This window comes from Catenulispora rubra, assembly GCF_015356825.1.
Lineage (GTDB): Bacteria > Actinomycetota > Actinomycetes > Streptomycetales > Catenulisporaceae > Catenulispora > Catenulispora rubra.
On the sequence record NZ_JAACYW010000010.1, the window covers coordinates 1 to 57671 of the forward strand.

The following is a 57671-nucleotide window of genomic DNA, read 5'->3' on the forward strand; positions in this document are numbered from 1 at the left end:
CCCCGCCGGCCATCGACGCGGCCCCGACCCCGCCACCCGTTCAGCCCACCCGAACACAACGAGCCCTGACACCCATCAGCACCCCCTGACCAGGAGCTCAACCCCTCCGGACAACAGGGGGAAACTCGGGATGCGGGCCGGCATCGGTCAACCGGTAGCCGTATGGCACCCATCCGCCCTCGTAGCGGCCCTGCTCCAGGACCTGGACGGTCATTGCGTTCGTTGCGCGTTTGCCTGGCCCGGATCACCTCCCGGCGGGCCAGGATGCCCAGCAGGTCCATCACCTCCTCGACGGTGTCGACCGCGGGGTCCACTGCCCCGCCGAGTTCCGGCATCCACAGCGGCACCCCGTGCAGCGCTAGCAGGGGAGCGACCAGCGAGTACTGGTTGCCGGAGAACGCCCGCTCGTGCGAGCCGATCACCACCTGGTGATCCTCGGTCGACACTCGCCATTAGAACGCGAATCGCAGACCACCGGCCACCAACCGGGAAGAACGGCGGACACGGCCTGCGGCCCAGGCGGCAAGACTGTCAGCACTATTCGGGCGAACCATCTTGCCAGCGTCCGGACCCGGACAGACTGGCGATGCCGGAACCGACGGCAGTGGGAACAACGCGGGTATCACGATCTGCTGTCGTCTCGCCATGGGACACCGCCTGTTGTTGCTGATCGGAGCCTTCGACGCGGCCCTACTTTCGGTGTCTCAGCACGTCAGGAAGGTGACAAGCGTGGCGCGAGGTGGCAGCCACCGGCGACAACCCGGCGTTTCGCCGTCGGCCTCGGAGTCCCCGGTCTCGGCGCTGGTCGGCTGTGGTGGGCAGGCCTGACGTAATTCTCGCCGGCGACAAAGTCCCGCCCGACGACTATGAGCGCACCGCCAGGGACTTGAACCCCGAACCCGCGGATTAAGCGGAGATTCTCCGAAGTCCGCTGGTAGGGGCATCGGTAGTCTGTTGGTGGGCGGGTCGGGGTGGTCCAGGTGGATGGAACCCTTGGGCAGCAGATTGTGAGCTGCAGTCCATGAGGCGGCGTTCGGACTGCGCGATTTGTGCCCGCTGTCTGGGGTTCGTTGTTGGCGTTCGTTAGTTTTCGAGGAGCGCCATCAGCGCGTCGGCTCGTGAGGCTTCCAGTCCCGTCGCCGAGTCCGAACCACAGCTGGCGGCCCGTGTGCAGTTCCCTGATGTACCAGCATGTCGGCGCAGGTCGGGTGACTAGCGCGATGATGAGCGGCCGGACGGGTCACGACCTGCCAGATTGGATCGAAGCAGTCCAGGGGCGACGACCGGATCTCACACCTCGGCGGCTTCGCCACCGGCCTGCTGGCCGACATCGACGCGGTCACCGCTGGATTGACCCCTGCCCCACAGCTCCGGCGTCACCGAAGGGGCAGTCGACAGCAAGGCGCTGAAACGTACGACATTCGGACGCGACAGCTTCCCGTTTCTCCGTAAACGGATACTGCTGGCGTGATCCACCCCGCCACTCCCGGAAAGCGCGCCAGACCCCACTTCAAACCGCTGCAAACAGTGATCCATTACCTGCGCGAACGAGCGCTCTTCCTCTGCTGCGTCTCCGGAACGGGTACGCTCGGGCTCAATGGCAGCCATGATGTGCGCGTGACCATCTTGTGTGCCGGATTTGCCCGTCAAGGTGGAATCGTCACGGAAAGCTGCCGCCCATCGCCGCGGTCAACTCACCGGTCCGTGCCGGCCGCAGTGAGGCTGCGGCATGGTTCAGGGTGTCGAGATCGATGCCCTGATATACCCCGCTCAGAGTGATCACGGTGGTGCCGCGCCGGATGTACAGCATGAAGGCCGACGGCGAATCGGCGCGATGGCCGAGCCAGCGATCCGGTCCGTCGGTGGTACAGATGCCTTCGGCGCATGCGGCTGGCTTGCCCTGCTGGTTCGCGTCCGTTCCGATGTGCTCGGAGATCCACTGCGCGCCTGCGGTAGCGGGCGTCTGGCCGGCAGAAGGGGTCGGGTCGGCGATGGCAGAGGTCGGGCTCGCGGTCGCAGGTGAAGCGGAGGCCGAGGGCGGTGAAGGCTGCGGTGTTGGTTGGTCTGGAGCCAGGATGAGATCGAGACTGCTGCGGTTGTCCCGGTGGGAGTTGGAAACGGTGTCGAAGCCGATGGCCGTGTGCACGAGATGCCAGCCGGACAGATCAGGGATCAAGACAGGCTGCGGCAGGTTGGCCACCTCAGCGCGCAGTTCGCCGTCGCGCCACACCGTGTGCAGCCAGGGAACGCCGGCGGCCGTCACGGCTGCCACCACGGCCAGCGACCCGGCCGCCCACCGCCGGGCCGGTCCTCGCCCGAGGAGAGCGATCGTGGGGAGGGCGACCAGGAGGATGACCGGCGCGGGCCACAACGGCGGCCCGTCGGGGATCCGGTCGTAGCGCAGTGGCACGGCCAGCAGCAGGCTCAGATGCACCAGCCCGGCAGCGGCGGTCGCGCCCGCCACGCTGAGCAGGACGACGGAGCCCCGCCTCCCCGGCTTCGCCGTCCGCGTCCGCCACAGCTCGGCCGACCAGAACGCCGCGCCCGCGATCAAAGCCGCGGCGATCACCGCGATCACCGCATCGGTGGTTGGTTGTGGAGAACCCGCATTCGGACAGCCGTCATCGGATGCGTAGCAGCTGTATCCCTTTGGCGGCTCTCGATGGACGAGCAAGGCGCCCAGCAGCCCGGCGATCGCACCCGCGGCGGCGAAGCGCGCCACGAGGCCTTGGATCTCCTTCTGCATGGTTCCCCCATGGGTTAGGGCTGGGAACTCGAATTCCCCGTTGACGAACTCGAAGTGGGCCAGGGGCCCCCTCCGCCCTTCTCGGAAGCCCCGGTGATGAAGGCCGCCCCGGCCACGAACACCAGCGCGAGCACGCCGACCACGGCTCCGATGACGCCCGCCGGGGCGGCACCTGAAAAGCGCCCGTGCTGTGCCGAAGTTGTCTGCCGCGCCCGACATACCAGGTGGAAGGCGGTGACGAAGGGTAGCGCGGTGGCTACCACGAGCGCCGTCGTGATGTACCACGGCGAACCGCCTGGCAGGTGATCGCAGGTTGACGCGACGCCCACCGGACCTGCGCATGAAGCCGAGTGTGTGGTGTTCACGCCGACACCGGCCGCGACGACCACGGCCATCAGGCCGCCCGGCGGCGCGAACGTCCCGATCACCTTCTCGCGAAGCCGCCACCGTGGGGAGTCCCACAGCAGGAGGAGCCCGACGAACCAGCCGGCCAGGAACAGGAAGCCACCGAACAACAGCAGGAGTACGGCGGCGATCTCCTGCCGGCCCAACGGGAACGGCGGGATATCCGCCTCCTGCGATGCCACGCCCCCCTTCTGCGGCCTGCCGGGATCCGTCAGCACGGTGCCCGACAGCGCCCCCGCCCCGGGCACCCCGGGCCGCGCCGCCGGGCCCGTCACCGTCGGCAGGTCGGCCAGCGCGGCGGCCACGATCTCGGCCGGCTCGCCCAGGGTCTGCAGGATCCGCCGGACGGCCGCCGGTCCCGGCCCGTCCGCCTCGGCCAGCGCCACTTCGATGTGCGACCGGACGTCGTCCAGCAGCTCCCCGCCGGCTGCGGCCGGCAGCCACGCCGCCTGGCTTTCCAGCTCCCGCAGGTAGTCGGCGATCAGTTCCGTACCGGAGTCGTCCGATCCTTGGTTGCCGGTGCCCGTCATCACACCTGTCCACCTCCGCTCAGGAACACAAAGCGCCTGACCTCCTTGGCGGAACGGCGTTCATCGGCCAGGTGAATTCGTCCAATGTCCGCCGGCCGACCGGGGTGGGCCGGTATTAGCGGCCGTGGCGGCCCGGTCGGGGACTCCCGCCACTGGGCACCCGCCATCAGCCCTCTGTGAAGGCGGGGCAGTAGGGGGTAGATCCTGCCCTCGCTGGTGGCCATGGCGTCAACGGTGTCGAGCTCGTGGAGGAGCCCGACCCCGTACCTGCTGCCGTCGTGCGACAGGACCATGGCACAGAACTCGAGCACACCTCGCCGCATCTGGCTCACCGTCTTCCCTGCGCCGCCAGGTTCCATGCAATACAAAGTACCCGGCATCGCCAGCGGCGACACATGACAGAAGACTGAGATCCTCACCTCAGCCGTCCGTCGGCGCGAGCCAGCGGGCCGAGGCGGCCAGCGCGCCGGCCTGGAATCGGCTGCGGGCGCCGAGCCGTTCCATGAGGCCGCTGGTCAGGCGTCTGACTTGGCGGCTGGAGAGTCCGAGCTTGCGGGCCAGGACCTCGTCGGTGTCGCCGGCGGCGAGCAGCCGCAGCACGGCGTGCTCGCGTGCGGACAGGCCGTCGACGTCCCGCGGCGGGGCATCGTCGAGCGGGACCGCGGTCTCCCAGAATTTGTCGAACAGCGCGGACACCGGCTCGACCGCGGCCCCGCGCAGCATGAGAGCGCCGTTCCCGGCCATGCGATCCAGCGGAACGACGGCAGTCGTGCGATCGACGACGAGCATCCAGATGGGCAGCGTCGGTGTGGTCCTGATCTGGCCGCCGCGCTCGGACAGCTGCCGGGCGTAGGCGGTCGCGGTCGGGTCGTTCCGGAAGGATTCCATGAAGATGGAGCGCGAGCGCACGTCGCGCTCGAGGAGGTGGGCCACGGCGGCCCGGCCGGCCCAGCGCTCCTGTCCGGACTCCGGTCCGCCGGGCACGAAAGCGACCACTTCGGCGCGGGACCCGATCGTGAGTTGTCCCAGCCGTTCCCTGATGGCGCCCACTCCGATGAGTTCCTCGCCGTAAGGCCCGTCGGGTCCCGGCAGGTGGCTTGCGAGGTCCGCGGTCAGGACTGCGAGGGCGGCCCGTCTGTCTGCGAGCACTCGCCGCTTGGAGTCCAGTTCCGCCTCCTGGCGGGCCAGGAACGCTTCGAGGCCCACTTCCGGACTGACCGGCCACATTGCCGGCGGGCGCTCCCAGGACGGGAGCACCAGGCAGACTTGCTCGAGATCGTCGAGGGCTGCGCGCACCAGAGTCTCGTCGACCGCCATCCGGCGCGCGAGATCAGCGGGCGTCGATTCGGGACCCTCTATCAGGGCGAGATAGACCGATTCCGCGACTTGGTCGATGCCGAAGGTCTCCAACAACGGCCCCATCCCCCGTCCGTCGGGTCCCCGTGGCAGTCCGGCGTGGTCGGACTTCCGGCCCGAGTAAATGAGACCTCTGTTATATCGCACCCGCAATGGCAGGGCCCTGCCGAAAGCGCCTGTGGAAGTGTTTTGAAGTGTCCGGATGCGGACGCCGACACAAGCGGACATGCCCTATGCCTGTCGCCGCCATGCCCGCGGATGCGACGATCCGATCAGACGCCGGGCCGGGCCACAGGGCAAACGGGGCCTTTATTCTCCGGGCGGCGTGTAGGGGATACGGGGCACCGTGCTGTCATCACCACCGCGGTCACACGCGGCGTCGGTGTCTCCTGTCCGACCGGTAACGACGGTCTCGTCCAAGGAGAAACCAGTGACGAAGAAACACAGATTCCTGCCACGCTTGGCGGCGGCGCTCCTGGCGTTCGCCGCCTGTCTGAGCCTGAGCCAGCCGGCGCATGCCGCGGGCGGCCCGCAGCCCGTCGACCAGGCGAAGGGCGCCCGAGGCATGGCCATCGTCCACCAACTGCAGGCGGCCGGGGATCCGGCGGCCCTGATCGCGAAGCTCAGCGCGGCGGACAAGGACGCCCTGGGCTATGTCACAGCACCGGCATCGGTGACCGTCACGAACACGTCGGCACGTCCGGCCGGCGTGACGCCGGCGGACTACACCGGCTGCTGGTGGGACTACCAGAACCAGATCGCCTCCAACGTCTACGGCAACGCGCTGTATTCCTGGTGGCTCCGGACTCAGATCTGTGCCGACTCGGGCCACACGACGTCGCTCCAGATCCTGTCCGCCAACGGAAACATCTACCCGGGGTGGTCGTGGGCCTGGTCGGTCAGCGCCGGACCGGACACGCAGCAGAAGGACATGGGCTGGGAAGGCCGGTTCGAGATGCACATCCAGTTCGAGGGCCCGTTCTTCGACGACCACGACTACTGCCTTCAGAACCGGCAGAACGCCATCTACTACGAGGTGTACGCGAACTCCCAGAGCTGCGATATCAACTCCTGAGCGGCCACGGGACACACACCTCGACATCCGATTTCGTCGCATCAGGGAGGTACCATGCACATTCCCATCCGCAAGGCGACCGGGGCGCTGCTGATGATCGCCGGGGGAACCGTCCTCGTCGGCACCACCGCGTTCGCCTCGGCCCAAAGCGCCTTGCCCGCACCGCCGCCGGTACCGTCGGTCAAAGCTGTGGCCGGGCACGCGCCGCCCGCCAAGCCGTACGCGCCGACGCAGCAGCAACTGGCGGACATCAGCACCGCCGTCAGGGACCAGGGCATCGCGACCCTGCTCGCCGGCCAGAAGGCCCACATCACCGGGTCGAAGGCCGTGTCCACCTGGACACACGGAAACGGCAGCACCATCGGAACGGTCGTGGAGCTCACGCTGAGCTCCCCGATCACCATCCCGGTCGGCCATCCGGCGGTGGCCTACGGCTCTGCCGACACCGCTTCGGCCAAGGGGTACCGCACCATCGACTCACCGCTGCGGATGGAGCAGGTCGAAGGGCTGCGGGTCTACATCGACGGCCGCACCGGCGCTGTCGCCGGCTACCTGCCGATGGCGCTGCCCGGTGTCAAAACCGTCGTCATCGCGCCGCAGGGTTACACAGGCCCGTGACGGCCCCGTCCGACACCCGAATCGTTTCGAGGAAGGCTGGTACGTCAATGACCAGGAAACTGGCCGCCCACGTCGTCCGCATCGCGTCGGCGGGCGGGCTGATCGCCGGCCTCGCCGTCGTCGGCGCGCCGTCGGCCTCAGCGGCCGACACCAACCCGCCCGTGGTGAACATCTATTGGGGCGGCGGCGGCGACACGTTCTACAACTACGACTTCCACAACACGTCGGGTAGTTCGTCGAATATCGACTGGGGCATCGACATCATCTTCTCCGGCGGCTCCGGCGCCAACATCCCCGCCATCCGCAGTGTCGTCAACAGGGCCGGCTTCAACGGCCCTGGCGGCACCGAGTACGGATACATCGCGAACCGGAACTACTGGGACGGGTCCACGGGGGAGAAGAAGCCCAGTGGCTGCACATACCCGGACTCCTACCACATGCGGCAGTACGCGATGAACATCTACTCCAGCTACGACCCGAACATCGGCTACTACGTCTTCGCCAGCACCCACAACGACCACTGGGAGAACTGCGGGGGCTGGACGGAGGAGACCGAGGCCTCGAAGCAGACCTTCTCCGGGGTATTCGCCAACGCGGGCTACTCGGTCCAGGACGACTACTGGGGCCTGAGCAATACCGAGGAGGGCACCGACAGCAACGGGAAGGTCTGGGACAACAACGGATGGGCCAGCTGGGTCCACATGTAAAGCGCGCAACAGGGGCGGCTCGTCGAGGGCCGCCCCTGTTCCATCTCGGGAAAAGGGGTCAAGCCGCCGTGCAGATTCGCGCGTCGATCCTTGCAAGCCTGTTGACCGTCTCGTCCGTTCTCTCCGGTACCGGTTCGCCCACCCCGGTGCCGGCCGCTGCCGCCGTCACAACCTGTACCAGCCTGCACGATCTCGGCGCGTCGGACATCGACACGACGCGAGAGATCACCACACCGGTCACCATTCCGGGGCCGCAGATCACGTTCCCGGATGGAGCGACGCAGGGTCCTTCCACGTGGTATGTCATCCACCTCCATGTCGCGGTGACCGTCCAGATGGCAGGAACCGACAGCGGGGCGGACATCGGCGCGGCCACTGACGCCCAGGACTCGGCCCAAGTGGTGTTCACCCCGGGGGCGTCAGGAGGCATCGACTGGGGCGCGACCTCCATCGCGGAGGCGAGCCAGACCGGCCACGTCGGCTCCGGTCCTGTCGAGGTGCGCGTGGCGAACTATTTGCGCACCGCAGGCGTCAAGGTCGGCTCGAACCCCATCTCTTTCAAGGGCGAAGCCTTCGGTGGAGCGAAAATCGAGCGGATCCACATCTACGACGACACCTGCATCGAACGCATCGGTAAGTCCCCCGATCAGGTTCACCTCACCGTACCTGCTGCCATCAGTGGTCATACCGGCTCCTCCTTGAGTATTCCGGTAATCCTGCACAACGACGGAACAGGCGCCGTGAAGGGTGTGACGCTCTCCGTCACGTCCGTCGACCCCGGCCTCACGCTGGCAGTAGGCAACACGCTGACTGTGGCCCAGCTCGACAAGGACTGGCCCACGAAGATCCAGCTCGTCGCCCACACGGCGGGGACCCACACAGTGCACATCGCGGTGAGCACCGCCACGCGGCCTGGTTTGGGGGCCACCGACCTCGTCGTCACGGTGACGAAGAAGCCGTCGTACGCGCTGGCTTACGGGGCGGCCGGCGTCGCGCTGGTGCTCTTCGTGCTCGGGTTCATGATTTACCGAGTGCCCGCTGTTCGGCGGCGGAGGTGAGGGCCGCGCTGTGGTCGAACAGCCATCCGCTCAGGCTGGTGCGAGTCGGGATTGAATCGCCTCCGGGTCACACCACATTCTTCCGTTTGCAGCCAGGTCAGGTGCAGAGTTCTAGCCAGGCGCCAAAGCGTGACCGCGGCGCGGACCATGAGTGGTTCACACGCCCGGTCGCGGTGGCCTGGCAGTGCCAGCAGGACCGCGCTGCGTGTCCGGAGATCGTTGCCCGGCCCGGGGCCGATGTCCTGGTCTGATGTTGATACGCGGGCGGTGGGCAGGTCTTGGCCGCTTCCTTTGTCAGGTGAGGAGCTGGTAGCCCGCCTCGTCGACGGCGGCCTTCACGTCCGCTTCGTCCAGCGGCGCGGCGCTGGTGACGGTGACCTTGCCGGAGGTCAGCTCCACCTCGACCGCGCTGACGCCGGCTATGGCGCTGACCTCCTCGGTCACGGACTTCACGCAGTGTTCGCAGGTCATGCCGGTCACGGTGTAGACGGCGACGGTGTTGTCGGTGGTCGAGTCGGTCACTGGGGTCTCCTTTGAGGCGGTGGTGTCGTTGGTCGGCGTGGCGATGGTGACGGTGTAGCCGTCGACCGTGGTGGTGGACGTGGCTGCCGGGAGTGGCGTCGAGGTCGCGGTGCCCGGTGTGGTCACCGGAGTGGACAGCACCAGTGCGGTCGGCTTGCCGTCAGTGCCGGTGGTGATGAACGAGGCGTAGACCCGGTAGTCGCCGGGCCCTGGGGCGGTCAGCGGCGCGGTCCAAACCAGCCGACACGCCGTGTCGCGCGCGGCCACCCCGCGGGCGCCGGGATATCTGGTTCCGAAGGTCCCGGCAGACAGTGAGCCAGAGGCGGTGCGCGGTGCGGTCCGGGAGAGCTTGTCGCCGGGGTTGAGCGCGGTGTGCCCGGCGTCCTTAAAGCCGGAGAAGGCGCCGTTCATCGCGCCGGCGGTGGTATCGCCGGAGCCGCCGAGGGCCGCGTCCTGTGCGGAGGCTTCGGCCGCGCCGGAGGCCGCGCCCCAGTCGCCGTCGAACAGCACTCCAGCGCCGAAGTTGATCGCCGCCGTCTTGAGCTCGTTGGTGTCGAAGCCGGAGCGGCGGTACTGGCAGATCTCGATGAACTGCGCGAAGAAGTCCAGGCCGACCTGGTTGAAATCGGACTCGGCCAGGTGCGCGATCAGCTTGATGATGGTCTTGCGGATCAGGACGTTGACCGCCACCCGGGTGGCCGCGGTCTCGGCGACCGCCGCGCCCTCGCTGGCCCCGAACGTGAACGGGGCCAGCGCCAGGTCGATCGCGATCTCGGCGGCCAGGATCACCAGGTGGGTGATGATCTCGATCCGCAGGGTCTCGATCTCCAGCGCCATGTTCTCCAGCGCGTCGCCGAGCGAGGTGCAGACTGTCGCCAGTTTCGGCAGGTACGCCTGGTCGCCTTCGGTCAGACCGTGCAGGACGGCGTCGATCGCGCCGCGCGCCGTGCCGGCCTGGATGGCCGCGTCGACCTGCGCGGTGCCCGCGCGGGTGCCGTCGACGAGGCCGTTGACCAGGGTCCCGGCGTTCCGCCAGTTCGCCGCCAGGGCGCGCAGGTCGCCTTCGTTGCCCTCCGGCCACTGGTTGCCGACGACGATCTCCAGCAGGACCTGGACGCCGGGCGGGACTACATGTTCGGCCACCGCCTCACAGTCCCGAGGCCTTGGCCAGGCTGGTGACCACGGCCTTCGAGTGCTCGTCAGCGTTCTGATAGCCCTGGTGCGTGTCCTTCAGGGCGTCGGCGAGCCCGGAGAACGGATCGACCAACGCTTCCAGTGCCTGGGCGTCGGCCTGCGCTTTGAGGTCTTCGAAGTCCTGCACTCATGTCCCGGTACCCCGTGCTCCGGAAGTCCAGCGTCTCGACCTCGCCGGTAGGACCGACCTCGACGACCAGCATGCGGTCGCGCGAGCGTGCCGTGCCGTGGACGGAGGCCAGAGCCTCTCGCGCTTTCAGCGCTTCCTGCTCGACGCGGCGCAGGCGCTCGTAAGCGTCAGGGCATCGGTGGGCGGCATGGACACCTCTTCGTCGGAACAACGGATCGCTGACGAGTCTGGTCGAGTTGCATGCCGCCGCAGAAGGTTCGCGACGAAGTCCAAACGCGGCCCGAACGAATAGCATATACAGGCGCTGATATTCGGGGCAACCTGTGGTGAACGAAAGGTGCCGCTGATCGTGGGACTGCTCGCACACCTTCAGGCTTCGACCGTGGCGGCCACCGGATCCCCGGCGCTCCGCGGATCCGAGGTCTGCTGCAACGCCGCCACCGCCAGCACTGCTCCCACCGCTGCGACGCCGGCCCCGCTCCACCACACCACGGCGTCGCTCGCGGTGGCGTGGATCTCCAGAGCGGCCAGCGGGCCGACGGCATAGGCCAGCGAGACGGAGCCGTCGAACGCGCCGAGGTACGCGCCCCGCTGCGGCGCCGGGGCCAGGTCGGCGGCCAGCGCCTGTGCGGTCGGAGTCCAGGCGATCTCACCGAAGGTCGACAGCACCACCACCGCCGCGATCATCGCCGCCGACGTGTTGAGGAGGAACAGCAGGAACGGCCCGCCGGTCAGTGTTGCCGCCACGATCACCAGCGCCTGGCGCGGCAGCCGGTCGCCGAAGCGGGTCGCGCGGGCCTGGAACAGCACGATCAGCACCGGGTTCAACGCGATGAGCGCGCCCCAGGCCGAGACCGGCAGATGGTAGGAGGAGACCGCCGCCACGGGCAGGAACCGGTCGGTGGCCGCCAGGGTGAGTGTGATCAGGGTGATGGAGGACAGGAACAGCAGGAACGTGCCGTCGCGCCACAGGGTACGGTCGGCTGTCTCCTTCCCGGCCGCGGCCGAGTCCCGGCGCGGGGGATCGTGGATCAGCAGCCGCGCGGTGACGACTGCGGCCAGGCTGACCGTGGCCAGCCCGGCGAACATCGTCGGCCAGCCGCCGACCGCCACCAGCAGGGCCGCGCCGGGCGGCCCCAGGATGACCGACATGCTGCGCAGCACCCGCATCGAGGCGAACGCCGACTTGCGCTCGCCGGCCGGGACCGCGTCGGCGATCAGCGCCGAGGACGCCGCGCTGCCGGGCGGGCCGAGCGGGCCGAAGGCGACGATCAGCGCCAGCCCGGGCAGCACGTGGCCGCCGGCGAAGGTGAACGCCGCGATGCACACCGCCTGCGCGAGCCAGCTGGCCAGGATCACCGGCCGTCGGCCGCGCCGGTCGGACAGGCGTCCGCCCAGGTAGCCGGAGCCGATCCCCGAAGCAGCCCGGATGAACAGCGCTACTCCGACCGCTCCTGCTGCGGCGTGCAGGCGCTGGATCGCCCAGATCGTGACGTACGCCGAGAAGCCCGACGTCGCCAGCCCCTGTACTGCCGTCGCCAGAATCAGGGGTCTGATGTCTGGTGGTACGTCGGGCAGGCCGAAGAGTCGAAGGACCCGCAGGCCTAGGCGGGTGGCAAGGGATCCCTCGGGTTGGTTCACGTTCTTGTACATAGCAATGCCCGCCGGTTGCGGCCAGGGGACGCGCGGACGCGCCAGGGATTCGCCAGCCCCGGCCGCAACCGTTTTCGGCACCGTGTCGGGCGTCAGACCAGTCCGCGTTTGGCGGCGGCCACCCCGGCTTCGAAACGACTCGACGCGTGCAGCTGATCACACAATGCGGTCACCCGCCGCCGATAGGTGCGGACGGAGATCTCAAGCCGACGCGCGGCCTGCTCGTCCTTCAGGCCCGCTGAAAGGCAGCGCAAGATGCGCACCTCCAGCTGGGACAGGTGGGCCGCTGGGCCGCGTGGCGACGGCGCCGGATCGGCATGGTGGAACGCCCAGGTGGCGACGGCGAGGACGGCCGGTGATCGGGACACCGTCCGCTCCCGCCCCGCCCGGTCGTGGCGCTTGGGCAGCACCACGGCCGCCGAGTCGATCACGGCCAGCCACGTCGTCAGCCCCGGCAGCGTCCGCACTTCGATCTCCGGTCTTTGCCGGGATCTGGCCGGCGCCAGATGCCCGTTCGTCAGGAGATCCGCTGTCGGGAGCGAGGTATCCGGCGTCTTCGGGGATTCTCCGGGCGCTCGCTGGATCTGCAACAGCTGTCCGCTTTCGGGCGGACCATTCAGGAATGATTCCTCCACCTCGCTCATGTAGTTGAGAATCGCCAGGTCGTCGCGAGCAGGGGCATGCTCGCAGTCGTACCGTCCCAGGACCGCGTCGACCGCAGCGTGCAGTCGTGCGGCCAGGTCCGGTCCGTTCATCGGATCCATGGCGGGCCCGAGTTCCGCCATGGGCACATTCGTTCCCCCGAGCATTGATGCAACCCCTTCCAAAAGGGCCGATCCTTATGCCTCGCGCTGCTGGTGCCGGGCTTGCGCGTGTTGCTGGGCGGGTGCTTTGTCCGGCCCAGCAGTGTCGCCGTCGGGCCCAGACCGCCGGTGGCCATGCCGTGCCTCGGGCGTGCGACGCGGACAGCTAACCCGTGCATCAACCCGAATCATCACCATCCGATCAACGGCATGGCAAGACGGTATTCTCCGACTGAGTACCCGATAAAGGCCTTGAGAAGGCGATGGCCCAGCTGACGGCCATCAAGGGGTTCTGGCGATGACCACAAGTCGCCAATCACCGCCAGTCCACCGATGTTGGCCACTAGTGGGCAAATCCTTGCTGATCGCCATAACCGCTGGTGAACATGCTGTCATGCCGGGGGTGAGGGGCCGCCGGGCTGTGATCGAGGAACCGTCCGCAGATATGGCGAGGGGAACATCATGACCCTGATTCCCAAGATGAAGCCCGGCGAATACTCCGCAGAGCTCCCCGCCGAGTTCTCCGCAGCCGAGCTCGCCGACTACCTGAGCGTCTACTGCGCCAACCCGCTGTTCCGCAGCGCGCGCTTCGAGGAGTTGGAGATCGACGACGACCCCTACCGCCGGCCGGTGCGCCCCGAAGATCTCAGCTTCCTGCGTTACGACCGCCCGTTCGGCCGTGCGAACTCCTCGCAGCTGTCCGCCCTGATCGGCCACCGCATGCTGCTGAACATCCACGACACCGCCAAGCCGATGTTCGCCGAGAAGATGACGCCTGAGCGCTGGGAGGAGTACCGGCTCTTCTACGGCGCACGCAACCGGGTCCTCGGCGAGTTGGTGCGACCGCTGCTCGAGGAGCATGTGTTCGGATTCGTCCACGACGCGGTCGCCGAGCAGACCGCCGACGCCCCCGTTCCGGACGTCGCGGGCCTGCGGAGCCTGCTCACGGCCATCGCCGAGCAGCGTGGCCGGGCCGCCGCGGAAGTCCTCGGCCTGGTCGCCGAAGCCGGTGCCGCTGCCGAGGCGGCGAAGATGACCGCCGTCCAGCTGCTGGCCGGTACCATCAACGCGCCGCTTCGGGTCAGCCCGCTGATGATCCCGGCCGCCGACGGCACCGGTGGCGGCGACGGGCTCGCCGCTCTGACGAACGGACGCCGCGAGACCCACCCGATCGACGACGTCCTGAACACCGTCATGGAAGCTTGCGGCTTCGGCGTCCGACCGCATCGCTACTACCAGTACTACCTGCCGTCGACCCTGGCCGCGATGAACTACTTGAACGCCACAGCGCGCGACCACGGCCGGGTCTTCGAATTCCTCGGCGCCATGTGCGTGCGGACCCTGGACTCGCTGGCGTTGATCGGCGGCCACGGTGCCCGCCTGGCCGAGTTGGCCGGGCCCGCCGACACCGCGTCCACCGAGGCCGCGCTGACCCGTAGCGCCCCGAGCACCGAGGCCGAGACCGCCGCGGCCCTCGAGGAGATCACCCGCACCGTCCTGGAGCCGCTGGCACACCGCTTCGGGCCGCAGGCCCTGGCCGCTTTCGACCGCGGTGCGCGCGAATACGCGGTGCTCCTGGACGTCCACCACGACGACATGGCCATCCAGCTCCGGTGGATCGACAGCTCACCGGCCTACCGGGCCAAGGCCGAGCGGTTGCAGGCGGCCATCGACGAGCACCACATCCCGGTCGCCCTGGACACCTTCGTCGAGTCCTCGGCGGAGTGCTCCACCACCCACGTCCACGACGACGACCGGCTGCTGGTCATCGAGAGCGGCGCGATGGAGTTCTGGAACTGCTTCTCCGGCACCCACAAGTTCGGCCCCGGCGACAAGCTCTTCATCCCCAAGCACCGCCTGCACGGCTCGGTCGTGCTGTCCGGCGAGTGCGTCTATCACCAGCCGGTCATCAACGCCGACCTGGACCGCCGCTATGGCTGAGCCGACCGCAGGCGCGCTGCTGCCGGAGATCTCGGGCAAGCGGCTGTTCCGCACCGACCTCTCCGAGCTGCCGCAGGACGCCCCGCAGTGGCTGGCTCCGGCGCTGGAGGTCTTCCGCGCCGACGTCGGTCACGACGAGTATCCCTGCCACTTCGGCCGCAACGCACTGCACCTCGGCGAGCTGTTCGGCACGTGGATCGGCGCCGACGGCGACCTGTCCGTGTTGCGTGACGACCTCGCCGCGTTCCTGGACGCCACCCGGCCGTTCGCGCATCGGCGCATGGCGCTGTCAGCGTTCTTCGCCCCCGAGCCCGACGCCGACCACGCGGCCCACGGCCGCCGGTTCTGGACCGCGCTGCGTGGCCTGAGCGACCTCGACGACCGGCCGTGGCCGGACGAGATCCCGACCGTGCCGGAGCACAACCGCTGGGAGTTCTCCTTCCACGGTGTGCCGATGTTCGTCTTCGCCGCGACCCCGACGCACGTCGCCCGGCGCAGCCGCAACCTCGGGCCGGGCCTGGTGATGCTGTTCCAGCCGCGCAACGTGTTCGCGGGGATCGAAGGCGGGAGCCCGGCCGGGATCGTCGCGCGGCGACGGATCCGCGAGCGTCTGGCGACCTGGGACACCGTGCAGCCGCACCCGTTCATGGGCGACTACGGCGACCCGTCGAACTTCGAGTGGAAGCAGTACTACATCACCGATGGCGACGGCGGGACGATGTACGAGGCCTGCCCGCTGAACCACGGCTTGCCCGAGACGGCTGCGGCCACCGTCGCCGACGAGCCGGCGGTCGACGACCTCCACGGCTTCGTCCACAAACTGTTCGAGCAGCAGGCGGCGAAGGCCCCGACGGCGGTCGCCGTCATCGCCGGCGACGTCGTCCTCGACTACCGCACGCTCGACCGGCGTGCCAACCGCCTCGCGCACAGCCTGATCGCCGAAGGCGTCGGCCCCGAGCACCGCGTGGGCGTCATCGCCGACCGGAGCGCCGACACCGTCGTGGCGCTGCTCGGTGTACTCAAGGCCGGAGCCGCCTACGTCCCCGTCGACCCCGCGCTCCCCGAGGAGCGCAGGGCTCTGATGTTCGACGAGTCGGGCGTGGACGTGGTGGTGGCCTCGGGGCGGCTGTTCGGCCAGGTGCCCGTCGGTCCGCGACGTCTGGTCGCCGCCGACGGTGCCGGACCTCTTTCGGAAGAGCCGCCGGCCGCAGCCGCGACCTCGGAGAATCTCGCTTACGTGCTCTACACCTCCGGCTCGACGGGTGTCCCCAAGGGCGTCATGGTCACCCAGCGCCAGCTCGCTCTGGCGACCCTGGCCCAGCAGGTGCCCGACCGGCCCTGGCCCGAGGCGTTCCTGCTGCCGATCTCGTTCTCGTTCGACGCCTCCGGCGTCGGCCTGTGGTGGACGCTCACCAGCGGTGGGACGCTGATCATCCCGCAGGACGGCGACCATCGCGACCCGGGACGGCTCAGGGAGCTGATCCAGCTCTACGGCGCCACGCATACCGACTGCACACCCGCGCTCTACGATCTGATCCTCGGTGCCGATCCGACGCCGCTGGCAAGCCTGCGTTGCGCGATCGTCGGCGGCGAGGTACTTCCTCCGGCCCTGGTGGCCCGTCACCGCGCGCTGTTGCCGGACTGCCTGCTGGAGAACAACTACGGGCCGACCGAGGTCGCCGTCTGGGCCGCGACCCACCTGCTGCGCGAGGACCGGGACCTGCCGGGCGACCGCGTGCCGATCGGCCGTCCCATCGCCTGCACCAGGGCCCACGTGCTGGACGACGACCTGGTCCCGGTCGCAGACGGGATCGCAGAGCTCTACCTCGGCGGCGGCAACGTCGCCCGGGGCTACCAGCTCCGCCCCGGCCTGACCGCCGAACGCTTCCTGCCTGACCCGGACCCCTCGGCCTTCGGCGCGCGGATGTACCGCACCGGCGATCTGGTGCGTCGCACGGATGCCGGGCTGCTGGAGTTCCACGGTCGAGCCGACTCCCAGGTCAAGGTCCGAGGCCACCGGGTCGAGCTCGGCGAGGTCGAGGCCGCGTTGCGGGCCCATCCCGAGGTGGTCGAGGCGGCGGCCGCGTTGCGGACCGTCGCCGGCGAGCCGGTGCTGGTGGCCTACCTCAGCCTGGCCCCTGGTGCCCAGCTTTCCGACGTCGCCGTCCGCGCGCACCTGGCTCCTCGGCTGCCGACCTCGTTCCTGCCGTCCCGGATCGTGCGGCTCGCGGCGCTGCCCCGTCACGCCAACGGCAAGCTCGACCGCACCGGGCTGCCGGATCCCGTCCCGGAGACCGCCTCGTGAAACTCGTGATGCTGCGTCCCGTGTACCTGCCCGGTGACGTCGCCTCCCTGCGATCGGGGCCGGTCACCGACGCAGTCGCCGAGCTCGGCCCGCTGGTCGCCACGCGGGCGTTGAGCGACGTCGAACTGCTTGCCCGATTGGAGCGGATCCCGATCCGTCCGGCCGGGATCAAGATCGACCGATCGGCGTTCTCCGACGGCCTGCCGCGCAAGGAACGGCTCTTCGCCATCCATGACGGCTTCTTCGGAGTGTTCCGCGCCACCGATGCCACGACCGAACTCCTCGCACACTGCGTTCTCGTCGGCTACCGCACCATGCTGCGCGAAGCAGCACGCTGCGGCACGACGCTGGACGACGCGCAATGGGGCCGGCTGCGGCACGGTGTCGAAGCGACCATCGCCTATCTACTCGGGTTGCCAATCGGCGAACCGCAGCCCGCCGTGGTGCCGACCGGCACCGTGGCGCTGGACCCGCACCGGCGATGGCGCAGCGGACACCATGTCTTCTTCCCGCTGATCCAGGCCATCGTGCTGGGCCTGGGCTGCTTCCAGGCCGCGGTGAACGACGGGCAGACCGAGGAGGCCGACGAGGCGCTGGCGTTCGCGACCGTCGTCATGACCGCCTCCGGTGACGCGATGTGCTTCGCCTCCGACTTCCAGCCCCAGCACTACGGCGGCGCCGTCCGCCCGGCCATGGCACCGCCGTATCTGCCGGTGGGCCTGTCCGGTGTCATGTCCGAGGACCATGACCTGCTCATCCGCCGCTTCCGGGAACTGCGCGAGGTCTTCCCGACGCTGCAGGACCGGCTGGTCCCGCGCCGCGAGGCGTTCATCACGGCCGTCGAGGGCACCTACGACGCCCACAAGCAGGTCTGCGCGAAGTTCGACGGCGAACACGTGGTCAGCCTGCGCATGAGCACGGACAGCTCGGCCAAGGCGGTCGGAGTCCTGGAACAACTGGAACGCTCCCGCCTCAACACCCTGAGGTCCTTATGACGACTCCCGAAAGCCTTGCCGAAGTCCTCATCCGCCGCGGCGCCGAGCAACCGGACCGGGAAGCCCTGACCTTCCTGGGCGACGACGGCAACGCGGTCGAGCTGACGTATGCCGAACTGGACGCCCGCGCCCGGGCTGTTGCCGCTGTGCTCGCCGATACGTGCAGTGTTGGCGACCGCGCCTTGTTGCTGTATCCGCCGGGGCCCGAGTACGTCGCGGGGTTCTTCGGCTGCCTGTATGCCGGCGTCATCGCGGTGCCGGCCTATCCGCCGCTGGACGCCCGCCAGGCGGCCCGCCTCACCGGCATCGCCGCCGATGCCACACCGGCCGCGGTGCTGACCGAGGCGGCGTTCCTGGATCTCGCTCGCGACCTGCTCGAACCAGTGCTGCGCGAGACCGGCGTGCAGGCGTCGTGGCTCGCCACCGACACCGTGGCGACCGTTGACGACCCGTCGCGGGTGCGGCACAACTCGGAGCGGATCGCGTTCTTGCAGTACACGTCAGGCTCCACCGGGCAGCCAAAGGGCGTGGTGGTCACCCACGCCAACCTGATGCACAACTCGGGCTTCATCCGCGATCGCTTCGGCCACAGCGAGTCCAGCCGCGGCGTGATCTGGCTGCCGCCGTACCATGACATGGGACTGATCGGCGGGATCCTGCAGCCGGTGTTCGCCGGGTTCCCGGTGACGCTGATGTCGCCGCTGAGCTTCCTGCGCGACCCGCTGCGTTGGCTGCGGGCTGTCTCCGACTACGGCGCGACCACCAGCGGCGGCCCGAACTTCGCCTACGACCTCGCGGTGCGCAAGACGACGTCGGCCCAGCGCGAATCGCTGGACCTGAGTCGGTGGACGGTGGCTTTCACCGGGGCGGAGCAGGTGCGTCCGGCGACGCTGGACGCGTTCGCGGAGGCATTCGGGCCTGCGGGATTCCGGCGTCGGGCGTACTTCCCGTGCTACGGACTGGCCGAGGCCACGCTCATGGTGACCGGTGTGCACTTCGAGGCCGATCCCGAGGTGACGGCGTTCGCCACCGACGAGTTGGCGACGGGTCGCGCGGTTCCGGTCGAGGCAGGCGGAGCCGGTCGGTTGATGGTGTCCTGCGGGACGCCGCCGGCCGACGCGACGGTCGCGGTCATCGATCCGGAGAGCGGCTCGCCGGTTGCGGAGGGGACGGTCGGCGAAATCATCGTCTCGGGCCCGTCGGTTGCGGCCGGGTACTGGGGCGGCCGTGACGCCGAGGTGTTCGCCGACGGCCGGGTTCGCACCGGAGACCTCGGGTTCCTGCACGCGGGCGGGCTGTACGTCACCGGACGTCGCAAGGACCTGATCATCGTTCGCGGGCGCAACGTTGCTCCGGACGATGTCGAGCTAGCCGCTGGACGTGCACATTCGGCGCTGCGTCCCGGTTGCGGCGCCGCGATCGCTGTCGAGGCTGGCGCCGAAGAGCAACTGGCCGTCGTGCATGAGGTACAGGGGCCGAAGCCGTTGCCGCTCGCCGAGATCGCGGCGGCTGTGCGGACTGCGGTACTGGGAGAGCAGGGCGTGGCCGTCAGCCGGGTCGTCCTGCTGGGCAAGGGCGGTCTGCCGAAGACGTCGAGCGGGAAGGTGCGGCGCTCCGAGTGCCGGCGGGCCTTGGCGGCGGGGGAGCTGTCAGTGCTGTTCGACGACGGCGCGGAGCCGGAGCCAGGCGACATCAGCTCGGCAACTGACGATGTGCTGCGGGAGCTGGCGGCAGAAGTGCTCGGGGTCGCGAAGGAGGAGTTGGGCTCCGATGTGTCGCTGGCGGCGTTCGGGCTGGAGTCGGTGAAGGCCGCCGAGCTGGCGGTGCTGGCGGAGGCGGCTGGTCTGCGGCTGAGTCTGCCGGAACTGATGTCGGGCGCTGATTTGCGCACGTTGGCCGGGTCGGCGATCGCCATCACGGCCGGGCAGACCGTTGAGCCGACCGATGCCCTGACCGAGGGCGAACGCGCGATGTGGTTCCTGCACCGCCTGGCGCCGGATTCCACCGCCTACCACCTCGGCCACGCTGTCGAGATCGCAGGGCCCTTCAGCGCGACCCGTTTCGGCGAGGCCCTGAACAGTGTGGTCGGCCGCCACGCCGCACTGCGCACACGCTTCGGCCTTCGCGACGGCGAGCCATACCGGATCGTGGGGGAGCCCTCTGTCGACTGGGCATCGATCGCTTTCGACGCCGATGTGGACACGGCGATCCAAGGTCTGATCGACGAACCCTTCGACCTGGAATCCGGGCCGCTGTGGCGGATCCGGCACTGGCAGCTCGACGACGAGCGCCACATCCTGGCGCTCGCGGTCCACCACATCACCGCGGACCTGTGGTCGCTGACGGCGCTTGTCCGCGAACTGCTCGGCACCTCGCGGCCCTCGAACGGTTCGGCGCCCGCGGTGGCTGATCCGACCATGGCCGCCGCCGTCCACAGCGAGCGCACCTATCTCGCGACCCCCGAAGCGCGCCAAGCACTCGACCGCTGGCGCGACCGCCTCGCCGACCTGCCTGAATCGCTCGACCTCCCCACCGACCGGCCGCGTCCCGCCGTGCAGAGCTTCCGCGGAGCCCGCCATCACTTCGACCTGCCGTCGGAGACCGCTCGGGCTGTCGAAGCGCTCGCCGCAGCCGAGCGGGTGTCGCCGTACGCCGTCCTGCTCACCGCGTATGCCTGGCTGCTGCACGCCTACACCGGCGCCTCCGACCTCGTCGTCGGCGCGCCGGCACCGGGACGGCTGACCGCGGACACCGCCGACGTGCTCGGCCTCGCCGTCAACGTCGTGCCGGTGCGGTGCGGACTCACCTCCGGCGCCACGTTCCTCGAAACGATTCGCCACGTCGCCTCCCGGCTGCGCGAGGCACTGGCCGGCCAGCGGATTCCGCTGCCGCGCCTGGTAGAGATAGCCCATCCGGATCGCGACCCCGGTCGCAGCCCGCTGTTCCAGACACTCTTCGCGCTCCAGCAAGCACCGGCCGGCGATGCACTGGCCGCGTTCCTTCTCGAAGCCGGCTCCGCCGAGATCGGTGACCTCCGGCTCACGTCGCTGCCGGTCGCGACCACCGGGGCTCAGCTCGATCTCTCGCTGGAGATCGTCAGAACCGCCGAGACGATGCGATGCGGGCTGACGTACGACACCGCGCTCTGGGACGCGGACACTGCTGTCCGGTTCTCGGATCACTTCACGACGCTCCTTGCGGCTGCCGTTGCCGATCCGGAGGTCACGGCGGAACGGATCGACCTCCGCTCCCCGGCCGAACAGGCCGACTGGAACTCTCCGCGCGTGTCAGTGCCCGATGAACTGATTCAAGAGGCCGTCGATCGACACGCGGATCGGACTCCGCACGCCATCGCGATCCGGGACGGCGAGCGCGATATCTCCTATGCCCGGCTGAAGCGCTGGAGCGATTCCCTAGCCAACCGGTTGCACCAGCTCGGCATCGGTCCCGAGGACCGTGTCGGTCTCGTGGCCGATCGCTCCGCCGAGTTCACCGCCGCGGCTCTCGCGGTCCTGAAGACCGGCGCGGCTTATGTGCCACTGGACACAGACCATCCCACTGCGCGCCTGGTCGCCTTGGCCGAGGACGCCGGCATCAGCCTTCTCATCGGGTCCGAGGCACACGCCGCTGAATTGGCGCGTGCCACAGGAGGCGCGACGCCGGTGATGGATCCGGCTGAACCGGCGGTCGGTCTGGAGGCACCACCCAACACGGGACACCCGGACAACGCCGCCTACGTCATGTACACCTCGGGGTCCACCGGCGAACCAAAGGGCGTCTGCGTCACCCACGCCGGAGTCGTCAACCTTCTCGACGAGTTGGCGTGCGAGGCCGGAGACGTCTGCGCGTGGTGGACCAGCGGCGGCTTCGACGTCTCCGTGTTCGAGATCTTCGGAGCCCTGAGGGCCGGCGCCACCGCCGATGTGGTGCCTGCTGAGGTCCGGCCGCACGCCGCTGGTTACGTGGACTGGCTCGCTGAGCGCGGCATCACCCACGCCTACGTCCCGCCCTTCGCGCTTGCCGCGCTGGAGGAGCGGATCTCGCGCCTGACACTGCGGCGGCTCATCGTGAGTGTCGAGCCCACTCCGGAACCGTTGCTGCGCCGTATCGCCGCCGGACGACCAGGGCTTTCAGTGGTCAACGGGTACGGTCCCACCGAGGCCACCATCTTCGCGACCTTCCACCACCTCGACCCGGACGGCACCGGCTCTGGCATGGTGCCGATCGGCCGCGCGGTGCAGAACTGCCCAGCCCGGGTGCTGGACGCCTCAGGCCGTTCGGTGCCGCTCAGCGTGCCGGGGGAGCTGTTCATCGGCGGTGTCGGTCTGGCTCGCGGTTACCTTGGGCGACCCGGAGCGACCGCAGAGGCGTTCGTGCCCGATCCGTTCGCGGATCAGTCCGGCGCGCGGATGTACCGCACCGGCGACATCGTCCGCTACCGTCCCGACGGCTATCTCAGGTTCCTGGGACGCCGCGACCAGCAGGTCAAGCTGCGCGGAGTGCGGATCGAGCTCGGTGAGGTGCAAGCCGCGCTGACCAGGCAGCCGGGAGTGGCCTCGGCGCTGGCAGTGGTGCGGCAGATCGGCGGGCAGCCGGTGCTCATCGGCTACGTGGTGGCGGCCACGCCCGAGCATGCCGCCACGTCGAGGAACGGGGTGCGGGCCGGTACCGACGCGCTCGCCGCCCCGAACCCCGCAGAACTTCGAGCACGTCTGCGGGCCGTGCTTCCTGCCCCGATGGTCCCCTCAGCCGTCGTCGTCCTCGACGCCTGGCCGGTCACCGTCAACGGCAAACTCGACCGTCGCGCCCTCCCGCTCCCGGAAGCCGTCCGCGCCTCGGCCTTCGAACCGCCGGCCGACGACCGCGAGCGCACCGTCGCCGACATCATCGGCAAGCTCCTCGGCGGGCGCCGCATCGGACGCCACGACGACTTCTTCGACCTGGGCGGACACTCGCTGCTCGCTGCGCAGGCCGCCCTGCAGATCGGCGGCGCGCTCGGTCTGGACGTGCCCGTGGTCGCGCTGTTCAGCCACCCGACCGTCGCAGGGCTCAGCGAAGCCCTGGCCGCGACCGCGACGCCGTTCGCGCCGATCACCGCCCTGCCCCGATCGCATGACGATCCCGCCGACCTGGCCGCGCGCGTCGCAGGGCTTCCCGACGACATCGTCCAGTTGCTGACTGGCCTGCTAACCGACGAGGTGAGTGGAGCATGACCGACCTGTCAGCGCCCCGGCGCGAGCTGGCCGAGCGCCTTCACGCCGACGCCGAGCGCGGCGTCACGACGTTCCCGACGACCGCCGCCCAGCGCCGTATATGGCTGCTTCACCAGATGGCCCCGCGCAGCTCGCGCTACACCATGCCGGCGGCCCTACGTCTGTGCGGCGAGCTGGATGTGCCCGCACTTCAGCGTGCTCTCACCGTCGTGGCCGCCCGGCACGAGGCCCTGCGCACCACGTTTCCCGCCATCGACGGTGTTCCGGTCCAGCAGGTTCACGCTGAGCCGAGCCTCCAGTTGGAGATCCGCGAGCCCAACGGCGTCGAGCCGCTGGACGCGCTGCAAGCGGCTGTCACAGAACCCTTCGACCTGGACGCCGGACCGCTGGCGCGCGCGATCCTGTGGCCGACCGAGTCGGACGAACACCTGCTGCTGGTCGCCGTGCACCATATCGCGGCCGACGCGTGGTCATTGCCGATCCTGCTCACCGATCTGGCTGCGGCCTATCGCGCTGAGCGGGAGGGCGAGCCGTCCGCCTTCGCCGCACTCCCCATCCAATGCGGTGACTACGCCGTGTGGGAGGCCAGCGCCGACGCTCGTGCTCAGGCCGACGCGGCTACCGAATACTGGCGGGGCGCTCTCGCTGATGCGCCTGAACCGCTTGACCTTCCCTCGGACCGGCCCTGGCCGGCGAGTGAGGCCGGACTGGCTGCGACCTGCCACACGGTGATTCCGGCGCCACTCGCGCAGCGGCTGCGGGGCCTGGCCCGAGACAACCGGACGACGATGTTCGCCGTCCTGCATGCCGGACTGGCCGCGACGCTGAAGCGGTACACCGGCGCCCGAGACTTGATCATCGGGGTCCCCGTCTCCGGACGCATCCGGCCGGAGACCGCCGGCCTGGTCGGCTGCTTCGTCAATACTCTGCCGTTGCGCGCGACATGCGATGCCGCCACCGGCTTCTCGTCGCTGCTCGGGCAGCTCAGTGACCGCAGCCGCGAAGCCCTGACCCATCAGGCCGCTCCGCTGGAGCGGATCATCGCGGAGTCCGGCGCGCACCGCCTGGCGGGCCGAGCTCCGCTGTTCGACATCGGGCTCACTGTGCAGCCCCGCCTCGATATCGCCGAGCTGTTCGCCGGACTTCGCGCCGAAGCGCTGCCGATCGATGCGACCGACGCCAAATTCGACCTCGGCTGCCTGATCGAGGACGACGGCGAAGCGTTGCGCATCGCGTGGGAGTACCGGGCCGATCTGCTCGACGCCGCCACCGTCGGCTCGCTGGCCGACTGCTTCGCGACTCTCCTCGCCGCCGCGATCGCCGACCCGGCGCGGCCGATCGGCGACCTGCCGGTGACGTCGGATCCGGCCATGGACGAAGCCGCCGCGCAGCCGGAGACGGCCGAGACGATCGTCGATTTGTTCACTGCGGCGGTCGCCGCCCACCCGGACGCCGCAGCGATCGTCGACGGCGACCGCGCCCTCACCTATCGGGACCTCGACCGCCTCACCAACCAGATCTCCCGTGAGCTGCGCGGGCGGGGAGTCGGGATGGAGACCCCGGTCGGTGTGTGCCTGCCGCGCTCGGTCGACTTCGCGGTCGCGTGCCTGGCGGTAGTGAAGGCCGGCGGGCAGTACGTGCCGTTGGACGCCGGCTATCCACGCGAGCGCCTGGACGGCATGCTCGCGGACGCCGGAATAGCCCACACGATCTCCACGTCATCGTGCCCTGATTCCCTGGCCGTGACCGACATGCTGTTCATCGACGAGCGCGACTCCTGGGCCGAGCAGCCCGATACCGCCCTTGGTACGGCCCTGCACCCGGACATGCTCGCGGCCCAGATTTTCACCTCGGGCTCCACCGGGCGCCCCAAGGCCGTCGCGCTGACCCAGCGGGGCGTCATCGACCTCGTCCGGCCTGGCGATTACAGCGGTCTCGGCTCACAGCGAACCCTGTTGTGGCTGTCCTCAGTGTCCTTCGACGCTGCCACCTGGGAAATCTGGGGCACCTTGCTCCACGGCGCGCGCGGAGTAGTCCATCCCGAGCTGGCTTTCACCGCCGGAGCCATCGGCGCCGCCATCCAAGAGAATGGTGTCACCGCTGTCGTCATGGCGACGGCCCTGTTCCACGCGATCGTCGACGAGGACCCGGCGGCGCTGCGCGGGTTGCGGACGGTGTTCATCGGCGGCGAGGCGTTGTCGGTGCCGCATGTGCGACGAGCCCTCAGCGCCGCACCCGGTCTCACCGTCATCAACGGATACGGCCCGGCCGAAGCTACCACCTGCGTGACAGCCTGCGCGGTGACCGGCGATGCCGACGAATTCGACGGTCTGCCGAGTATCCCGATCGGCCGCGCCGTCAACGGCAGCCGCGTGCTCCTGTGCGATGCCGACGGCCGGCAGGTGCCGCCCGGTGCCGTCGGAGAGCTCTGGATCGGCGGCCCGGGCCTGGCCCGCGGCTACACCGGCCAGGCCGCGCTGACAGCCGAGCGTTTCGTGCCCGGCCCGGACGGCAGCCGCTGGTACCGGACCGGGGATCTGGCGCGTCGGCTCGGTGACGGCACCCTGCTGTTCCGAGGTCGCGGCGACGCGCAGGCCAAGATCCGCGGCCATCGGGTCGAGCCCGGGGAGGTCGAGTCTGTGTTGACCAGGCATCCCGACGTCGTGGCGGCCGCCGTCGTCGTGCATCGGCTGTCGGTCACGGACTACCGGCTGGCCGCGTACGTGGTCGTCAACGATGCCACCGAGGTTGTGGAACTGCGGTCGTGGCTGACCACGGTCCTGCCGGACTACCTGGTCCCGGCCTCGCTGACGACTGTCGGCTCCATCCCGCTGACCCGCAACGGCAAGGTCGATCCGGCTCGGCTGCCCGCTCCGCAGTGGGCCGAGTACGCCGGTGGTCGGAGCCGGTCGCGTACCGCGACCGAGGACGCGCTGGCCCAGATCTGGGCCGAGCTGCTCGGCGTGGACGCCGACGCGATCGGTCCTGACGACGACTTCTTCGATCTCGGCGGGCACTCCCTGCTGGCCTCGCGCCTGGTCTCGCGGCTGGCTGCCCGGCTCGGTGTGGCTCTCGGCCTGGTCCAGGTGTTCAGCCGGTCGACGCTCGCCGCGCTGGCGCAGGCCGTGGCCGACGCCGATTCCAGTCCGGTGACCGGCGCCATCGAACCGGGACCGCGTCCGGCGCCGTTGTCGTATGCCCAGGAACGCCTGTGGTTCCTGTCGCGTCTGGAGCCTGATTCCCCGGCCTACCATCTCCCGCTCTCGGTACGGATCACCGGGCCGTTGGACGCCGAGCGGCTGGCCGCCGCGTGGCGCACGGTCGTCACGCGCCACGAAGCCCTGCGTTCGATCGTTGAGGAGCGGGACGCGGAGCTCTTCCAGAAGCCCGTCGAACCGGTCGCGATGCAGTACGTAGATGCTGCCGGTGACCCGTCGCCGGCCGAACAGCTTCTGCTCGATGCCGCCCGCCGGCCGTTCGACCTGACCCGCGAGGTCCCGGTCCGAGCGCTGCTGATCCAGGTCGACGTCCAGGAGTACGTGTTCTCGATCGTGGTCCACCACATCGCTGCGGACGGCTGGTCTGCCGCGATCCTTGCCGAGGAGATCGGAACGGCCTACGTCGGTCGGGATCTGGCAGGGCCCGTCGTCCAGTACGGGGACTTCGCGCACTGGCAGCGCACCCAGCTGACCGGGGACACGCTGGACTCGCTCACCGATTTCTGGCGCTCCGAGCTCGACGGTGCACCGCTCGCTCTGGAACTGCCGACGGATCGTGCGCGCCCACCGCGCCAGCGGTTCGACGGCGGTTCGGTGCCGTTCGCCGTCTCCGACGACCTCGCCGAACGAGTCAGGACTCTGGCTTCCTCGGCAAGCTGCACGGAGTTCATGGTGCTGTCGGCCGCCTTCGGCGCGATGCTGTCTGCCTATAGCGGACAGCACGAGGTGCTGTTCGGTACGCCGGTCGCCGGCCGCCCGCATCCGGATGTCGAGCGCACCGTGGGGAGCTTCGCCAACACCGTGGTGCTGCGTGCCGACTTGTCCGGCACGCCGACGGCCCGGCAGCTGCTGGCCCGGATGCGGCGGAACTGCCTGGCGGCGTTCGCGCACCAAGACCTGCCGTTCGAAAAGCTCGTCGAGACGCTGGCGCCGGAGCGTGACCTGTCCCGCAACCCCGTCGTGCAGGCGATGCTCGCGCTGAACAACACCGCCCCGCTGCGGCTGGAGCTGCCGGGGCTGCGGGTGCGGCCGCTGGCCGCCGAACTGCCGGTCGCACGGTTCGACCTGGCGCTGTGGCTCACCGACGGCGACGACCGAGGAGAAGACGACGATGACCGTGGTGGCGATGGCGGCCGTGGCCGCGATGACGGGGAAGGCGGTCGTCGCGGTGACGGCGATCGCGGTGAAGGTATCGCTGGTGGCGCTGGTCGCCGTGGGATCGGCGGGATCGGCGGCTTCTGTGAATACGACACGGCGCTGTACGACCGGCAGACCGTGTCCGGAATGCTTGAGCACTTCCTCGCTCTCCTGGAGGCGATGACCGCCGATCCGGACGTCGTCCTGGAGACCGTTCTCACTGCCGCCGACGAGCAGCAACTGAGCCGCTGGGGCGACGGATCCGAACCGTGGACCGGCGAATCGGTGCTCACCACAGTCGCGCGCCGGGCCGCCTCCGAGCCGGGGCGTGCCGCGATCGCAGCCGAGGACGGCTCGGTGTGGAGCTACGGGCAGCTGTGGCAGAGCACTGCGGCTGTTGCCGAGCGGCTGCGGTCGGCGGGCGTGGTGTCGGGCACGACGGTCGGGATCTGCGCCGGCCGCACACCCGCCACGGTCGCGGCGCTGCTGGGAACGTGGCTCGCCGGGGCGGCGTATGTGCCGCTGGACCCGGCCGCGCCTGCGGCCCGGTTGCAGCGGATGGCGGAGATCGCCGACGTCGCCGCGGTCCTGGCGGACGCGGAGTCGGCCGACCGCATCACGTTCACACCGGTACTGCCTCTGGACGCCGGATCCCTCACCGCCGCTGTCGATACCGACGTACGCGCTGCGAGTCCGACGAACAGCCCCGCCTACATCCTGTTCACCTCCGGCAGCACCGGCGAGCCCAAGGGCGTGACGGTCCCGCACTCGGCGCTGACCGCGTTCCTCGCGGCGCTGACCGGCCACGAGCCGGGCCTGTCCGCTCGCAGCCGTCTGGTCGCGGTGACCCCGTTCACCTTCGACATCGCGGCCCTGGAAGTGTTCGGCCCGCTGGTCTCCGGCGCCTGCGTCACCCTCGCCGATACGGCCACCACCCACGACGGCGTCGCGCTCGCCCGGCTGCTGGAGGCCGCCGACTGCGACGTACTCCAGGGCACCCCGGCTACCTGGCGCCTGCTCCTGGACGCGGGGTGGCGGCCGGGACCGGGCTTCCGCGCGCTGTGCGGAGGCGAGGCGTTGCCGACCAGCCTCGCCTCGGAGCTGCTGAAGTACGGCGCCGAACTCTGGAACCTCTACGGCCCCACCGAGACCACCGTCTGGTCAACCGTCGCGCACATCGACGACCCCGACCGCATCGGGATCGGCAGGCCTGTCCCCGGCACAGCGCTCACACTGGCGACCGCCACCGGCGCCGCCGTCCCGATCGGCGCGGCGGGCGAGATCTGGATCTCCGGCGCCGGCGTGGCACTCGGCTACGCCGGCCGCCCGGCGGCCACCGCGGAACGCTTCGTTCCCGCAGACGGCGGCGGACGCTGGTACCGCACCGGCGACGTGGGTCGCTACGACCACACCGGCCGCCTGACCCACCTCGGCCGCGCCGACGCCCAGCTGAAGATTCGTGGTCACCGTGTCGAACCCGGCGAGGCCGAGGCCGCCCTCATCACGCATCCTGCCGTCTCAGCGGCAGCGGTGATCGCCCGCGACGGCCGGCTCGTCGGCTACTACGTGTCCGACCCGGCAGCCCATCAGGGCCCTGTTCCGGCAGCGTTGAAGGTCCACCTGAGCACCTTGCTACCCGCCTATCTGATCCCCGACCTGCTGCTTCCTCTCGCCGAGCTTCCCCTGACGCCGCACGGAAAACTCGACCGTGCCGTGCTGGCCGCCCTGGCGATCCGGCACGTGACAGCGGGCCCGGACCTGGGACCGCGCGACGGCCTGGAAGCCGTCGTGGTCCAGATCTGGTCCGACATCCTCGGGCGCCCGCTGGCGGCCGTGGACGACTTCTTCGCCGCCGGAGGCCACTCGCTGGACGCCGCGCGCGCCTCGACGCGACTGTCCACCGCCCTCGGCATCGAGATCCCGGTATTGGCCGTGTTCGAACATCCGACGCCGACGGCGCTCGCCGACTGGGCCCGGGCCCGAACGGCCGGTCCGGCCGACCCGATCCCGGTCCTGTCCGGCGACGGCCCGTTCCCGCTCTCCTCCGCTCAGGAACGTCTGTGGTTCCTCGCCGAGTACGCGCCCGAGTCCCCGGCCTACAACGTCCCGATCGCGGCCCGTCTGACCGGACCGCTTGACGTACCCACGCTGCGCCGAGCGCTCGACACGCTCTCGGCTCGGCATCCCGCGCTGCGGACGGTGTTCGAAGACGTCAACGGCCATGCGGCTCAGCGTCCTCTTCCGGCTGCCGAAGCCGACCTGAAGCTGATCGATCTCACAGACGTCCCGGACCCCGCGCGCTTCGCGACCTGGCTCGTCGAAGTCGAGGCGACCCGGCCGTTCCGCTTGGCCGACGGCGAATCGCCGTTCCGCGCGACGCTGATCCGTCTCTCAGAGCACGAACACATCCTGGTGCTCCTGCTGCACCACATCGTCGCCGACGGCTGGTCGGTCTCGGTATTGGCTCGCGACCTCGCCGCCGCGTACAGCGGCGCCGAACTGCCCGAACCCACGCTCCGGCACACCGACTACGCCGCCTGGCAACGCGGCCGTGCCTCGCGCTCCGCAGGTCAGCTGACCCGCCGCCGCGAGGAACTGGCCGGTGCCCCGCATACCCTCGAACTGCCCGCCGACCGACCCCGGCCTCCCGAGCGCCGGCACCACGGCCGCACCCTGCCCCTGGAAGTCGGCCCCGGCCTGACCGGGCGGATCAGGGCTCTGGCACGGGAGGCCGGTGGCACCGAGTTCATGGTGTTGCTGGCCGCCTTCGCCGCCGCGCTGACCAGGTTCAGCGGCCAGGAGGATTTGCTCATCGGGACTCCGGCGGCCAACCGGACCGCTTCCGGCGCCGCTGACGTCGTCGGGCTTTTCGCCGAGACCCTGGTGCTGCGTGCCGACACCTCCGGCGATCCGACCGTCCGCGAGCTGCTGGCCCGCGTCCGCCAGGCCTGCCTCGACGCCTACGCCGCCCCCGACGTGGCGTTCGAGACGCTGGTGGAGGCGATGGCGCCGCAGCGGGATCCGGCGCGCAGTCCGCTGTTCCAGGTGATGATCGCGTTGAACAACGCTGCCGGAGCTCTGCCGGAGCTACCCGGCATGCGGGTCGATCCGGTCGCCGTGCCGAACCGCACCGCCAAGTTCGACGTGGTGCTGAACCTGATCGACACCGCCGACGGCATCGGCGGTGGTCTGGAGTTCGACACCGACGTCTATCAGGAACCGCTGATGGCCCGGTTCGCCGAGCACTTCCTGCGGATCCTGCAGGACTTCGCCGACGCCCCCGACCGGCCGCTGTCCGACATCAGTGCCCTGAGCACCGACGAAAGGCAGACCTGGCTGCGCGACTTCAACCAGGTTCCCGCCGACTACGACCCTCTGGTGTGTCTGCACACCCTCGTCGAAGCGCAAGCGTCCAAGACCCCTGACGCGGTGGCCGTCTCCATGTCCGCCGAGCGCGGCCGGCCCCGTCCGAGCCTGACCTACGCAGAGCTGGATACCCGCGCGAATCGACTCGCGCACCACCTCGTCAAGCGGGGAGTCCAGCCCGATGACGTCGTCGGTGTCGCGCTGCCACGCGGCATCGACGCGGTCGTGGCACAGTACGCGGTCCTCAAGGCCGGCGCCGGATTCCTGCCGCTCGACCCGGCCCTGCCACCCGCCCGGCTGGCCGACATCCTGGCCGATGCCGGAGCACGTCTGGTCGTGACCGATGCCGCCGGTGACAGTGTTCTGCCTCCTGAGCCCGGACGCGTGCATGTCGACGGTCCCGAGTGGCTGGCCGAGGACACCGGGCCGGTGTCAGTGGCTGTCACGCCGGGGAACCTCGCTTATGTCGTCTACACCTCCGGATCCACCGGCAGGCCCAAGGGCGTGCAGATCGAGCACCGTGCCATCAGCAACAACCTCCTGTGGATGCAGCAGGACTGGCCGCTGGACGGCTCCGACCGGATGCTGCACAAGACCACCACCACCTTCGACGTCGCGGTCAAGGAGGTGTTCTGGCCGCTGCTGTCCGGCGCCGAACTCGTCCTGGCCAAGCCCGGCAGCCAGCGCGACCCCGAATACCTGGTCGAGCAGATCGAGGACGCCGGGATCACCATCACCCACTTCGTGCCCTCCATGCTCGAACTCGCGCTGGAGGCCCTGGACGCCGCCGGCACCACGTTCCCGGACTCGCTCCGCTACGTCATGTGCGGTGCCGAGACGTTGCCGGTCGCCACCCAGGAGGCCTTCTTCGGCCACGGCTCGGCCGACCTGCTGCACATGTACGGACCGACCGAGACCGCGATCGCCGTCACCGGCTGGACCTGCAAGCGGGCCCAGTCCCGCAGCCGGGTCCCGCTCGGCGTGCCGATGCCGTTGGTGGAGCTCTACGTCCTGGACCGCCACGGCCGTCCGGTCCCGCCCGGCGTTTGGGGCGAGCTGCACGTCGGCGGCGTGTCCCTCGGCCGTGGCTACCTGGGCCGCGCTGCGGAAACCGCCGCAGCGTTCGTCCCGGACATGCTGTCCGGTCGTAAGGGCGCGCGCCTGTACCGCACCGGCGACGTGGTCCGGCACGGCCCCGACGGCCTGCTGGAGTTCCGGGGGCGCGCCGACAACCAGATCAAGATTCGCGGCTTCCGGGTCGAGCTCGGCGAGATTGAAGCCGCACTCGCCGCCGAGCCGGACGTCCGCCAGGCCGCGGCGGTGCTGCGCGGTCGTGGTGCCGACGCACGCCTCATCGGCTACGCGGTGCCCGCGCCGGGGGAGAGCCTGGACCCCGAGGATCTGCGACGCCGCCTGCGCGGTCGCCTGCCGGACTACATGGTGCCCGCCGACATCATGGTCCTGACGGCGATGCCGCTCGGCGACAACGCCAAGGTGGACCGCGCCGCACTGTCCGAACCCGCAGCCCGGCCGCGGACTGGTCCGGCGACCGCGCCGCGCGACGCCTTCGAGTCAGCCGTCGCCGAAGTCTGGGCCGAGACCCTCGGCACCGGCACGGTCGGAGTCGACGACGACTTCTTCATGCTGGGCGGCAACTCCCTCCAGGCCGCACGCATCGCGGCTCAGCTGCGCGAACGTTTCACCGTCGAGCTGCGGCTGCGCGACGTGTTCGTGGAGCCCACTGTCGCCGGGATCGCACGCCTGCTGCGCGAGGCCGGCCAGACCACCGCCATCACCCGGCAAGCGCGGCGAGCCCGCAGCTCAGCGCCAGCCCCGGCATCTCAGTCCACAGATTCCGCTCAACCCGGGAGAAGGCTGTCATGACCACGTTGCAAGGCTCAGCTGTTTTCGATCCCGCCGTGCAGGACGTGTTCCCGCTGTCCTTCGCCCAAGAGCGGATCTGGTTCCTGGAACAGCTCGACCCCGGCAGCGCCGCGTTCACCATCACGGCTGCGCTACAGGTCCGGGGCCGGCTCGATCCTGCCGCGCTGGACCGCGCGCTCACTGCGTTGGCCGACCGGCACGAGGTACTGAGAACCCGGTTCGACCACGACGGGACGGCACCGGTCCAGATCATCGCACCGGATGCCGGGACCGTGCTGCGAATCGTGGATGTCAGTGGTCTTCCTGGCGGGCAGGCCCGCGCCGCGGCCGAGGCGATCGCTGTGCGGCAGGCACACTCGTCGTTCGATCTCCGACAGGGTCCGATGATGCGCGCCGCGCTGGTGCGGATCGCCGCCAAGGAGGGGTTGCTGCTGATCGTGCTGCACCACACGGTCTGTGACGGCTGGTCGGCCGACCTGCTGATCCGGGACCTGGCTGAGCTCTACCGGGCCGAGCTGCGCGGTGAGCCGCCGGAGCTGCCCGAGCTGCCGATCCAGTACGCGGACTTCGCTGTCTGGCAGCGCGAGACGCTGGCCGAGAGCGGCCTGGACGAACAGCTCGCCTACTGGAAGCGGGCGCTGGCCGGCGTCCCGCGCGTGCTGGACCTGCCGACGGACCGTCCGCGACCGGCCGAGCAGGACTTCGGCGGCGCGATGACGTCCCGCGAACTCGGACCGGACCTGGCGGCGGCACTGGTCGACGCCGCACGGGCTGAGGGCGCCACGCCGTTCATGCTGCTGCTAGCCGCCTACCAATCCGTGCTCGCCCGCCGCTCGGGCCAGCCGGCGTTCCTGGTCGGGACACCGGTCTCGGGCCGCACCCGTCCCGAGACCGCCGAGCTGCTCGGCTGTTTCATCAACATGCTGGCACTGCCCGCCGACGTAGCCGGCGATCCGACCGTGCGCGAGCTGCTGGCCCGCGTCCGCCGCACCTGCCTGGACGGCTACGCGCACCAGGACCTGCCGTTCGAGCACCTGGTGACGGAACTCGACCCGCCGCGCGACCTCGGTCGCGCGCCGCTGGCGCAGGTGCTGCTGGCGGTGCAGGACGGCCTGTCCGGGGACGTCGAAGTCGAAGGTGTGACGCTGGCCCCGGCGCCAGTGGCCAGCGGTGTGGCGAGCTACGACCTGACGCTGGACGCGCAACTGGCGGCCGAGGGCTTCCGGCTGAACCTGGTCTACGCGACCGCCTTGTTCGAGTCGGCGACGGCGGAGGGGATCCTCGAAGACGTCGTCGCGGTGCTGACGGCGATGAGTGAGAGCCTCGACATCCGCATATCGGACCTGCCGATCGGCGCAGGTCTGGAGGCCGCCGACGAGATCGGCGCCGACGAGGTACGGCGAATCGCCGCAGAGGTTCTTGGGACGAGTCGTGCCACCGACGTCCTTGCTGCTGGTGACGCTGCGGCGTTGGCCGACCGATCCGCCACGGTGGGCATATGTATCCGCGACGATGCCGTGCGCGAATCGGCTCGTACGTTGGCCCGCCTTGTGGGCACCCCGTTCCTTGAGCTGGATCCCACCGCTCCACCTGCCTATGTGAATCGGCACCTCAACACAGTGGCGGTTCTCCTCACAGACCGCGAAGACCTGGCAGCCCTTCCGGCACTGTCCCAGAGGTCTTATCCGCTGGCACCGGCTCAGATCAGCCGTGACTTGGTTTTTCCTCTGCGTGCCCTGACTGGGGATGTCCCCACGATCGGCCTCATCGACTTCACAGGGGTCCCGGCCCTGCCCGGCGCGCGCGGCGAACTGTGGATCTCCGGCACGGCCGAACCGCTGTACCACCTCGGCGGTGCAGCTCAGACCGCCGAAGTCCTCACGCCTGCTCCCGGCGGCGCGCGCCGCCTTCACACCGGCCGCACGGCGCGCCTCGTCAACGGTGCGGTCGAACTCCTCGATCCACCAGATCTGTCAGAGCTCGAATTCGCCCTGCGCGCGCACCCCGACGTCACGGCCGCAGCCGCTGTGTACACCGCTGCCGGGGAGACCGTCGCGGTGCACGCTCCGGCCGAGGTCGAAGATCTGGCAGCTCATCTCGCCGCCGAACTCCCCGCCCGGCTCCTCCCGGACCGCTACCTCGGCCTGCCCGAGTTGCCCGACACCCCTGAAGCGCTTCTTGCCGCGACCGCGCAGCGCACCAGCGGTTACGAAGGCGCTGTTCGCCCTCGCACCCACCTGGAGCGGGCGATCCTCGACTGCTTCGGCACGGCGCTGGACCGCCGCGACATCGGTATCCACGACGACTTCTTCGACGCCGGCGGTACCTCGCTCACCGCCGCACGCCTGATCGTCGCCCTCCCCGAAGCCGTGGGGATGCCGGTGCCGCTGAAGACGCTGTTCACCCACTCCACCGTCGCCACACTCGCTGCAGCTCTCGAAGGTCCGGACGGACCCGGTGTGCCGGACAGCGCCGTGGAGATGGCGCTGCACGACGAGCAGTTGCCTGCCGACATCGTCCCCTCCGGCACGGCGCGGCCCGCGCCGCCGGATGGCGGCCTCGGCTGCGTGCTGCTCACCGGCGGCACCGGCTTCCTCGGCGGCCACATGATCGCCGAGCTGCTGCGCAACGGCGCCACCGAGATCGTGTGCCTGGTCCGCGGCGAGAACCCCGCCGAGCGGCTGGCGGCCAACCTCGCGGACTACGACCAGGACGACGTCGACCCCGCCAAGCTCACCATCCTGCCGGGCGACCTCACGCTGCCGCGCTTCGGACTGGACGAGGCCGGTTTCGCAGAGCTCGCCGACCGCCTCGACATCATCTATCACTGCGCCGCGCACATGAATTTCATCCTGCCCTACCGCGTGCTGCGTGCCCCCAACGTCGTCGGCACCACCGAGATCCTGCGGCTGGCCTGCACCGGGCGGCCGACGCCGGTCCACTACGTCTCCACCATCGACATGCGGGTCGGCGACGTCCTGCCCGAGCGTCCCGGACCGCTGGACGCCGGTACCTCCGACGGCTACGTGCTCAGCAAGAAGACCGGCGAACACCTTGTCTTGGAAGCCGGCCGGCGCGGCCTGCCGGTCGGGGTCTACCGGCCGTGGCTGATCACCGGGGCCACCGGCACCGGTGCGGTCGGCGTCCGGGACCAGCTCGCGCTGTGTCTGGCCGGGAGTCTCATCGCGGCCCTGATGCCCGAGGACACCCCGATCCCGCTGCACGTGCTGCCCGTCGATCTGGTCTCCGCCGCGATCGTCCGGCTGTCCCGGCACGCACCGCGCTCCAACCCGGTGCACCAGTTCTACAACCCGCAGGTCGCGCCCATGAAGTCCATCCACGAATACCTGACCCGGACCGGATACCGCTTCGACACCGTGCCCTACGCGCAGTGGCGGGTGCAGCTGGCACGCCGCACCGCCGGACGCCTGGACGGCCTCGCCGCCCTGCTGTCCATCGACGGCCCGATGAACGGGGACCCGGACGTCGTCGAGATCGGCAACAGCCTGTCCGGCCTCGGCGGCGACGCCGGGTTCCCGGCCATCGACGTCGACTACGTCGCAAAGACCGTCGCATTCCTGGTCCGGCAGGGCATGGTGCCCGAACTGAGCACGAGCGGGGCGCAGTGATGACCGTCGAACTCACCAGCCCCTGGCTGCGTCGCGCCGTAGACAAGGCCGAATCCGCAGGGGACGACCCCATCCGGCTGTTCTGCCTTCCGCACGCAGGCTCCGGACCGGCTCGCTACCTGGCCTGGACCGACCGCCTCGACGGCATCGACCTGATCGGCGTCTGCCTGCCCGGTCATGAACGTCGCGTCGCCGAGCCACCGCTGCGTCGCGTCGCAGACATCGTCGACGCCCTCGCCGATGCGATGGGCCCGCACCTGGACCGGCCTTTCGGTCTGTTCGGCCACAGCTTCGGCGGCCTGCTCTCCTTCGAACTCGCCCGGCGGCTCGAAGTCGACGGCGCGCGACCGCTGCACGTGTTCGTCTCCGGCTCCGCGGCCGAACCCTTCGGCCAGGCCGGGCCACCGGTCGCGGACCTTGATGAGGAGGCCTTCCTCGCCCACGTCGGCACCCTCGGGGGCCTGGACCCCGACGTCCTGGCCCATCCCGACCTCGTCGATCTCGTCATTCCCGCCCTGCGCGCCGACTACGAGGCCGCAGAGGCCCACACCCCGGACCCCGCCGCCGCCGTGAACGCACCGATCACGGCGATCGGCGGACTGCACGACCCCGCGGCACCACCGGGCGCCCTCATCGCCTGGGGGCGGCACACCGCCGGACCTTTCTCCCGCATCACCCTGCCCGGCGGCCACTTCGCCCTGTTCGACCAGGAGCACAACGTGCTCCGCACCGTTCGGACCACCCTGACCGCGGCCGACCGGGCCACCCGCGTGGCCGGCCGCATCTGAAGGAGGCACCACCTTGAGATCCTGGAGAAGGAGCCTGACACCGCGTGGCCGGCTCGGCTTGCGGGTGACCTCGCTGGTCGGGGCGCTCGCGCTGGCCGTGGCGGTCCTGCAGGTGTCGGTCGCCGGCGCCGGAACCATCCCGCCGCTGGGCGCCGCCATCAACCCCGGCACCGGGGTGTGGATCACCGCTGGCCAGGGCGACGTACCGCACGACCAGACCCTCGGCCTGCCCGGCCTGGACAGCAGCGCCACCGTCTCCTTCGAGGCGAATGGCACCGCGCACATCAACGCCGGCACCGACGCCGACATGTTCCGGGCTCTGGGCTACACCCAGGCCCGCTTCCGCCTGTTCGAGATGGACATGGCGCGCCGCCAGGCCGAAGGACGACTGGCCGAGACCACCAACGACCCCGCCGCGCTGCCCTCCGACGAGTACGAGCTCGACCTCGGGCTGCTGCGCGCCTCCCAGCGGGACTGGGACGCGCTGCCGACGGACTCCCCGGCGCGCGCCGTGCTCAACGAGTACACGCAGGGGGTCAACGCCGCCATGGCGCAGATGAAGAAAGACAATGCCCTGCCTCTCTACTACAAGCTCTTGAACTTCTCCGCCGAGCCGTGGACCCCGGTCGACAGCCTGGCCGTGCAGCGGCTGGAGACCCAGACGCTTTCCTTCGACCCGCTGCCGACCGCGTACAGCTACATCGCCGGAGCGTTCGGCCAGCAGAAGTTCACCCAGCTCTACAAGTCCGTCGGGCAGAACCCGCAGTATCCGTTCGACCCGGGCCCGTACCAGAAGCTGCCACTGACCCCGATGCCGGCGCGCGACGACGGCGCCCCGACGCCGACCGGCGGTACCGTGCCGCAGGCGGCGGGCTCGGCGGCCCAGTTCCAGACTGGTTCCTCCGCGCAGGCGATCGATGCGTCTCTTGCGCTCCAGGACCGGATGTCGCAGCTTCCTGTGAACGCCTACCACACCATCGGCGACAGTAACGCGTGGGTGGTCTCCGGCAAGCTCACGGCCTCCGGCAAGCCGATCATGGCCTCGGACCCGCATCTCAACCTGACCATGCCGTCGATCTGGTACCAGGTGGAGCTGAACTCCCCGTCCTACCACCTGTCCGGCGTGACGCTGCCGGGTGTCCCGGCCGTCCTGGACGGCAAGAACCAGCACATCAGCTGGGGCCTGACCAACTCGCAGCGCCCGAACACCTTCTACTACCTGGAGCAGACTGACGCAGCGCACCCTGACCAGTACTTCTGGGACGGACAGTGGCGGCCGATGGCCAAGATCGTCAACAAGATCAAGAAGCACGACGGCTCGATGGTCACGTACACGACCCGGATGACCGTGCACGGCCCGATCATGACCGTCCAGGGAGTCACCGCGGCGGTGTACTTCACCGGCACGATGCCCAGCGACAACCTCGACAGCATGCTGACGATCGAGAAGGCCACCACCTTCGACCAGGTCCACCAGGCATTGCGCACCTGGGTCACCCCGGCGCAGAACTTCGCCTACGCCGACGACTCCGGGAACATCGGCATCATCAACGCCGGCGTGCAGCCCCAGACCTCCGACAGCTGCCTGCCGTACCTGCCGATGTCCGGCACGGGGGCGTGCGACGTCACCGGCAGCATCCCGTTCGAGGCACTGCCGATCACCTACAACCCGCCGTCCGGCTTCGCCCAGACCGCCAACCAGCGTGAGGTCGGCACCGACTACCCGTACTACTACGGCGAGGGCTACGACTTCTTCGACCAGGGGTGGCGGTCCACCGAGATCACCAAGGCGCTGACGGGGGCGACCGACATCACCTCCCAGCAGATGCAGAACCTGCAGATGTCCTCGGTCGACGACGTCGCCCGGAACCTGCTGCCCACGGTGCTGAACGACTTGCAGGGCGGGCAGTGGGACCCGACGGAGACCAAGGCGATCAACGACCTGAAGAACTGGAACTACAACGTCACCGCGAACTCCACCGCGGCCGCCGTGTTCGGCCGGTTCATGGTGATGTACGGGTACGACGTGTGGCACCCGCTCTGGCAGCAGTACAAGGTCCCGGCGCCGCCACGCGACGTGTTCACGCCGCGCACCAGCGACAGCACCTACGCCGTGGACGGACTCAACGGCCTGCTGATCAACATGACCGTCGGCGACACGACCAATCCGGTGTTCTCGCCGCCCGGATCGACGACCCATGACGCGACCGACGTGGTCCGCGCCGCGTTCGCCTCCGCCGTCGCCGGCCTGGAGAAGACGCGCGGGCCCGACGAGAGCAAGTGGACATTCGGCGGCAGTCACAAGGTGATGATCGCCTCGCTGCTGAAGTCGCCGACGCTCGACGAGGGCCCGTTCCCCACCGGCGGCAGCGGCCGCACCATCGACTCCGTGGTCAGCGCCGCCCCCGTGCGGCACGGCAAGACCCTCACCGGCGTGGCCGTCGGCGGCGTCAGCTGGCGCATGGTCGTCGACTGGGGCACCGGGCAGGCGGTCGGCGTCTATCCCGGCGGACAGAGCGAGAACCCCGCTTCCCCCTGGTACTCGGACCGGCTCGCCGACTGGTTCGCCGGACGCAACTCACCCCTGCTCGAGGGCACTCAGGCCCTGGCAGCGACGAAGGGACGGACATGGACACTCAAGCCCTGACCCGGCGCCTGCCCGGCAGGCGCACCGGCCGCCTGGCCGGCATCGCGGACACGGACACGGGTACGGCCGTGCTCGGCCGGATCCTCACCCGCGGAACGGCCGTCGGCGTCGGCGGCGTCGTCCTGGACTGGGGCGGCAACCAGCTCGGCTGGTGGTGGGTCACCATCCTCGCCGGCATCGGGGCCGCACTGCTGCTGCGCGGCCGCGCGGTGGCCGTGTTCATCGTGGCGGTGCCGCTGGTCAGCTGGGGCGGCGATCTGTTCCGGCGCTGGACCGAGATGGACACCACGCGGGTCTCCCGCGTCACCATCGGCCTGGCCGGCATCAGCGACAACGCCGCGTGGCTCGGCTATGTGCTGACCGTGCTGTACGCGATCGCGCTGTGCGGCACCGGGGCGTGGGTGACCGCGGCCGTGCGGCAGGTCGTCGGCGCCACTCAGGAAGTGCGGCACGGGACCGGAGCGGTCCCGGCACCGGTGCCCGCCGAGGCCCCCATCGAACACCACATCGAGCACCAGGAGGAGACGGTCGGCGATGTCTGACGACGAGGACACCCGCGAGTACGCGGTCGTGATCAACCACGAGGAGCAGTACTCGATCTGGCCGACCGGCCGCGAGCTGCCCAACGGCTGGACCGAGGTCGGCGTCCGCGGTCCCAAGCGCGAGTGCCTGGACCACATCGACCAGGTGTGGACCGACATGCGGCCGCTGAGCCTGCGCAAGGCGATGGCCGCCGCTGCCGCCGGACAGTCGGCGGGGGAGTGAGCATGCTGCGATACAGCCGGGCCTACCTGCCTGAGGCGCTGGGGGCCTTCGCCCCGGCGTCACAGTGGGTGGGCGCGCAGGAGCCCGAGGGCCCGGTGTTCCTCTGGGACGACCTCAGCCTTACCACCGACCCGTTCGTCGACGAGCCGGCGTACCGCGACGAGAGCGAGCAATGGCAGCGGTTCTGCCGTGAGCAGCTCGGGTTCGCGGTCCCGGCCGACGTGGGCTGAGCCGCTTTCACTGCCAAGGAGCTGCCGGACCAGATCGGGTCTGGTCCGGCAGCTCGAAGAGCCATATGAGTCATGGGAGGTCGTCGATGAGTGCCGAACCCGCGATGGCGACGCCGGCCGCGTCACCGAAGACCCGCTCGCCGTTCGCCTCGCTGCGGCGCCGTGACTTCCGCATCCTGGTCGCCGGGCAGTCTCTGTCCACGCTCGGCGACATGGTGTACCTGGTCGCGCTGCCGTTCCTGATCCTCGGCTCCGGCTACGCCACCAGCGGCTTGAGTACCACACTCACCGGCTTCGGCCTGGCCAGGATCGTCACCGCGCTGCCCGGTGGAGCGCTGGCGGACCGGTTCGGCGCGCGGCCGGTGATGCTCGGCGCCGACGTTGTCCGCTGTGGGGCGCTGACCGCGTTGACGGTCACTGCGGCGCGCGGGACGCCCTCGTTGGCGCAGCTGGTCGTCACCGGCGTGGTGCTCGGGGCCTGCGAAGGGGCGCATCTTCCGGCGTACCGGTCCATCACGCCGGCGCTCGTCCCCGATGCGGAGTTGCCCGCCGCGAACTCCGTCAGCATCGCTGCGAACCTGTTCGCCAACGTCATCGGGCCGCCGATCGGAGGCGCGCTCGTTGCGCTGGTCGCGCCATGGCCGGCGATCGGTGCGGACGCTGCATCGTTCGCGGTGTCGGCGCTGGCGCTGGTGGCCATCAATCAGCGGCATCGGGCCACGGTTTCGACCGAGGACTCGCCTTCGGCGCTCGCACCCGATCAGCCGGACACTCCCAGAACGCTGTCCCTCGCCGCCTTCGTCCGCTCCTCGTCGCTGTATCGCACGGTCCTGCTGATGACGGCGGTCCTGGGCGCATCGGTCGGCGGCACGCTGGAGGTCGCCCTGCCAGTCCTGACGCGCAGCCGCCACGACCTCGGGCCCGCCGGCTACGGCTGGCTGATGGCCGCCCTCGGCTTGGGCATGCTCAGCGGCGGCGGGTCGGCCGGCGCCCTCGTCCACGGCAAGCGCCAGGGCTTGATTGTCGTCGCGGCGCTCGCCGTCAACGGCGGCCTGCTCGCTGCGCTACCTCATGTCGGCGGCCTGCTTCCGATGGTGGTGACGATGGCGGTGATCGGTGCGCTCGACGGTGTCCTGGCCGTGCTGGTCATGACCGCGACTCAGCGCATGCCGCCGCCCTACCTGCTGGCCCGGGCCCAGGCTCTGATCAGCCTGGTCACCTTCGCCATGTTCCCGCTGTCGGTGACCGTCGCCGGCCTCGTCCTGCACCACTGGTCCCCTGCGGCGATGTTCCACCTCACCGGTCTCGGTTTCGCAGTGGTGGCGCTGACCGGTCTGGCCAGCCGCAGCCTCCGCCGGCTTTAGTCGTCGGATCCGCCGCTGCCCAGCCGTTTGCGCGCCCTCTCGGCCAGCGACTCGACCTCCAGCAGTCGCGGCAGCAGGTCGCGCTCGGTGGTCAGTGCGCGGAACGCCTCCGCGATGCTGACCCCGTGTCCGGGCCGGTCGAGCACGGTGACCGAATCGCCGGCCTGAACGTCACCTTCCTCGACCACCCGCAGGTACGCGCCGGGGACTGCGCGCTTCGTGAACGTCTTGATCCATCCCTGCTCGCCGAGCCATCCGGCGAACGTCCGGCACGGAATCCGTGGCGCCGTCACCTCCAGCAGCACCGAGCCGATCCGCCACCGCTCACCGACGACCGCGCCGGTGACGTCGAGTCCTGACGTGGTCAGGTTCTCGCCGAACACCCCGTTGTCGAGCACGCGGCCCAACGTGGCGGCCCATACGTCCAGGTCTTCTCTCGCGTAGGCGTACACAGCCTGCGCCTCGCCGCCGTGGAACCGGGTATCGCACAGCGCGTCCCCGGACACCCCGCTGCCGCCGGGTTCGGGAACCGTGATCCGCACCGGCCCCGAGACCGGCCGCTTGTCGATACCGGTGAAGTCGGCGTCGGAGTGCTCGGTGGGCTGCGCCGATCCGACGTTCACCGATACGACCAGGGGAAGCAACGCCATAACCCGACGATAGCCGGGTGCCGGGCGTGCGCGGGTCTCGCAGGTCAGCCGACCGGCCAACCGACCAAGGCAGCTCCGACGCCGAGCACGCCGGCGCCGACCAACGTACTGACGACACCGCGCCGGGCCGCCAGGAGCCAGGCCGCGGCGGTGGCGAGGATCCCGAACTGCCACAGGTGCTGCAGTGCGGCGGCCAGGGGGATCGCGGATCCGGCGATGGCGCCGATCACCGTCGGTCCGGCACCGGTGAGGAAGGATTGGACCCGTTCGCTGGTACGCAGCCGGTCGAAACGCGCGGCGCCGCCGATGACGAACAGGAACGACGGGCCGAAGGCGACCAGCGCCGCCAGCACTCCGCCGCCGACGCCCGCGGCGGCGTAGCCCACCACCGCGACGGTCTGCACCACCGGCCCGGGGGTGATCTGCCCGAGGGCCACGGCGTTGAGGAACTGCGCGTCGCTCATCCAGTGGTAGGTGTGGACGGCGTCATGCTGCATCAGGGGGATGATGACGAATCCGCCGCCGTAGGACAGGGCGCCGACTTTGAACGCCACCCATGCCAACGCCAGGAGCCCGCCGGCTGCCGGGACCGCCGCGGCCAGCGGAAGGGGCATGAAGCTCCGGGTGGTGCGTGGCCCGGCCCGGCCCGTGCGGACAGCCACTTCCAACAGGCCGGTACCGATCATCACCACCACCAGCCAGGGACCGATCAGGGCTGCGGCGATCGCACCGGCGGCGGCGTAGAAGACCCAACGGGTCCGGTCCGGCTTGGCTGTGCCGACCCGCTTCCAGCTGCCCGGTACCAAACCCCACGCGGCGTGCACGGCCACGACGGCCACCGCCGCACCGGCGCCGGCGGCCGCGCCGCGCACCACAAGCGGCGGATGCCCGGCCAGGAACAACGCCGCCAACGCGAGGATCAACGTCAGGCCGGGGACGATGAAACAGATACCGCCGACGATCGCACCGACGGTGCCGCGCAGCCGCCATGCCGTGTACATCGCCAGCTGCGTGGACGCCGGCCCGGGCAGCAGGTTGGTCGCTGCGATGCCGTCCTCGAAGTCGGTCTCGGTCAGCCATTTGCGGCGCTTGACGCACAGGTCACGCAGTAGCGCGATGTGTGCGGGCGGGCCGCCGAAGCCGATGCAGCCGATGCGTCCCCACTCGCGGGCGATGGTGGCCAGGCCGACTGGTCGGCCGTCACCCTGGCCTGGCGCGGCCTCCGCAAGGTTCGCCACGCCTGAAGCTCCTGACTACCTGCCCGATCGCGGCCTCGATTTCGGGTCACCATAACTTATGGCCGAGGCCGGCCAGTGTCTCGGCAGGAGCGTTCGCTCGCCGAGTGCGACGGTGCTGGTACAGATCAGCGCGGCGCTGTGCATCCTCGCGGCGTTCACCCTGAACCAGCTCGGAAAGGCCGACCAGAAGTCGCTCGGCTACCTGGTGCTCAACGCCGCGGGGTCCGGGGCGCTGAGCGAGATCGCGGTCGCGCAGCACCAGTGGGGATTCACGATGCTCGAAGGCGTCTGGTGCGTCGTCTCCCTGGTCAGCCTGCTGCACAGCCGGGTCGGGCGCTGACGGGTCGGCAGACGTCACCACGGCCGTGGCCGTACTCGTCTGACGCCGGGACGTCGGGACAACCGGGCCGCGCCTCAGATCCAGTCCTTGCGGCGGAACACGCCGAACAGGATCACGGACAGCCCTATGGTGACGCCGGTGGACGTCCAGAACCCGGTGTGCGTGCCGAAGCCGGGGTAGGGGACGTTCTGGCCGTAGAAACCGGTGACCGCGGTCGGGACCGCGATGATCGCGGCCCAGCTCGTGACCTGCTTCATGATGACGTTCAGCCGGTTGGAGCGGATCGTCAGGTGCGTCTCGAAGACCGCGGTGATCAGGTCGCGCAGCGACTCGGTCCACTCGGTGGCGCGCAGGACGTGGTCGTAGACGTCCTGGAAGTACGGCACTATCTCGGGGTCGACGATGTGCAGGTCGCGGCGCAGGACGGCGTTGACGACCTCGCGCATCGGCATGACGACCCGGCGCAGGGCGACCAGGGACTTGCGCAGCTCGAAGGTGCGCCGCTGCATCTCGCTGTCCTTCGGGTCGCCGTCGAACAGCTGCTCCTCCAGCGCCTCGATCTGGGTGTCGAGGGTCTGGACGGCTTCGAAGTGCGTGTCGACGACGAAGTCCAGCAGCCCGTACAGCAGGAATCCGACGCCGTACTTGACCAGGTCCGGGGAGGAGTCCCAGCGCTCGACGACCTTGTCGATCCGGAAGCCCTCGGTCTTGCGGACGGTCACCAGGGCGCCGGTGGTGATGAACGCGGCGACCTCGTGCTTGACCAGCTGCCCGGAGACCTCGTCCAGGTCGACGGCGTACGCGGTCAGGAACAGGTGGCTGGCGTAGCGGTCGAGTTTGGGCCGCTGGTGCTCGTGGACGGCGTCCTCCACCGCCAGCGGGTGCAGGCCGAGTTCCTCGCTGATCGCGGCCAGGTCTTCCTCGGTGGGCTCGCACAGGTCGAACCACACCACGGAGGACGGATCGGCAAGGTGTTCGGAGATCTGCGTGGGATCGAAGTTCTCGGCTTCCAGCACGCCGTTGCGGTACAGGCGGGTCCGTGACATGGGCGTCAGCCTAACCCGGCGCCGAGACGGCGCCGCGTGACAGATCAGCACGTGGTCGCCAGGCGTCGCCGCACACGGCACGGTCCGGCCAAGAATCACAAACCCGCCGCTCACGTCTCGCGTGCCCAGAAGGATCTGCGAATCCGGCATAGATCGATCTTGGCGGAGCGGCTCCTGGGGGAAAGCGGCAACTCGGCCCCGGACGACGTGACCGCCGAACGGTTGCCGTCGCGGGCGACGAAGGCCCACGAGGTCACCTCGAGAATTGACACCTCGGCGGACTCGCCCTGGGGGATCGATGCATCGAAGGCGCGAGTGCTGGCGCGTCGACGGGAAGCCGTTCGACGCTGTCGATTGCGGAGTCTGTGGTCGGCCAGCGATGCCACCCATCCCCGAGGGCAGATCGTCGACTGGGGTGAGGTGACGACAGCGATCCCACCTCCGACCGGAAACTCGACGGGCGCGGCGGCGCAGTGCGTCCACAGCGCGCGGGCCCGGGCGGTGAGATCGTCGATGAGGTCGTCCACAGCCTTGATCATGCCGCGCCAGGCCGAGCTGCACGCGTCGACGAGGGACTCCCAACGTGATCCAAGCATCGGCGCCCGAGATTCGCACGGCTCGCAGGCGTCGCTCGTGAGAGCTGTCGCGGTGTGGGCCGATGGCGGTCGATAGGCGTGTGTGACCTGTGGGCGATCGCCCTGCGCGTGCTTGGATCGCGTTGGAGACGGCTTCGGAATCGTCGCGTGGTGCTGTGCTGTGCCCATGAGCGGACACATGTGCCGGCGGGCCGCGCGGTGAGCGCCGGTAACGTCGTCGGGCTGATTGTCGCGGTCGGTCTGGTCCTCTATCTCGTGCTGGCCGTCCGATATCCGGGGAAGTTCTGATGGATCTCCAGACCACTGATATATCGGGTCCGCGATACCAGCTGGCGGTCCGGCGTGTGCTGTGCCGCTACGGCACGATCGCCGGGCCCTGCGATCCACCGGTGGACCGGATGCATTGATCCTCACTGCTCACTCATTGGCCCCATATGCCCTCCTCGCAATGTTTGTCACGAACGTGTATTGCGGTTACCGTCCGCGTCAAACGGACACTTCTGGAGGCATCGTGGAGGTCGTTCTTCCAGTCATCGGATACCTGTCCCTGGTCACGCTGATCGTGGCGAGCCCGCGGATCGGCCCGCGCCGCACGCGCAGACAGGCGACCGCAGTCGCCGAAGCCCTGTGCGGCACGTACGGATTCGTGGCAGCGCCGGGCGTGGACCATGTCCTGCGCGTCACGACGGCACCGCCTTTCCACTACGGCTCCGACCATCGGTTCGAAGACGTCGTCACCGGCGAGATCGGTGGCCTGCCTGTCACCTCGGCGACGTACGTCTGCCGGTACAACGGCTCCCCGCACCTGTACGGCGTCGCGGCGGTCACCATGCCCGGGCCGGGAGTGCCGGAGCGGATCGAGATCCGGTCCGAGCCGGTCTTCGAAAGCGCGTGGGCCATCGACGCCCCGCCGAAGGGGCGGGCGCGCACCGGCCGGCCCGACATTGATGCCGCGTTCGAGCTGTATCTGCCCGACCGGGGCGAGAAGGCCGACGGCCTGCTCACCGAGGACAGCGTCAGCGCGCTGCTACACGTCTCGGAGCGGCCCAGCCTGCGCGTGGAGGGCCGGCAACTGCTGGTGTGGCGCCGCGACGGGTGGTCTTCCCCTGACGCCCTCATCCAGGCGGTGACTGCCGCGACCGGGTTGGCCGACCGCATGCGCCTCGTGGGCTGACAGCTTGGCTGTCAGACGCGGCTTGCCCGCGGTTGCGTTCCCGCGCCGCGCTGATCTGGGAATCGCGCGGCGCGGATCGTATCCGGCGGATCTCTTCCTGCTATGCGCGGGCCACCGGTCCGCGTCGATTCGACCGGCTCCCAAGCGAGGGCTCCTGCTGCGCGAAAGCCATGCCGACCTGCGTAGCGAGCATCGCAGCGACCTGACGAGCCTGCAGCGACGGCGCGGTCCCGGGGGCCGGTGTGAGCATGAACCTGCCGAAGACCGTGCCCCCGGAGCCGGTACGCAACTCGATGTCCTGGTCGGGGAAACCGTGCTCGTCGATGTTCCAGCGTGTCTCGCCCCAGGACATCGTGCCATCCGGTTCGAGCTGTGGTGGGCGGCCCAGGAGCTGTCCTGGCTCGAAGCGGATGTCCCGCAAGCCGAGCAGCGTCACCAGCTGAGTCCCCACCTGTTCGGCGACTTCGTGGGGATCGCGGCCGGCGGCGACGAGCCGGATCGTCGAACGCAGTTCACTGAGATAGGCGGTGTCGTAGATGACGGTGCGCCGGGCGTGCCGGGCCCGTATCGCGAGTTCGCTGACCGCGACGCCGACGGCGAGCAGCAGAACCGTTGTCTCGATGTCTGTGCTGCGGGTGATGGTGAACCGTTCATAAGGCGTCGTCCAGAAGAAGTCGTACCAGAGCGCAGCCGATATGGCTGTGAGGATTCCCGCTGTGCGATGGCCGTTCGCGGCGACCGCCACGATGGCCACGACGAGAAGAAGCGCGACGTCGGTGTTGGCCAGCGACGACCGCCATGGCAGGAGCACCGCCGCCAGCGCGGGCGGCAGCGCCACGGCGGCGAGCATCGCCCACCGGTCGCGGTGAACACGGCCGAAGTACTTCATACCTCCTGTGTACCGCTGTCCGCGGTCGGCAGCTGTTTGGATCGCGTGTGCGTTTCGGGCGCTGGCTACGCCTGCGAAGGCTCAGGTTCGATCGACCTCGGCAGCGTGATCACCATGGTCAGCCCGCCGCCGGGCGTCTCCTCCGGGATGAGCGTCCCCGACATCGCCTCGACCAGCCCGCGGGACAGCGCCAGGCCGAGGCCGATCCCAGTGGTGTTGTCGCGGTCGCCGAGGCGCTGGAACGGGGTGAAGATCCGTCCGAAGTCCTGGGGCGGGATGCCGGGGCCGCGGTCGATGACCCGCAGGTCGACGGTGTCGCCGAGAGTGCTGGCGGTCACCGTGACCGGGTGGTGGTCGGTGCCGTGTTTCAGGGCGTTGGCGATGAGGTTGGCCACGGCCCGCTCCAGCAGCACCGGGTCGGCGCTGACCTCGGGGACGGTCTCGAAGCCGCCGAGCGTGATCCGGTGCCGGTCGATGCCGCTCAGACTGCCCATCGCCGCCTCGGTGACGTCCTCGACGTTGGTCGGCTCCAGATTCAGGGTCAAGGCGCCGGCCTGTAGCCGGCTCATGTCCAGCAGGTTGTCCACCAGGCGGGTCAGCTGGTCCAACGACTCGTCGGCGCTGCTGAGCAGCTCTGCCCGGTCGTCGGCCGGCAGGTCGATCGACGTGTTCTGCAGCCCGGTGACGGCTAACTTGGCGGTGGCCAGGGGAGTGCGAAGGTCGTGCGAGACCGCCGCGAGCAGCGCCGTGCGCATCTTGTCGGCCTCGGCCAACGGTACGGCCTGCGCGGCCTGGCGGGCCAGCCTCGATCGTTCCAGCGCCACCGCGGTCTGCGCGGCGAACGCTGTGAGGACCCGCTGGTCGGTCGCCGGCAGCGTGCGTCCGGTCAGCGCGAGCATGGTGTCCGGCCCGGCGCTGACCAGCACGTCGGCCTCGCCGGGGGTGCGGCACGGCATGGCGCCGGTCGTCGAGGTCGCCGCGACCAGCCGCCACGCGTCCGGGTCGTCCTGCTCGTCGGGACGCGGCGGCAGCGAGGGGTCGGCACGCTCCAGCAGCGCCGCCGACTCCATCCCGAACGTCTCCCGGAACCGTCCCAGCAGCGCGCCGATCGCCTCGTCCCCGCGCAGCACCGACACCGCGAGCTCGGAAAGGGTCTCGGCCTCGGCGGAAGCCTTGGCGGCCCGGCGGGACTGCCTGGCCGCCAGATCCACGACCGAGGCGACGGTCAGACCCACCACGACGAAGACCACCAGGGCGATGACGTTGTTGCCCGCGGCGATGGTGAGTTCATAGAAGGGCGGGATGAAGTAGTAGTTGAGCAGCAGCGAGGCCGTGACCGAGGTGAACAGCGCGGAGAACAGGCCGCCGAGCCGCGCCACCAGCACCACCCCGCTGAGCATGATCATGGAGTCGCTGACCAGGTTCAGCCGGGTCCGCAGGTTCGCGAGCACCAACGTCAGTACGAAAGGCAGGATCAGGCCGAACAGCGGCGCGGCCCAGCGCCTGCCGTCCTGCGGCAGGCGAAGGGCCCGGCGCAGCAGGGCGAAGTGACCAGCGTCGGCTGCGGAGCGTTCGTGCGTGACCATGTGCACGTCGATGTCGCCGGACTGCTGCACCACGGTCTCGCCGATGCCGTAGCCGCCCAGGAACCGCTCCAGCCGGCCCCGGCTGGACACGCCGAGCACGAGCTGGGTGGCGTGCTCGGCACGCGCGAACTGCAGCAGGGCCTCGGGGATGTCGTCGCCGACCACCGAGTGGAAGGTGCCGCCGAGGGATTCGACCAGGGCCCGCTGTTCGGCCAGCGACTTCGGTGAGGCCTCGGTGAGTCCGTCGGAGCGGGCCACGTGCACGGCGAGCAGGTCGGAGGCCTTGGCGCCGACTCTCTGGGCGATGCGGGCCGCCCGGCGGATCAACGTCGGGCCCTCCGGCCCGCCGGTCAGCGCGACCACCACCCGCTCGCGGGTCTCCCAGACCTTGTCGATGCCGTGCTGGTCGCGGTAGCGCTGCAGGCCCTCATCGACCCGGCCGGCCACCCACAGCAGCGCCAGCTCGCGCAGCGCGCCGAGGTTGCCGGGGCGGAAGTAGTTCGACAGCGCGGCGTCGATCTTGTCCGGCTTGTAGATGTTGCCGTGCGCCATCCGGCGGCGCAGCGCCTCAGGAGTCTGGTCCACCAGTTCGATCTGGTCGGCCGAGCGGACCACCTCGTCGGGGACTGTCTCGCGCTGCGGCACGCCGGTGATCTTCTGCACCACGTCGTTCAGCGATTCCAGGTGCTGCACGTTGACCGTGGTGAGGACGTCGATGCCGGCGTCGAGCAGTTCCTCGACGTCCTGCCAGCGCTTGGCGTTGCGCGAGCCGGGGATGTTGGTGTGTGCGAGCTCGTCGACGACCGCCACCTGAGGGTGGCGTGCCAGCACGGCGTCGACGTCCATCTCGGTGAAGGTGGTCCCGCGGTATTCGATCGTCTTGCGGGGGATCACCTCCACGCCGTCGAGCATCGCCTGGGTGTGCGGCCGGTCGTGGGTCTCCACGAACCCGATGACGACGTCGGCGCCGCGTTCGGCGCGCCGCCGGGCCTCGTCGAGCATGTGGTAGGTCTTGCCGACTCCTGGCGCCGCGCCCAGGTAGACCCGCAGTCTGCCGCGCCCGCCCATCTCGCCTCCGTCTCGGAATCGATCCTGTCACGGTTCTCCCAAGGTGCACTCCCATCAGCCGTTTGGACGCCGTGCGCAACGGCAGCGGGGGCGCTTGCATCCCGCTTGCGTCAGGTTGGGAGGGAACCTCTCCGGGATTCACTAGGCACGCCCTTTTCCCTCACACAAAGGAGCACCTGATGGCCGACGTGATTTTCGTCGGGATCACGATCGCGTTCTTCGCCCTTCTCGCGTTGATCATCAAGGGGGTCGAGCGTCTTGAGCGCTGAGAACATCATCGGCCTGATCGTGTCGGTCCTGCTGGTCGGCTATCTCATAGCGGCCCTGATCCTCCCGGAGAAGTTCTGATGTCGGACACCTGGGCCGGCTTGCTCCAAGTCGCCGCCCTGGTCCTCCTGCTGGCCGTGTCCTACCGGCCGCTGGGGGACTACATGGCGCACATTCTCACCTCGAAGAAGCATCTTCGGGTGGAGAAGGTCCTGTACAAGACGATGGGCGTGGATTCCGAGGCGGACCAGACGTGGGGCACGTACCTGCGGTCGGTGTTCGCGATCTCCGCCGTCGGGGTCCTGCTCCTGTACCTGATCCTGCGGATCCAGCATCATCTGATGTTGGCGCTGGGCATGCCGAAGGTGAACGCGGACCTGGCGTACAACACGGCGGCGTCGTTCGTGACCAACACCAACTGGCAGAACTACTCGGGCGAGAACACGCTGGGCTATGTCGCGCAGATGACCGGTCTGGCGGTGCAGAACTTCGTGTCGGCCTCGGTCGGTATCGCGGTGGTCGCGACGCTGATCCGCGGCTTCACGCGCTCCAAGACGGACCGGTTGGGCAATTTCTGGGTGGATCTGACCCGGATCATCTTCCGTCTGATGCTGCCGTTCTCGATCGTGTTCTCGTTGGTCTTGATTGCCAGTGGTGCGGTGCAGTCGCTGGGTGACCACTTGACGGTGGTGCACACGCTCAACGGCGACCAGAGTCTGTACACCGGTGCGACCGCCTCGCAGGAGGTCATCAAGGAGCTCGGTACCAACGGTGGCGGTATCTTCAATGCCAACTCCGCGCATCCGTTCGAGAACCCGACGGCGTTCACGAACCTGTTGGAGATCTATCTGCTGCTGGTGATCGGGTTCGCGCTGCCGCGGACGTTCGGGAAGATGGTCGGCTCGCACAGGCAGGGCTACACGATCTTGTCGGTGATGGCGATCATCTGGATCGGTTCGCTGGCCTTCTCCACGTTCGTCGAGACGCATCACCACGGCATCAACCTGGCCGACGGTCACGCGGCGTTGGAGGGTAAGGAGTCCAGGTTCGGTATCCCGGCCTCGACGTTGTTCATGACCTCTACGACGTTGACTTCGACCGGTGCCATCAACTCCTGGCACGACTCGTATACACCGCTTGGCGGTGGTGCGGCCATGTTCAACATGATGTTGGGTGAGATCGCGCCCGGCGGTACCGGTTCGGGGCTGTACGGCATGTTGGTCCTGGCCATCGTCACGGTGTTCATCGCCGGTCTGATGGTCGGCCGTACGCCGGAGTACCTGGGTAAGAAGATCCGTCCGGCGGAGATGAAGTACGCGGCGTTGTACATCCTGACCACGCCCGCTGTGGTGCTGGTCTTCACCGGTCTGGCCATGGCGCTGAAGGGTGAGACAGCCTCGATCAGCAGCGGCAACCTGTACGACGGCCATCCAACGCCACACGGCTTCTCCGAGGTGTTGTACGCGTTCACCTCGATGGGCAACAACAACGGTTCGGCTTTCGGCGGTCTGTCCGGGAACACGCACTGGTGGAACACCGCCGGCGCGCTGGCCATGATGTTCGGCCGGTTCCTGCCGATGATCTGGGTGCTGGCGCTGGCCGGTTCGCTGGCCAAGCAGAAGCCGGTGCCGGAGACCGAGGGCACGCTGAAGACCGCCTCGCCGCTGTTCGCGGGGATGCTGCTGGGCACCGTGCTGCTGGTGGTCGGCCTCACCTACTTCCCGGCCCTGTCGCTCGGGCCGCTCGCTGAAGGACTGCACTGATGTCCACCGATGCCGTGACTCAAGTCCCCGCTACCGGTGGGACTCCGCAACCGAAGCAGGACACCGAGGGCCGAAAGATCGGCGCCGGTTTCCTGGACCCGAAGATGCTCTGGAAGTCGCTTCCGGACGCGCTGAAGAAGCTCGACCCCCGGGTGATGATGAAAAACCCGGTCATGTTCGTCGTCGAGGCTGGTTCCGCGCTCACCACCTGGCAGGCGATCGCGCATCCGTCGGTGTTCGCCTGGGTGATCACCGTCTGGCTGTGGCTGACCGTGGTGTTCGCCAACCTGGCTGAGGCGGTGGCCGAGGGCCGTGGCAAGGCGCAGGCCGCCACCTTGCGCAAGGCCAAGACCACGACCGTGGCCCGGCGCCTGGCGTCCTGGACTCCGGGTGTCTCCGGGGCGGCCGGTGTCTCCGGCGAGGTCACCGAGGTTCCCGGCACCGATCTGATGCTCGGCGACTTCGTGGTGGTCGAGGCCGGCCAGGTCATCCCCGGCGACGGCGACGTCGTCGAGGGTGTGGCCTCGGTGGACGAGTCGGCGATCACCGGCGAGTCGGCCCCGGTGATCCGGGAGTCCGGCGGCGACCGGTCGGCGGTCACCGGCGGCACCAAGGTGCTGTCGGACCGGATCGTCGTGAAGATCACGTCCAAGCCGGGTGAGACCTTCATCGACCGGATGATCAGCCTGGTCGAGGGTGCGAACCGGCAGAAGACGCCGAACGAGCTGGCGCTGAACGTGCTGCTGGCCTCGCTGACGATCGTGTTCCTGCTCGCGGTGGTCACGCTGCAGCCGATGGCTACCTGGGCCGGCGCCGCGCAGTCGCTGGTGGTCATGGTTTCGCTGCTGGTGGCGCTGATCCCGACCACGATCGGCGCGCTGCTCTCCGCGATCGGCATCGCCGGCATGGACCGCCTCGTCCAGCGCAACGTGCTGGCGATGTCCGGACGCGCGGTCGAGGCCGCCGGCGACATCAACACCCTGCTGCTGGACAAGACCGGCACCATCACCTTGGGCAACCGCCAGGCCTCCGAGTTCGTCCCGGTCGTCGGGGTGGACAAGGACGCCCTTGCAGACGCCGCGCAGCTGTCGTCGCTGGCCGATGAGACGCCGGAGGGCCGCTCCATCGTGGTGCTGGCCAAGACCGGCTACGGGCTGCGCGAGCGGCACCAGGGCGAGCTGACCGGCGCGGAGTTCGTGCCGTTCACCGCGCAGACCCGGATGTCCGGGGTGAACCTGCACGACGGCCGGGAAGTCCGCAAGGGCGCCGGGGCCGCGGTGATGAAGTGGGTCCGCGACAACGGCGGGCACCCCACCGACGAGGTCGGCCAGCTGGTCGACGCCATCTCCGGCGCCGGCGGTACCCCGCTGGTGGTGGCGGAGCACGTGCCCGGCCAGCCGGCCCGCACCCTGGGCGTCATCCATTTGAAGGACGTCGTCAAGGAAGGCATCCGCGAGCGTTTCGCCGAGCTGCGGGCGATGGGCATCAAGACGGTCATGATCACCGGGGACAACCCGCTGACCGCCAAGGCCATCGCCGAGGAGGCCGGGGTCGACGACTTCCTGGCCGAGGCGACGCCCGAGGACAAGATGGCGCTGATCAAGAAGGAGCAGGAGGGCGGCAAGCTGGTCGCGATGACCGGCGACGGCACCAACGACGCCCCCGCTTTGGCGCAGGCCGACGTCGGCGTGGCCATGAACACCGGGACCTCGGCCGCCAAGGAGGCCGGGAACATGGTGGACCTGGACTCCAACCCGACCAAGCTGATCGAGATCGTCGAGATCGGCAAGCAGCTGCTCATCACCCGCGGCGCGCTGACCACCTTCTCCATCGCCAACGACGTCGCGAAGTACTTCGCGATCATCCCGGCCATGTTCACCGTCATCTATCCGGGCCTGCACGTCCTCAACATCATGGGCCTGCACTCGCCGAAGTCGGCGATCACCAGCGCCATCATCTTCAACGCGCTGATCATCATCGGCCTGATCCCGCTGGCGCTGCGCGGCGTGCAGTACAAGCCGTCCTCCGCCTCCGCGCTGCTGCGGCGAAACCTGGTGATCTACGGTGCCGGCGGTCTGGCGCTGCCGTTCGTCGGCATCAAAGTGATCGACCTGATCATCCAGTTCATCCCCGGATTGAAGTAGGAAGAGCCGACCAATGAAACTCGGAGCAACCATCCGGCGCTACAGCGCCGCCATCCGGGCCATGGTGGTGTTCACCGTGATCCTCGGGATCGCCTATCCGCTCCTGATAACCGGGATCGCGCAACTCGCCTTCAAGGACAAGGCCAACGGGTCGCTCATCAAGGACGCCTCGGGCAAGGTCGTCGGCTCCTCGCTGCTGTGCCAGCAGTACGTCGACAAGTCCGGGAACGCCCTGCCGCAGTACTTCCAGGCCCGGCCGTCCAACGCCGCCAACTCGTCGAACTCCAGCGACCCCGGCTGCAACTACAGCTACTCCGGCGGGTCCAACCTGGGCACCAGCAGCGCCACGCTCAAGGGCACCATCGAGGGCCGGATCGCCTCCTACGCCAAGGCGTACAGCATCGACCCGACCAAGGTGCCCGAGGACGCGGTGACTGCCTCGGCCTCCGGGCTGGACCCGGGGATCTCGGTGGAGAACGCCGACGACCAGGCCGCCTCGGTGGCCAAAGCCCGCGGCCTCGACACGGCGACCGTCGACAAGCTGGTCAAGGACAACACCACCGGCCGCTCCCTGGGCTTCCTGGGAGAGAAGTACGTCAACGTGGTGACCCTGAACCTGGCCCTGGACAAGGCACACCCCGTCACCGCGAGCAGCTGATCCTGATGCGGGGCCGGCGCCGTGATCGGCGTCGGCCCCGTCGTGTTCTCAGCTTTCAGTTCTCTGGTGTGACGGCGGCTTCCGCACGGTCGAGCTCCAGTTGCAGTCGTCGCCGGGTGGTGTCGCTGACCATCCCCTCGGTGTAGAGCCGCCGCAGTTCGGCCGTCTGCACGCCGATGATGTCGCGTTGCAGTGCCGCGTAGTCGGCGGCCGGCCAGGCACCGTCGGGACGGTGTCCCAGGCGCGCGGTGTAGCGGCGGCGGGCGCGTTCCAGCACGGCTTCCGGGACGGTGGTGGTCTCGGCCAGGCCGTCGAGGTAGTCCAGGGCGGATTCGGCCAGGGCGGTGCGGGCGGCGGCCTCCTTGCTGGCGCGCAGTGCCGGGTCCACGGCCAGGCCGGAGCCGGTGACCACACCGGCCAGGCTCAGGCCCTGCAGGGTGAGGGTCGCTGCCACGACGCTGGTCGTGAGCACGAGGATCAACGGCCGTCCGGCCAGCGGCGCGCCGTCGTCGGCAGCGAGCGGGATGGTCAGCGCCGCGGCCAAGGGCATCACGCCGCGGGTCCCGGCCCAGGTCACCACCCGCGTGGTGGCCCAGGTCGGGAACGCGCGGGTGGGTTTGGCGACGGCGACCGTCGGCCACACCCACAGCACCCGGATCCCGACCAGGACGGCGGCCAGCGCCGCGGCCTGCAACGGCCACCAGCCGGTGTGCGGCGGCAGGTCACGCACCATGGTCGGCAGCTCCAGGCCGATGAGGGCGAACACCACCGATTCCAGCAGGAACACGATGACCGCGTACACGGCCTGCACCTGTAGCCGGATACGGGCGTCGCTGGTGCGGTGGCCCATGCCGCCGCTCGCCACGCCGGCCACGACCACCGCGGTCACCCCGGAGGTGCCGACGGACTCGGCCAGGATGTACGCGGCATATGGCGTGACCAGCGCGATGACGGTCTGCAGCACAGGATCGGCGGTGCGGGAGCGCAGCAGGACCACGAGCACCGACAGCGCCGCGCCGATGCCCGCGCCGCCGCCTGCCAGCAGCACGAACTGGCCTCCAGCGCCGAGCCAGGAAACGGTTCCGGCGCTCACCGCGACGCCGACCGCGACCTTGAACAGCACCAGCGACGTGGCGTCGTTGAACAAGCTCTCGGCCTGCACGAGTGTCTGGATGCGGCCGGGCAGTGCCAGGCGGCGGCTCAGCGCGGTGACCGCGACCGGGTCGGTGGAGGCCAGCACCGCCCCGAGGACGAAGGCCATCGACGCCGAGAGCGCGGTCAGCTGCGAGGCCAGCCCGGCCACCGCCGCAGCGGTGGCGAGCACCAGACCGAAGGCCAGCAAGGCCACCGGACGCCACACCGCGCGCAGGTCACGCAGCGACATCTCCTCCGCCGAGGCGAACAGCAGCGGCGGCAGCACGATCAACGCGATTGTCTCCGGCGCGACGCGTACCGCCGGCACTCCGGGGAGCAGCGCGACCGCGAGGCCGGCCAACACCAGCAGCGACGGGGCTGGGATACGAAGGCGTTGAGCGAAAGTGGCGACCGCTGTGCCCAGTACGACCAGGGCCAGGACGATCCCCACTGCGTGCATCGCGGGCACCTCGGAGCCATTCGTCGGGGCCTGCCGTCGTCGGCGGTTCTTCCCGAGCCGACCAGACTTCCCGGCGCACCGTCGCCAGTTTAGTGATCTTCCAGTGGCGACGTCACCTGATTAGCGGGCGAGAACGGCACATGGCCCGTGCCGAACCCGGCACGGGCCATGTGGTCTGACTGTTCAGGCGCCGGGGCGGCGGCCGTGGTTCGCCGTCTTCTTCCGGCGGGCGCGCTTCTTGCGGGCGCGTTTGGACACGGGTGCTCCCTTCGGAGTGGGTGCGGATGCGGAGACGACCGGGAATCAGCCGGTGATATTCGGCGGCCGGTCGTCATGGCTCCGCTCGGCGCTCCAGCAGGACACACGGCGGTTGATCACG

Annotated in this window: 39 protein-coding genes; 22 read left to right on the forward strand and 17 right to left on the reverse strand. The window is 69.6% G+C overall.

The genetic code is table 11. The features are described from left to right. Positions 1-1290 precede the first annotated feature (1290 nt). From GWK61_RS05215 to GWK61_RS05235, 5 genes are read right to left on the reverse strand one after another with little or no spacing between them, the layout of a single operon-like run. Positions 1291-1650, reverse strand: coding sequence for a hypothetical protein (locus tag GWK61_RS05215; RefSeq protein WP_194905520.1), 360 nt, complete (start codon positions 1648-1650; stop codon positions 1291-1293). Between the two features lie 10 nt (positions 1651-1660). Beyond that, positions 1661-2722 (reverse strand): hypothetical protein, encoded by a 1062-nt coding sequence (locus tag GWK61_RS05220; protein WP_194905522.1) that lies wholly within the window; start codon positions 2720-2722, stop codon positions 1661-1663. Positions 2723-2760: 38 nt separating this feature from the next. Further along, the gene (locus tag GWK61_RS05225) at positions 2761-3681 is read right to left on the reverse strand and encodes an HAAS signaling domain-containing protein (protein ID WP_194905524.1); all 921 of its coding nucleotides are present in this window, start codon (positions 3679-3681) and stop codon (positions 2761-2763) included. Then, positions 3681-4061, reverse strand: coding sequence for a PadR family transcriptional regulator (locus tag GWK61_RS60580; RefSeq protein WP_369125551.1), 381 nt, complete (start codon positions 4059-4061; stop codon positions 3681-3683). Before GWK61_RS60580 ends, GWK61_RS05225 begins: the two co-directional genes overlap by 1 nt. Before the next feature lie 40 nt (positions 4062-4101). Then, a complete protein-coding gene (locus GWK61_RS05235; protein WP_194905527.1) occupies positions 4102-5103 on the reverse strand; it encodes a helix-turn-helix transcriptional regulator in 1002 nt (333 codons plus the stop codon). A gap of 364 nt (positions 5104-5467) precedes the next feature. Here GWK61_RS05235 and GWK61_RS05240 point away from each other — a divergent pair, with 364 nt between their 5' ends. The 4 genes from GWK61_RS05240 (at position 5468) to GWK61_RS05255 (ending at position 8495) form a co-directional block, all read left to right on the forward strand. Continuing rightward, complete coding sequence (locus GWK61_RS05240) at positions 5468-6112, forward strand: hypothetical protein (protein WP_194905529.1); 645 nt, start codon at positions 5468-5470, stop codon at positions 6110-6112. Positions 6113-6166: 54 nt separating this feature from the next. Continuing rightward, the gene (locus tag GWK61_RS05245) at positions 6167-6730 is read left to right on the forward strand and encodes a hypothetical protein (protein ID WP_194905531.1); all 564 of its coding nucleotides are present in this window, start codon (positions 6167-6169) and stop codon (positions 6728-6730) included. A 47-nt stretch (positions 6731-6777) separates the two neighbouring features. After that, the gene (locus tag GWK61_RS05250) at positions 6778-7437 is read left to right on the forward strand and encodes a hypothetical protein (protein ID WP_194905533.1); all 660 of its coding nucleotides are present in this window, start codon (positions 6778-6780) and stop codon (positions 7435-7437) included. Positions 7438-7505: 68 nt separating this feature from the next. Then, positions 7506-8495 (forward strand): hypothetical protein, encoded by a 990-nt coding sequence (locus tag GWK61_RS05255; RefSeq protein ID WP_194905535.1) that lies wholly within the window; start codon positions 7506-7508, stop codon positions 8493-8495. Between the two features lie 294 nt (positions 8496-8789). On the opposite strand, the gene GWK61_RS61485 is transcribed toward GWK61_RS05255, so the two are convergent. The 4 genes from GWK61_RS61485 to GWK61_RS05275 all read right to left on the reverse strand — a co-directional run bounded on the left by GWK61_RS61485 (position 8790) and on the right by GWK61_RS05275 (position 12749). Further along, positions 8790-10160 (reverse strand): heavy-metal-associated domain-containing protein, encoded by a 1371-nt coding sequence (locus tag GWK61_RS61485; protein WP_323747414.1) that lies wholly within the window; start codon positions 10158-10160, stop codon positions 8790-8792. 4 nt (positions 10161-10164) lie between these two features. After that, positions 10165-10338: a hypothetical protein gene (locus GWK61_RS05265; protein ID WP_194905537.1), complete on the reverse strand. Its 174-nt coding sequence runs from the start codon at positions 10336-10338 to the stop codon at positions 10165-10167. Between the two features lie 372 nt (positions 10339-10710). Continuing rightward, complete coding sequence (locus GWK61_RS05270) at positions 10711-11982, reverse strand: MFS transporter (protein ID WP_194905539.1); 1272 nt, start codon at positions 11980-11982, stop codon at positions 10711-10713. A gap of 104 nt (positions 11983-12086) precedes the next feature. Next, positions 12087-12749, reverse strand: coding sequence for a helix-turn-helix transcriptional regulator (locus GWK61_RS05275; RefSeq protein WP_194905541.1), 663 nt, complete (start codon positions 12747-12749; stop codon positions 12087-12089). 510 nt (positions 12750-13259) lie between these two features. Between GWK61_RS05275 and GWK61_RS05280 the strand changes: the two genes are divergently transcribed. The 12 genes from GWK61_RS05280 to GWK61_RS05335 all read left to right on the forward strand — a co-directional run bounded on the left by GWK61_RS05280 (position 13260) and on the right by GWK61_RS05335 (position 42279). Beyond that, complete coding sequence (locus tag GWK61_RS05280; RefSeq protein ID WP_194905543.1) at positions 13260-14738, forward strand: cupin domain-containing protein; 1479 nt, start codon at positions 13260-13262, stop codon at positions 14736-14738. Next, positions 14731-17043, forward strand: coding sequence for an amino acid adenylation domain-containing protein (locus GWK61_RS05285; protein ID WP_194905545.1), 2313 nt, complete (start codon positions 14731-14733; stop codon positions 17041-17043). Before GWK61_RS05280 ends, GWK61_RS05285 begins: the two co-directional genes overlap by 8 nt. Continuing rightward, complete coding sequence (locus GWK61_RS05290; protein WP_194905547.1) at positions 17040-18038, forward strand: 3-methyl-L-tyrosine peroxygenase-related protein; 999 nt, start codon at positions 17040-17042, stop codon at positions 18036-18038. Before GWK61_RS05285 ends, GWK61_RS05290 begins: the two co-directional genes overlap by 4 nt. Continuing rightward, positions 18035-23251, forward strand: coding sequence for a non-ribosomal peptide synthetase (locus GWK61_RS05295; RefSeq protein WP_194905548.1), 5217 nt, complete (start codon positions 18035-18037; stop codon positions 23249-23251). Before GWK61_RS05290 ends, GWK61_RS05295 begins: the two co-directional genes overlap by 4 nt. Next, a complete protein-coding gene (locus GWK61_RS05300) occupies positions 23248-32856 on the forward strand; it encodes a non-ribosomal peptide synthetase (RefSeq protein ID WP_194905550.1) in 9609 nt (3202 codons plus the stop codon). The genes GWK61_RS05295 and GWK61_RS05300 overlap by 4 nt, the downstream gene beginning before the upstream one ends. Next, positions 32853-36485 (forward strand): thioester reductase domain-containing protein, encoded by a 3633-nt coding sequence (locus GWK61_RS05305; RefSeq protein WP_194905559.1) that lies wholly within the window; start codon positions 32853-32855, stop codon positions 36483-36485. The genes GWK61_RS05300 and GWK61_RS05305 overlap by 4 nt, the downstream gene beginning before the upstream one ends. Continuing rightward, positions 36485-37273, forward strand: coding sequence for a thioesterase II family protein (locus tag GWK61_RS05310; RefSeq protein ID WP_194905561.1), 789 nt, complete (start codon positions 36485-36487; stop codon positions 37271-37273). The genes GWK61_RS05305 and GWK61_RS05310 overlap by 1 nt, the downstream gene beginning before the upstream one ends. A 13-nt stretch (positions 37274-37286) precedes the next feature. Further along, positions 37287-39920 carry a penicillin acylase family protein gene (locus GWK61_RS05315; protein WP_194905563.1) on the forward strand — a complete coding sequence of 878 codons (2634 nt, stop codon included), beginning with the start codon at positions 37287-37289 and terminating at the stop codon, positions 39918-39920. Next, a complete protein-coding gene (locus GWK61_RS05320; protein ID WP_194905565.1) occupies positions 39902-40462 on the forward strand; it encodes a hypothetical protein in 561 nt (186 codons plus the stop codon). Before GWK61_RS05315 ends, GWK61_RS05320 begins: the two co-directional genes overlap by 19 nt. Beyond that, entirely contained in the window at positions 40455-40685 is a 231-nt protein-coding gene (locus GWK61_RS05325; protein WP_194905566.1) for an MbtH family protein, read from the forward strand. The genes GWK61_RS05320 and GWK61_RS05325 overlap by 8 nt, the downstream gene beginning before the upstream one ends. A gap of 2 nt (positions 40686-40687) precedes the next feature. Beyond that, on the forward strand, positions 40688-40915 hold the full coding sequence (locus GWK61_RS05330; protein ID WP_194905568.1) for a hypothetical protein: 228 nt from the start codon (positions 40688-40690) through the stop codon (positions 40913-40915). 86 nt (positions 40916-41001) lie between these two features. Next, positions 41002-42279 carry an MFS transporter gene (locus tag GWK61_RS05335; RefSeq protein WP_194905571.1) on the forward strand — a complete coding sequence of 426 codons (1278 nt, stop codon included), beginning with the start codon at positions 41002-41004 and terminating at the stop codon, positions 42277-42279. On the opposite strand, the gene GWK61_RS05340 is transcribed toward GWK61_RS05335, so the two are convergent. Together GWK61_RS05340 and chrA are read right to left on the reverse strand one after the other, a co-directional pair. Then, on the reverse strand, positions 42276-42929 hold the full coding sequence (locus tag GWK61_RS05340) for an MOSC domain-containing protein (RefSeq protein ID WP_194905573.1): 654 nt from the start codon (positions 42927-42929) through the stop codon (positions 42276-42278). The genes GWK61_RS05335 and GWK61_RS05340 overlap by 4 nt on opposite strands. A gap of 44 nt (positions 42930-42973) precedes the next feature. Then, on the reverse strand, positions 42974-44167 hold the full coding sequence (chrA, locus tag GWK61_RS05345; RefSeq protein ID WP_194905575.1) for a chromate efflux transporter: 1194 nt from the start codon (positions 44165-44167) through the stop codon (positions 42974-42976). Between the two features lie 112 nt (positions 44168-44279). Between chrA and GWK61_RS05350 the strand changes: the two genes are divergently transcribed. After that, positions 44280-44507 (forward strand): CBU_0592 family membrane protein, encoded by a 228-nt coding sequence (locus GWK61_RS05350; protein ID WP_194905577.1) that lies wholly within the window; start codon positions 44280-44282, stop codon positions 44505-44507. 74 nt (positions 44508-44581) lie between these two features. On the opposite strand, the gene GWK61_RS05355 is transcribed toward GWK61_RS05350, so the two are convergent. Further along, the gene (locus GWK61_RS05355; RefSeq protein WP_194905579.1) at positions 44582-45553 is read right to left on the reverse strand and encodes a magnesium transporter CorA family protein; all 972 of its coding nucleotides are present in this window, start codon (positions 45551-45553) and stop codon (positions 44582-44584) included. A gap of 110 nt (positions 45554-45663) precedes the next feature. Then, positions 45664-46080, reverse strand: coding sequence for a hypothetical protein (locus GWK61_RS05360; protein ID WP_194905581.1), 417 nt, complete (start codon positions 46078-46080; stop codon positions 45664-45666). A gap of 580 nt (positions 46081-46660) precedes the next feature. On the opposite strand from GWK61_RS05360, the gene GWK61_RS05365 reads away from it, so the two are divergent. After that, entirely contained in the window at positions 46661-47323 is a 663-nt protein-coding gene (locus GWK61_RS05365; protein ID WP_194905583.1) for a hypothetical protein, read from the forward strand. A 100-nt stretch (positions 47324-47423) separates the two neighbouring features. On the opposite strand, the gene GWK61_RS05370 is transcribed toward GWK61_RS05365, so the two are convergent. Together GWK61_RS05370 and GWK61_RS05375 are read right to left on the reverse strand one after the other, a co-directional pair. Beyond that, a complete protein-coding gene (locus tag GWK61_RS05370) occupies positions 47424-48212 on the reverse strand; it encodes a DUF4118 domain-containing protein (RefSeq protein ID WP_194905585.1) in 789 nt (262 codons plus the stop codon). Positions 48213-48277: 65 nt separating this feature from the next. After that, positions 48278-50866: an ATP-binding protein gene (locus tag GWK61_RS05375; RefSeq protein ID WP_194905587.1), complete on the reverse strand. Its 2589-nt coding sequence runs from the start codon at positions 50864-50866 to the stop codon at positions 48278-48280. Positions 50867-51124: 258 nt separating this feature from the next. Between GWK61_RS05375 and kdpF the strand changes: the two genes are divergently transcribed. The 4 genes from kdpF to kdpC are packed head-to-tail and all read left to right on the forward strand — an operon-like array spanning position 51125 to position 55698. After that, a complete protein-coding gene (gene kdpF / locus GWK61_RS05380; RefSeq protein WP_194899130.1) occupies positions 51125-51214 on the forward strand; it encodes a K(+)-transporting ATPase subunit F in 90 nt (29 codons plus the stop codon). Further along, complete coding sequence (kdpA, locus tag GWK61_RS05385; protein WP_194905589.1) at positions 51214-52896, forward strand: potassium-transporting ATPase subunit KdpA; 1683 nt, start codon at positions 51214-51216, stop codon at positions 52894-52896. Before kdpF ends, kdpA begins: the two co-directional genes overlap by 1 nt. Then, on the forward strand, positions 52896-55040 hold the full coding sequence (gene kdpB / locus GWK61_RS05390; protein ID WP_194905591.1) for a potassium-transporting ATPase subunit KdpB: 2145 nt from the start codon (positions 52896-52898) through the stop codon (positions 55038-55040). Before kdpA ends, kdpB begins: the two co-directional genes overlap by 1 nt. A gap of 13 nt (positions 55041-55053) precedes the next feature. After that, positions 55054-55698: a potassium-transporting ATPase subunit KdpC gene (gene kdpC / locus GWK61_RS05395; protein ID WP_194905593.1), complete on the forward strand. Its 645-nt coding sequence runs from the start codon at positions 55054-55056 to the stop codon at positions 55696-55698. 55 nt (positions 55699-55753) lie between these two features. Here the strand turns inward: kdpC and GWK61_RS05400 are convergent, their stop codons facing one another. Both GWK61_RS05400 and GWK61_RS61490 read right to left on the reverse strand, forming a co-directional pair. Next, positions 55754-57292: a Na+/H+ antiporter gene (locus tag GWK61_RS05400; protein ID WP_194905594.1), complete on the reverse strand. Its 1539-nt coding sequence runs from the start codon at positions 57290-57292 to the stop codon at positions 55754-55756. Positions 57293-57475: 183 nt separating this feature from the next. After that, positions 57476-57550, reverse strand: a complete 75-nt coding sequence (locus GWK61_RS61490; protein WP_438939751.1) for a 50S ribosomal protein bL37 — start codon at positions 57548-57550, stop codon at positions 57476-57478. Positions 57551-57671: the final 121 nt, after the last annotated feature.

Bases quoted from the DNA above. Each gene is read 5' to 3' on its own strand.
- GWK61_RS05225 (WP_194905524.1), bottom strand. From the start codon at position 3,681: ATGACGGGCACCGGCAACCAAGGATCGGACGACTCCGGTACGGAACTG.
- GWK61_RS60580 (WP_369125551.1), bottom strand. From the start codon at position 4,061: ATGCCGGGTACTTTGTATTGCATGGAACCTGGCGGCGCAGGGAAGACG.
- GWK61_RS05235 (WP_194905527.1), bottom strand. From the start codon at position 5,103: ATGGGGCCGTTGTTGGAGACCTTCGGCATCGACCAAGTCGCGGAATCG.
- GWK61_RS05245 (WP_194905531.1), top strand. From the start codon at position 6,167: ATGCACATTCCCATCCGCAAGGCGACCGGGGCGCTGCTGATGATCGCC.
- GWK61_RS05250 (WP_194905533.1), top strand. From the start codon at position 6,778: ATGACCAGGAAACTGGCCGCCCACGTCGTCCGCATCGCGTCGGCGGGC.
- GWK61_RS05275 (WP_194905541.1), bottom strand. From the start codon at position 12,749: ATGAACGGACCGGACCTGGCCGCACGACTGCACGCTGCGGTCGACGCG.
- GWK61_RS05280 (WP_194905543.1), top strand. From the start codon at position 13,260: ATGACCCTGATTCCCAAGATGAAGCCCGGCGAATACTCCGCAGAGCTC.
- GWK61_RS05285 (WP_194905545.1), top strand. From the start codon at position 14,731: ATGGCTGAGCCGACCGCAGGCGCGCTGCTGCCGGAGATCTCGGGCAAG.
- GWK61_RS05295 (WP_194905548.1), top strand. From the start codon at position 18,035: ATGACGACTCCCGAAAGCCTTGCCGAAGTCCTCATCCGCCGCGGCGCC.
- GWK61_RS05300 (WP_194905550.1), top strand. From the start codon at position 23,248: ATGACCGACCTGTCAGCGCCCCGGCGCGAGCTGGCCGAGCGCCTTCAC.
- GWK61_RS05305 (WP_194905559.1), top strand. From the start codon at position 32,853: ATGACCACGTTGCAAGGCTCAGCTGTTTTCGATCCCGCCGTGCAGGAC.
- GWK61_RS05310 (WP_194905561.1), top strand. From the start codon at position 36,485: ATGACCGTCGAACTCACCAGCCCCTGGCTGCGTCGCGCCGTAGACAAG.
- GWK61_RS05320 (WP_194905565.1), top strand. From the start codon at position 39,902: ATGGACACTCAAGCCCTGACCCGGCGCCTGCCCGGCAGGCGCACCGGC.
- GWK61_RS05325 (WP_194905566.1), top strand. From the start codon at position 40,455: ATGTCTGACGACGAGGACACCCGCGAGTACGCGGTCGTGATCAACCAC.
- GWK61_RS05330 (WP_194905568.1), top strand. From the start codon at position 40,688: ATGCTGCGATACAGCCGGGCCTACCTGCCTGAGGCGCTGGGGGCCTTC.
- GWK61_RS05335 (WP_194905571.1), top strand. From the start codon at position 41,002: ATGAGTGCCGAACCCGCGATGGCGACGCCGGCCGCGTCACCGAAGACC.
- GWK61_RS05340 (WP_194905573.1), bottom strand. From the start codon at position 42,929: ATGGCGTTGCTTCCCCTGGTCGTATCGGTGAACGTCGGATCGGCGCAG.
- GWK61_RS05355 (WP_194905579.1), bottom strand. From the start codon at position 45,553: ATGTCACGGACCCGCCTGTACCGCAACGGCGTGCTGGAAGCCGAGAAC.
- GWK61_RS05370 (WP_194905585.1), bottom strand. From the start codon at position 48,212: ATGAAGTACTTCGGCCGTGTTCACCGCGACCGGTGGGCGATGCTCGCC.
- GWK61_RS05375 (WP_194905587.1), bottom strand. From the start codon at position 50,866: ATGGGCGGGCGCGGCAGACTGCGGGTCTACCTGGGCGCGGCGCCAGGA.
- kdpA (WP_194905589.1), top strand. From the start codon at position 51,214: ATGTCGGACACCTGGGCCGGCTTGCTCCAAGTCGCCGCCCTGGTCCTC.
- kdpB (WP_194905591.1), top strand. From the start codon at position 52,896: ATGTCCACCGATGCCGTGACTCAAGTCCCCGCTACCGGTGGGACTCCG.
- kdpC (WP_194905593.1), top strand. From the start codon at position 55,054: ATGAAACTCGGAGCAACCATCCGGCGCTACAGCGCCGCCATCCGGGCC.
- GWK61_RS05400 (WP_194905594.1), bottom strand. From the start codon at position 57,292: ATGCACGCAGTGGGGATCGTCCTGGCCCTGGTCGTACTGGGCACAGCG.